The sequence below is a fragment of the Pseudomonas sp. SJZ078 genome, from assembly GCF_007828255.1.
In the GTDB taxonomy this organism is placed as follows: Bacteria; Pseudomonadota; Gammaproteobacteria; order Pseudomonadales; family Pseudomonadaceae; genus Aquipseudomonas.
Map to the genome: position 1 here is coordinate 1 of NZ_VIUG01000009.1, position 57,671 is coordinate 57,671.

Below are 57,671 nucleotides of genomic sequence, written 5' to 3' on the forward strand. Positions count from 1 at the left end.
CCTCTCCAGATATCTGCACTGCCAAGAGCTGTGAGAGCTTTTGCTGCCTTGAAAAAGAATGGCTAAATAAATCATCCAAGACAGTTGCTCCCACAGGTTTGGCGATGGGCATTTAAGTTGCGTCAGGCCTTGCCGCGAATCAATGCCCGCAGCGCAAACCGGTTCGGATGGCAGGCCTCGGCCACGTTGCGTGGCAGGGGCAGGGGTTCATTGTCCAACCAGGCGGCGATCAGTTCGCCGGACAGCGGCGCCGTGATCAGGCCGCGGGAACCATGGCCGCTGTTGACGTACAGGCCATCGAGCCAGGGACAGGGGGTGTCCGGGACCTGGCGGGCATCTTTGCTCAGGGCGTGATACGCCTCGGTAAATGCCCGGTTGTCCGCCAACGGACCGACAATCGGCAAGTAGTCCGGGCTGGTGCAACGGAACGCCGCACGGCCTTCGAGCTGCTCCGGTTCCAGGTTGCCGGCGTCCAGGCGGTCCACCAGGTCGAGAGAGATCTCTTCGAGCATTTGCAGGTTGCCGGCATGTTCGGCGGCGGTGGGTGTCAGGTCAGCGCTCTTGAAGTCGAAACTGGCGCCCAGCGTATGCTCGCCCATTCGCGGCGGGGCCACGTAGCCCTCGGCGCAGACCACCGTGCGCAGGGCCTGGCTGCGGTCGGTCTGGGGCAGTCGGGTGATTTGTCCGCGTATGCGCTTGAGGGGCAGGTCGGCGGCTGCTTCGAAACGTTTGATCTCGGCGGCGCTGGCCAGGATCGCCACCGGTGCACTGGTCAGGTAGCGCTCACCGTCCCAGGCTTGCCACTGGCCATCGACGCGACGCAGATCCAGCACTTCATGATGGGGCAACACCTCGACCAACGGGGCCGAGGCCTGCCAGCGGCACAATGCCGGCGGATGTACCCATCCTCCTTCAGGAAAGAACAGACCACCACAGGCCAGGCCGATGCCGGACAGCGCCTCGGCTTCGCGTTGCTCCATTGTGCGCAGTAGATCGGCCGGGAACGCGGCGGCCAGTTGTGTCTGGCGCTCGGCTTCCTTGTGGTTGAAGGCCAACTGCAAGACACCGCAGCCGTCCCAGTCCATGCCCCGCTGCAGGTGTTCGAGCAAGCGCCGCGTGTAGCCGAAACCGCTGAGGATCATTTGCGACAACGCTGTGCCATGAGCGGACAGCTTGAGGTACAACACCCCCTGGGGGTTGCCGGACGCTTCCTCGGCCAACCCGGCATGTCGCTCCAGCAACGTCACCTGCCAACCACGGGCCGCGAGGCTCGCCGCGCTGGCGCAGCCGGCCAGGCCACCGCCGATCACCAGGGCCCGGCGCTCGCCGCTGAGCGGAGCGGGGCGCGCATACCAGGGTTTTGTCGGGAGGGGGGCGGCCTGCTCCTGGGATTCCGGCCCGCCGAGGAACACGCCCCGCAGGATTTCCCATTTATGCCCGATGCCTGGCGTACGCTTCATTTTGAAGCCCGCTGCGTTCAACAAGCGCCGCACCCAACCGGTGCTGGTGAAGGTGCTCAGGGTGGCCCCGGGCGCCGACAGCCGGGCCAGTTCGGCGAACAGCTCGGCGGTCCACATATCTGGGTTCTTGGCCGGTGCAAAGCCATCCAGGAACCAGGCGTCGATATGTCCGTCCAGTTGCGGTAACTGCTCCAGGGCGTCTCCGATCATCAAGGTCAGCGTCACCCGTCCGCCCACCAGCGTCAGGCGCTGGAAACCTGGATGGATCGCAACGTATGGTCCCAGTAACTGATCGGCCTGAAGTTTGAGTGACGGCCACAGGGCGAGGGCCCGACGCAGGTCTTGAGGGCTCAGGGGGTATTTTTCGACACTGACAAAATGCAGTCGCGCCCCGGCGGGGGCGCATTGCTCGAATAACTGCCAGGCACAGAGGAAATTCAATCCGGTGCCGAATCCGGTCTCACCGATCACCAGCCGCCCATGGTCCGGCAACGCGGCGAAGCGCTCGGCCAGGTTGTTCTGTTCAAGAAACACATAGCGAGTCTCTTCCAGCCCGGACTGGTCGGAGAAATACACATCGTCGAATACCCGTGAACGGGGCAGACCCTGGTCATCCCAATCGAGTTGGGCATGGTGCTGTACGGGGGGCATGGCAGGCTCGGTGAATTCCGGGACGCTATTCTAGCCCGAGGCTGGGTAACTGCGCAGGAGCTCCTGCACATCACGGCATTCAATCCGCTAGTCTTGCCCCAATCCCAGAAGGAGCTGCCTATGTTCGAATCCGCCGAAATCGGTCACGCCATCGATAAAGACACCTTTGAGGCCGAAGTGCCGGCACTGCGTGAAGCGCTGCTCGAAGCCCAGTTCGAGTTGCATCAGCAGAGCCGTTTCCCGGTCATTGTGCTGATCAACGGTATCGAGGGCGCGGGCAAGGGCGAGACGGTGAAGTTGCTCAACGAGTGGATGGACCCGCGGCTGATCGAAGTGCGCACCTTCGACCAGCAGACCGACGAAGAACTGGCGCGGCCGCCGGCCTGGCGTTACTGGCGGATGCTGCCGGCCAAGGGGCGCATGGGAATTTTCTTCGGCAACTGGTACAGCCAGATGCTCCAGGGCCGGGTCCACGGCGAGTTCAAGGACCCCCGGCTCGATCAGGCGATCAATGCCGCCGAGCGCCTGGAGAAAATGCTCTGCGATGAAGGTGCGCTGATCTTCAAGTTCTGGTTTCATCTGTCCAAGAAGCAAATGAAAGCCCGGCTCAAGGGGCTCAAGGATGACCCGTTGCACAGTTGGCGCATCAGCCCGCTGGACTGGCAGCAATCCCAGACCTACGACAAGTTCGTCAAGTACGGTGAGCGGGTGCTGCGCCGGACCAGCCGCGATTACGCGCCGTGGCATGTGATCGAGGGCGTGGACACCTGTTATCGCAGCCTCACGGTCGGCAGGATCCTGCTCGAAGGCATGCGCCAGGCGCTGGATAGACCGAAGATCAAGCCGGAAAAGGTCAGCGTGGCACCGCTGCCGGCATTGGATGACCAGGTGACCCTGATCGACAGCCTGGACATGACCCTGCGGCTGGACAAGGACGACTATGAGGAACAACTGATCACCGAGCAGGCCCGGTTTGCCGGTTTGCTGCGGGACAAACGCATGCGCCGGCACGCCCTGGTGGCCGTGTTCGAAGGCAACGACGCAGCGGGCAAGGGCGGGGCGATCCGGCGGGTCGCGGCAGCGCTCGATCCACGCCAATACAGCATCGTGCCGATTGCCGCGCCCACCGAAGAAGAGCGTGCCCACCCCTACATGTGGCGGTTCTGGCGGCATATTCCGGCACGGGGCAAATTCACCGTTTTCGACCGCTCCTGGTATGGCCGGGTGTTGGTGGAGCGCGTCGAAGGCTTCTGCAGTCGGGCCGACTGGCTGCGGGCCTATGGCGAGATCAATGATTTCGAAGAGCAGATTGCCGACGCTGGCGTGGTGGTGGTCAAGTTCTGGTTGGCCATCGACAAGGAGACTCAGCTCGAACGTTTCCAGGAGCGCGAGGAAATCCCCTTCAAGCGCTTCAAGATCACCGAGGACGACTGGCGCAACCGTGACAAGTGGGACGCCTACCGGGCGGCAGTATGCGACATGGTCGACCGCACCAGTACCGAAATATCGCCCTGGACCCTGGTAGAGGCCAATGACAAGCGCTGGGCCCGGGTCAAGGTGTTGCGTACCCTCAACGAGGCGCTGGAGGCAGCGTTCAAGCGCAGCAGGAAGTAGCGGGCGATAAGGTCGCATATGCGGGATGAATGATTGTCGCGGTCGGTTATGGGGTGGATTTATGCTCGACCCATTCTTGACCGCCTACAACAATGAGGAACCGCCATGCGAGAAGTAGTGATCGTCGACAGCGTTCGGACCGGCCTGGCCAAGTCGTTTCGCGGCAAGTTCAACATGACCCGCCCGGACGACATGGCGGCCCATTGCGTCGATGCGCTGTTGACGCGCAACGACATCGACCCGGCCAGTGTCGAAGATTGCATTGTCGGTGCCGGCTCCAACGAGGGTGCCCAGGGCTACAACATCGGCCGTAACGTGGCGGTGCTCTCCCAACTGGGCATCGGCACCGCCGGCATGACCCTCAACCGCTTCTGTTCCTCGGGCCTGCAAGCCATCGCCATTGCCGCCAACCAGATTGCCTCCGGTTGCAGCGACATCATCGTTGCCGGTGGCGTGGAGTCCATCAGCCTGACGATGAAAAGCGTCAACACCGACAACCTGATCAACCCGCTGCTCAAGGAACAGGTACCGGGAATCTATTTCCCCATGGGCCAGACCGCCGAGATCGTCGCCCGCCGTTACCAGGTCAGCCGCCAAGCACAGGACCGCTATGCCTTGCAGAGCCAGCAACGCACTGCTCGGGCCCAGGCGGCCGGGCTGTTCGATGACGAGATCGTACCGATGGCGGTCAAGTACAGGGTGGAAGATAAAAACACCGGCGCGGTGCAGGTGCTTGACGGCGTGGTCGACCGCGACGATTGCAACCGTCCGGACACAACCTATGAAAGCCTGGCCGGGTTGAAGCCGGTGTTTGCCGAAGACGGTTCGGTGACGGCGGGCAACTCATCGCAACTGTCCGACGGCGCTTCGATGACCCTGGTGATGAGCCTGGAAAAAGCCCTGGCGCTGGGACTCAAGCCCAAGGCGTTTTTCCGCGGCTTCACCGTGGCCGGTTGCGCGCCGGACGAAATGGGTATCGGTCCGGTGTTCTCAGTACCGAAACTGCTCAAGGCCAAGGGCCTGCGGGTCGCCGACATCGATGTGTGGGAGCTTAATGAGGCGTTCGCGTCCCAGTGCCTGTACAGCCGCGATCGTCTGGAAATCGATAATGAGAAATACAACGTCAACGGCGGCTCGATTGCCATCGGTCATCCGTTCGGCATGACCGGTTCGCGCCAGGTTGGCCATCTGGTGCGGGAACTGCAACGGCGCAACCTGCGCTATGGCATCGTGACCATGTGCGTGGGTGGTGGGATGGGGGCGACGGGGTTGTTCGAGGCGGTGCGTTAAACACGAAGCCGAGGAAAGATTCCATTTGTGGCGAGGGGATAAATCCCCTCGCCACAGGTCTGGGTAATCCTTTGTCAGCTAGCGATCTCAAGCGCCTTCTGCATCCGCTCGATATACGCCGCGACCTCTTGCTCCGCGGCTTCACGGCTGGCAAACGGTCCTTCCTGGGTGCCTTCCCGGGTACTGAAATAAAATTCACCGTTTATCCGGCAGATCCGGTCACTGGGAAAGACCATCGCAGGGGTGAGGTCCTGGGCGCGTTTGCCGAGCATGGAGACTCCAAGAAACTTAAAAATCGGTTGAGTGAAGTTTATTCGTTGGTATCAACTGGCGCTTGGCCAGCCGATGGGCGGCAATGTGCCATCTCTCCTTTCCGCGAACGACCTTTGAACTGTTAGTACGTAACTGTCCCTGTGTCGCCAAGCCATCTCCCACTAGAATAGTCGCTCTTTTCTTGAGCCTCGGGGATTGCATGCACATTTCGTCCGGTCGCTGGGTCTACGGCCTGTTCCTCGCCCTGTTGACCGCCCTGTTGTGGGGAATCCTGCCGATCAAGCTCAAGCAGGTGTTGCAGGTGATGGATCCGGTCACCGTGACCTGGTTTCGCTTGCTGGTGTCCGGCGGCTTGCTGTTCATTTATCTGGCGGCCACCCGACGCCTGCCCAGCCGCAAGGTGCTCGGTCCGCGGGGTGGCTGGTTGGTGGCGATGGCGGTGCTGGGGCTGGTGGGCAACTATGTGTTGTACCTGATGGGCCTGAATCGCCTGAGCCCCGGCACTGCGCAATTGGTGGTGCAGATGGGGCCGATCCTGCTGCTGGTCGCCAGCCTTTTTGTATTCAAGGAACGTTTCAGCCTGGGGCAGGGGATTGGCCTGCTGGTACTGCTGATCGGTTTCACGCTGTTTTTCAACCAGCGCCTCGCCGAGTTGCTGACCTCCCTGAGCCAATACACCGCCGGGGTCTTGATGGTGTTGCTGGCGTCGGCGGTCTGGACGTTCTACGCCCTGGGCCAGAAGCAGTTGTTGACGGTGTGGAATTCGTTGCAGGTGATGATGGTGATCTACCTGTTCTGCGCGTTGCTGCTCACACCGTGGGCCCACCCGTTGGAAGCGCTGCAACTGAGCCCTCTGCAAGGCTGGCTGTTGTTTGCCTGTTGCCTCAACACCCTGATTGCCTATGGCGCCTTTGCCGAGGCCCTGGCTCATTGGGAGGCGTCACGAGTCAGCGCGACCCTGGCGATCACGCCGCTGGTGACCTTCGCCGCGGTGGCCGTGGCTGCCTGGTGGTGGCCCGACTATGTGCATGCCGAGCAGATCAATCTGCTGGGGTATGGCGGGGCGGTGCTGGTGGTGGTGGGATCAGCGCTGGTGGCGTTGGGGCCTTCGCTGATTGCCGGGCTCAGGGCCCGGCGTGAGCGGTTGGCTGTGGAGCGGTAGCGGCCTGAAGGTGACAGTGATGTGAGTCGACCGGCCTCATCGCGAGCAGGCTCGCTCCCACATTAGATCTTCAGCGTATGCAAGTCCCGGGTTCGACTGGAATCCCTTGTGGGAGCGAGCCTGCTCGCGAAGGCTAACTCCCTGTCAACCAGGATTCAGCCCTGGCTACCGGCCTCCAGCATGTTTTCCGGCCGCACCCAGGCATCGAACTCCTCGTCGGTCAGATAGCCCAGCTGCAACGCAGCCTCGCGCAGGGTCAGCCCTTCGCTGTAGGCCTTCTTGGCGATCTCGGCGGACTTGTCGTAGCCGATATGCGGGTTCAACGCCGTCACCAGCATCAACCCGCGCTCCAGGTGCGCGGCCATCTGCTCGCCATCGGGCTCGAGCCCGGCGATGCAGTGTTGCTGGAAGTTGCTGCAGCCGTCGGCCAGCAGGCGGATCGATTGCAGCAGGTTGTGGATGATCACCGGCTTGAACACGTTCAGTTGCAAATGGCCCTGGCTGGCGGCAAAGCCGATGGTCACGTCGTTGCCCATGACCTGGCAGGCCAGCATCGACAGGGCTTCGCACTGGGTCGGGTTGACCTTGCCGGGCATGATGGAGCTGCCCGGCTCGTTGGCGGGCAATTTCACTTCGGCGAAGCCGGCCCGAGGGCCGGAGCCCAGCAGACGCAGGTCATTGGCGATTTTCATCAGGGTCACGGCCAGGGTTTTCAGCGCGCCGGACAGCGTGGTCAGGGGCTCGTGCCCCGCCAACGCCGCAAACTTGTTCGGCGCGGTGACGAACGGCAGACCGGACAGCGCCGCCAGTTCCGCGGCAATCGCCTCGCCGAAACCGTGGGGCGAATTGAGCCCGGTGCCGACCGCCGTGCCGCCCTGGGCCAGTTCGCAGACCGCCGGCAGCGCGGCGCGGATTGCCCGTTCGGCGTAGTCGAGCTGGGCAATGAAGGCTGACAGTTCCTGGCCGAAGGTGATCGGCGTGGCATCCATCATGTGGGTACGGCCGGTCTTGACCAGTTTCAGGTGACGCGCCGCCAGCTCCGCCAGCCCGCCGGACAGTTCGCTGATGGCCGGCAACAATTGCTTGTGGACGGCCTGCACGGCGGCGATGTGCATGGCGGTAGGGAAGCAGTCGTTGGAGCTCTGGGAGCGGTTGACGTGATCGTTGGGATGCACAGGGGTCTTGCCGCCGCGGGGGTTGCCCGCCAGTTCGTTGGCGCGCCCGGCGATCACCTCGTTGACGTTCATGTTGCTCTGGGTGCCGCTGCCGGTCTGCCAGACCACCAGCGGGAACTGGTCGTCATGCTGGCCATCCAGTACTTCGTCGGCGGCCTGTTCGATCAGCCGGGCGATGTCGGCGGGCAAGTCGCCGTTGCGGTCGTTGACCCGCGCGGCGGCTTTCTTGATCAGCGCCAGGGCATGCAGCACCGACAGCGGCATGCGTTCGTTACCGATGGCGAAGTTGATCATGGAACGCTGTGTCTGGGCGCCCCAGTAGGCGTCCTCCGAGACTTCAACCTGGCCAAGGCTGTCGGTTTCGATACGGCTCATTGGGTCAAACTCCTGATAGGTCTGAATGCGCAGTTTAGGCCCTGTCGGGCGGTACCGGTTCCGTCAATCTAGGGGTGGTCGGTTCGGTCCGTCAATCGGGACCGGCAAGCACCGGGGTTGAGGCCTGGCGTTTTTTAGGCGCAGAATGGTCGCCCTTGGGGTTTTACCTCGCCAGTTAGATAAGGAAACTCGATGACCCGTCTTCGCGCCATCTGTACCGCAGTTGCTCTGGTGTGTGCCAGCGGCCCTGTTCTCGCCGATACCGCCAGTCACAAAGCCAGCGCCGAAGCATTCCTGACCCTGGCGCACGCTGACAAGCTGGGCACCCCGGTGTACATGCAAGTGCAACAGATGTTTGCCCAGCGCTTCGAACAGACCAAGGCTCCCGAGTCGAAAAAAGCCACCCTGGAAACCTACCAGGCCAAGGCCAACGCCGCGCTTGACCAAGCCATCGGCTGGAACAAGCTCAAGCCGGACATGGTCCAGCTCTACACCACCAACTTCAGCGAGTCGGAGCTCAAGGACCTGGTGGCTTTCTATCAGTCGCCGCTGGGCAAGAAAGTCCTGGAAAAAATGCCGCAACTGACCCAGCAGTCGGCCCAACTGACCCAGGCCAAGCTGGAAAGCGCGGTGCCGGTGGTCAACAAGCTGCTGGCGGATATGACCGCCGAGCTCGAGCCGAAATCCGCTGCGCCTGCCCCAGCCAAGAAAAAGCCGTAAGCGGAGCCTGGAATGAGCATGCAACAACGCATCGAATCGACACTCAGCCTCTTGCAGCCTGAACACCTGCAAGTGCTGGATGAAAGCCACATGCACAGCCGCGGGCTACAGACCCACTTCAAGGCGGTGGTGGTGAGCCGGCAGTTCGAAGGGCTCAATCGGGTCAAGCGCCACCAGAAGGTCTACGGCACGCTGGGTGAGCTGATGGGCGAATTCCATGCGTTGGCGCTGCACACCTACACCCCCGAGGAGTGGGCGCAGATCGACGCCGCCCCGGCTTCGCCGACCTGTGCCGGTGGCAGTAAGCACTGATTGACGGTGAGTTGGGGGCTTTTGTGGCGAGGGGATTTGTATAAAGCCCCGACCTCATAGTCCTGCAACCCACGAGTTTTTGCTAGAATCCGCAACGCGCCGCTGACCCGGCGCGTTTTTTTTGCATCCGGTTCACCCCTTACGAGGGTAGCCACCTGGAGAAATACCCATGACACAACCCATTGTCGTGGCGGCACTGTATAAGTTCGTCACCCTGGAAGATTACGTCGAGCTGCGTGAGCCCTTGCTCAAGGCGATGCTCGATAACGGTATCAAAGGCACCCTGCTGATCGCCGAAGAAGGCATCAACGGCACGGTCTCCGGCACCCGCGAAGGCATCGACGGCTTGCTGACCTGGCTCAAGAACGACCCGCGCATGATCGACATCGATCACAAGGAGTCGTACTGCGACGAACAGCCGTTCTACCGCACCAAGGTCAAGCTCAAGAAGGAAATCGTCACCCTCGGCGTCGAAGGCGTGGATCCGAACAAGCAGGTCGGCACTTATGTCGAACCCCAGGACTGGAACGCGCTGATCAGCGATCCGGAAGTGTTGCTGATCGATACCCGTAACGACTACGAAGTGTCCATCGGGACATTCGAAGGCGCAATCGATCCCAAGACCACCAGCTTTCGCGAATTTCCCGACTACATCAAGGCCAACTTCGATCCGGCCAAGCACAAGAAAGTCGCGATGTTCTGCACCGGCGGCATCCGCTGCGAGAAGGCTTCCAGCTATATGCTCAGCCAGGGGTTCGACGAGGTCTTCCACCTCAAGGGTGGCATCCTGAAATACCTCGAAGAAGTTCCCCAGGAAGAAACCAAATGGCGCGGCGACTGCTTTGTATTCGATAACCGCGTGACCGTTCGCCACGATCTCAGCGAAGGCGACTACGATCAATGTCATGCGTGCCGTACACCGGTGAGCCTGGAAGATCGCGCTTCGGAGCACTACGTGCCTGGCATCAGTTGCCCGCATTGCTGGGACAAGCTGAGCGAGAAGACCCGCCGCAGTGCCATCGACCGGCAAAAGCAGATCGAATTGGCCAAGGCTCGCAACATGCCGCACCCGATCGGCTACAACTACAAGCAATCATCCTCCGAGGCCTGAACCATGCCGCCACGCCTGCTGTATGTCATGGACCCGATGTGTTCCTGGTGCTGGGGCTTTGCGCCGGTGGCCGAAGCATTGGTCGAGCAGGCGCAGGCCCAGAGCGTTGAACTGCATCTGGTGGTGGGCGGGTTGCGTACGGGCAGTGGTTCGGCGCTGGAGCCCACTACCCGGCGTTACATCCTCGAGCACTGGCAGGCTGTCACCCAGGCTACCGGCCAGCTATTCAAGCTGGAGGACGCGTTGCCGGACGGTTTCGTCTATGACACCGAGCCGGCCTGTCGGGCGGTGGTGACGGCCCGAAGCCTGGCGCCCGACCTGGCCTGGAAGCTGGTGAAGCTGATCCAACAGGCTTTTTATGTGCAGGGGCGCGACGTGACCCGTGCCAGCGTCCTGGTGGAACTGGCCGAACAGGCCGGCCTGCCACGCATCGAATTTGCCACAGCGTTCGACAGCGCCGAGCAGCATGCGGCCACAGCCGCGGATTTCACCTGGGTGCAGGATCTCGGCATTGCCGGTTTCCCCACGCTGCTGGCCGAACGCGACGGCCAATTGGCCCTGCTCACCAACGGTTACCAGCCCCTGGGCCAACTGTCTCCATTGCTTGGCCGCTGGCTGGAGCGTGCGGCCTGTGCCTGACCTGCCGGATGGCGCCTCGGAGCCACAGCGCGTCGATCGATTGAGCTGGGCGGAAATCCGTCGCCTGGCCCTCAAACACAAAAAAGCCCTGTGGATAGCCAACGGCGTGGCCGTGCTGGCGACGCTGTGCAGCGTGCCGATCCCCTTGCTGTTGCCATTGTTGGTGGACGAAGTACTGCTGGGGCGGGGCGACGCCGCCTTGAAGGTGATGAACCACGCCTTGCCTACGGCTTGGCAAACGGCTGCCGGCTATATCGGGCTGATGCTGCTGATGACCCTGACCCTTCGATGCGGGGCGCTGCTGTTCAACGTGCTACAGGCGCGTTTGTTCGCCAGGCTCGCCAAAGACATCGTCTATCGCATCCGCATCCGCCTGATCGAGCGCCTCAAGCGGATTTCCCTGGGGGAATACGAAAGCCTGGGCAGCGGTACCGTGGCCGCTCACTTGGTCACCGACCTGGACACCCTCGATAAATTCGTCGGCGAAACCCTTAGCCGTTTTCTGGTAGCAATGCTGACGCTGGTGGGCACCGCCGGCATCCTGATGTGGATGCACTGGAAACTGGCGCTGCTGATCCTGCTGTTCAATCCGCTGGTAATCTACGCCACGGTGCAGTTGGGCAAGCGGGTCAAGCACCTCAAGAAGCTCGAGAACGACAGCACCTCGCGCTTCACCCAGGCATTGACCGAAACCCTGGATGCGATCCAGGAGGTGCGTGCCGGTAACCGCCAGGGATTTTTCCTCGGGCGCCTGGGGCAGCGCGCCCGGGAGGTGCGCGACTATGCGGTCAATTCCCAGTGGAAAAGCGATGCGTCGGGCCGGGCCAGTGGCTTGCTGTTCCAGTTCGGCATTGACATCTTCCGTGCGGCGGCGATGCTCACGGTACTGTTTTCCGACCTGTCCATCGGCCAGATGCTGGCGGTGTTCAGCTACCTCTGGTTCATGATCGGTCCGGTGGAACAGCTGTTGAACCTTCAGTACGCCTATTACGCGGCCGGCGGCGCGTTGAGCCGGATCAACGAACTCCTGGCCCGGGCCGACGAACCGCAGTACAGCGGCGGTGTCGACCCGTTCAAGGGCCGCGATACCGTGGGCATCGACATCCAGGACTTGAGCTTCGGCTATGGCGAGGAACTGGTGCTCGACCAGTTGAACCTGTCTATCTCCCCTGGCGAAAAGGTCGCCATCGTCGGTGCCAGTGGTGGCGGTAAGAGCACCCTGGTGCAGCTATTGCTGGGCTTGTATACGCCGCAGTCGGGCAGCATCCGGTTTGGCGGCGCCACGCAGCAGGAAATCGGCCTGGAAACCATCCGTGAAAATGTCGCGGTGGTGCTGCAGCATCCTGCCTTGTTCAACGACACGGTGCGGGCCAACCTCTCCATGGGCCGCGACTGCAGTGACGAAGCGTGCTGGCGGGCATTGACCATCGCTCAGCTCGATACCACGGTGCGCGCGTTGCCCCTGGGGCTGGAGAGTGTGGTCGGGCGGTCCGGGGTGCGGCTGTCCGGTGGGCAGCGTCAACGCCTGGCCATCGCCCGCATGGTATTGGCCGAGCCGCGGGTGGTGATTCTCGACGAGGCGACCTCCGCACTGGACGCCGCCACCGAGTACAACCTTCATCAGGCCTTGTCGAGATTCCTGAGCGGGCGCACCACGCTGATCATCGCCCACCGGTTGTCAGCCGTGAAACAGGCGGATCGGGTATTGGTGTTCGACGGGGGGCAAATCGCCGAAGACGGCGACCATTTGCAGTTGATTGCCGAGGGCGGCCTGTACGCTCGACTCTACGGTCATTTGCAACAGATACAGCAGCCTTGAGTTTCCTGTGATTTTCTGCGCTTAGTATCCAAAAAAGTCAGCCAAAAGCCCCCGGTTTCTTCGAATTTCCACCCAAAGCCTGTCGATCCCTGGATCCAGCCGTTCCAAGGAGCGAAAACTGGCCTAGGCTCTGGAATCAGAAGCGGATTTCTCCCGGGTGCTCATTGGTAATGCCTGTGCAAGGGACCTCATGAAGCAAAAGCGGACTCTCGGAACGCCTCGGTTGTTGGGCATCGTCTGGCCCTTCATTGCCGTTGTGCTATTTCAGGCATTGCTTGGGGGCGTCAGCCTCTATGTATTGTCGGCCGTTCGCGGCTATGTCGCGGGGGAAAGCCTCTGGTCCAAGGGGCAGAAAGACGCCATTTACTACCTCAACCTCTATGCCGACAGCCGTGATGAGGCGATTTTCCGCAAATACCAGCAAGCCATTGCCGTGCCCGAGGGCGGACATGACCTGCGTGTAGCGCTGGATCGTCAGCCACCGGACCTGGAGGCGGCGCGGGCGGGCATCCTCCAAGGGGGAAACCACCCGGACGACGTGTCCAGCCTGATCTGGCTGTATTTGAATTTCCGTCACTTCAGTTACCTGGAGGAAGCCATCGATCTCTGGACGGTGGGCGACGGCTATCTGATCGAGTTGGATAACGTTGCCCGGCAGATGCATGACAGCATTACCGAAGGGACTGCTTCAGAAAACGATGTGCGCGGCTGGAAGGCGCAGATCTTTGCCATCAACGACTCCGTCACCCCGGCCGCCAAGGCTTTCAGCGACGCGCTGGGGGAGGGATCGCGCTTTATCCTGCGCCTGTTGCTGGTGACCAACTTCGCCACTGCGCTGGGGCTCATCGTCCTGGCTTTGTTGCGTACCCACAAGTTATTGGCTCAACGACAGGTGTTCGCCAACGCTTTGCAACTGGAGAAGGAACGGGCGCAGATCACCTTGCAATCCATCGGCGACGGCGTCATCACCACCGACGTCGAAGGCGCCATTGCCTACATGAATCCCGCTGCCGAGGCGATGACCCACTGGAAGGCCGAGCATGCCACCGGACTGCCCCTGGCCGCGCTGTTCAATTTGCTCGACGACAATGCCCAGACCGAGGGCCTGACGCTGATCGAGCACATCCTCAGCGGCCGGCTCGGTGGTGGCAGCGAACATTCCAAACTGATCCAGCGCCTGGATGGCAGCACCGTGTCGGTGACCCTGGTGGGGGCGCCGATCCGCCATGCGGGCAAGGTCAGCGGCGCCGTACTGGTCCTGCACGACATGACCCAGGAGCGTCAGTACATTGCCAACCTGTCGTGGCAGGCCACCCATGACGCGCTCACCGGCCTGGCGAATCGCCGGGAATTCGAATACCGGCTCGAGCAGGCACTGCATAACCTCACGCGCCAGGCCGGGCGCCATGCCTTGATGTTCCTCGACCTGGACCAATTCAAACTGGTCAACGATACCTGCGGCCACGCGGCGGGTGACGAATTGTTGCGACACATCTGCGCGTTGCTGCAATCGGGCCTGCGGGAAAACGACACCCTGGCCCGGTTGGGCGGGGATGAGTTCGGTATCTTGCTGGAAAATTGTTCACCGGAGGCGGCGGAGAAGATCGCCGAAGGGCTGCGCCAGACCGTGCAGAACCTGCATTTTGTCTGGAAAGGCCGACCGTTTGTGACCACCGTGAGCATCGGCCTGGTGCACATCGCCCAGAACCCGACGACCCTGGAAGCCTCCCTGCGCGCCGCCGACATGGCTTGCTACATGGCCAAGGAAAAGGGGCGCAACCGAGTCCAGGTCTACCATGCCGACGATTCGGAGCTGTCTCTGCGTTTCGGTGAGATGGCCTGGGTCCAGCGCTTGCACATGGCGCTGGAGGAAAACCGTTTCTGCCTGTATGCCCAGGAAATTGCGGCGCTGGGTCCGGGAGAACACGGTGGCGGGCACATTGAGATCCTGTTGCGCCTGCACGATGAGGCCGGGCGGATGATTCTGCCGGACAGCTTCATTCCTGCGGCGGAGCGCTATGGCCTGATGACGTCCCTGGACCGTTGGGTAGTGGAAAATGTCTTCAAGATCATTCGCCAGTGCTTGAACGAGTCGCGGCAGGGGCCCTTGGCCATGTGTGCGATCAATCTGTCAGGCACGACTATCGGAGATCAGGCGTTCCTCGACTTCCTGCGTAAACAGTTCGCAGCCTATTCGATTCCGCCGGAAATGATTTGTTTTGAAATTACAGAGACCAGCGCTATTTCGAATTTGGGCAGTGCCATTCGCTTTATCAATGAACTCAAGAGCTTGGGTTGTTACTTTTCGCTGGATGATTTTTGCGCCGGAATGTCTTCATTCGCTTACCTGAAACATTTACCTGTAGACTTCCTGAAGATCGACGGGAGTTTCGTAAAGGATATGCTGGACGACCCGATTAACCGTGCAATGGTCGAAGTGATCAACCACATCGGCCACGTCATGGGTAAGCGCACCATTGCCGAGTTTGTGGAAACTGCCCAGATCGAGCAGGCATTGCTGGAGATTGGAGTGGATTACGCTCAGGGGTATGTCATCGAGCGCCCGCAGTTGTTTACCTGTGATACGTTGCAGTGCAGGCCGGCCCGGCCCCAGCCGTTGTTATTCAAGGCCCCCGGCACGTTCCGCTGAGCCTCTTGTTGATCCGGAAAAAAATCACAATCAAAAGGAGCCCGACAGTGATCGACACATTCAACCGAACAGGCCCGCTCATGGACGCCAAAAGCTATCCACAATGGGCACAGCAGCTCATTGCCGATTGCGGCGAGAGCAAGCGCCGGGTTGTCGAACACGAGCTGTATCAACGCATGCGCGATAACAAGCTCAGCGCCAGGACCATGCGCCACTACCTTATCGGTGGTTGGCCGGTCGTTGAACAGTTCGCTTTATACATGGCACAGAACCTCACCAAGACTCGCTTTGCCCGCCACCCCGGCGAGGATATGGCCCGGCGTTGGCTGATGCGCAACATTCGTGTCGAACTCAATCACGCCGACTACTGGGTGAACTGGAGCGCCGCCCACGGTGTGACGCTTGAGGACCTGCAGGCACAGCAGGTGCCGCCTGAACTCCACGCATTGAGCCATTGGTGCTGGCACACCAGCTCTTCGGACCCGCTGATCGTGGCAATCGCGGCGACCAACTATGCCATTGAAGGCGCGACCGGTGAGTGGTCGGCGGTGGTGTGTTCCAGCGGCATCTACGCGGCGGCCTTCGCCGATGAAGAGCGCAAGCGCGCCATGAAATGGCTGAAGATGCATGCCCAGTACGACGATGCCCATCCGTGGGAAGCGCTGGAGATCATCTGCACGCTGGCGGGCATGAATCCGAGCAAGGCCCTGCAGGCCGAACTGCGTCAGGCGGTGTGCAAGAGCTACGATTACATGTACCTGTTTCTGGAGCGTTGCATGCAACTGGAACAGTCGGAGTCTGCCGGAAAGTCGGCATCCCCTCGCGAGCGCCTGGCGCTGGCCGGGAGCTGATGTTTAGTTGACCGATGTGGGGGCGAGTTTGCTCCGCGAAGTGCTCGGGCCGCCAACGGGGAGGTTGGCTGTTGGAGCGCTATCGCGAGCAGGCTCGCCCCCACATTTGGTTTGAGTGAGCGTCAGCCCAAACAATAAAGTTGTGTTGGCTTCAGGTTCGGTTTTCTGCCAGGCCTGGCTCGCTCATTCAACCCGCCATTTCCAATCGGTTCCGTCCTTCGCGCTTGGCCACATACAACGCGCTGTCGACCCGGCGCAGCAGGCTTTCTATGGACTCACCCGGCAACAGTGTCGCGCAGCCGAGGCTGACCGTCAGCTCGATCCTGACACCGGCAGCGAAATACTCCTGCAATTGGGCTGCATAGCGCAGTCGCTCGCCAATCGTGGCAGCGGCTTCCCGGCTGGTATTGGAAAGCAGGATCAGGAACTCCTCACCACCGAACCTGAACACCATATCCACGTTGCGCAATTGATCCTTGATCGACTCGGCAACGGCCTTGAGCACCTCATCGCCGGCGCCATGGCCGTAGGTATCGTTGATGCGCTTGAAGTGATCGATGTCGAGCATCAGCAACGACAGTGGTTGCATGTGACGCCTGGCCATGTCGATTTCCCGCTCCATGACCTGGTCCATGGCGATGCGGTTGCCGGTCCCGGTCAACGGATCGCGCAGGGCGCTCTGGGTTGCGGCGCGGTAGAGCAGGGCGTTGCGCAGTGGAAACAACAGGGTGGACATCAGTGACTCGAGATCACTCTGCTCCGCATCGCTGAAGCGCTGATTGCGACGGAACACGAGTTCGCCCAGCTGTTCGTCTTCGTGGCTGAGGTTGTAGCTGAGCAGGTGATGCCCACGCTGACCGAACTCCAGCCGCAGGTCGCTGGGCTTGTGTTGATAGGCCAGCGCATCCAGTGGTACCAGTCGTTGAGCTTCACGGAAAAACAGACCCAGAATCCGCTGTGGTTCCAGGCTGGTCTGCAATTGCTGACTCAATTGCTGACGCAGCTGCGAAAGACTGACGGACCGCGCGACGAGCGGTGACGGTTGACCGAGGCCCAGGCGCTGCAGTTTGGCGCTGTCGAAATCAATCGCGTTGGTCTGGATGGGCGTTTTCATTTGGCGTAAGCCCCTAAGCAAAATCTGTCCTGGCAGGCTGAGTGCGGTGGCTTGGGGCTGCGTGTGGTACAGGCCCGTCAGTCCCGTAGGACGCTGATTTGAGTCTAGTCTGCTTTCCTTGGCTGACGCAGGTCTCGTATCAACCTCCGTTACCCGCCAGACATGGCGTGTTTAGCAGGGTTAGAGCGAAAGTCGTGCCAGTCTGTTCACTTCAGAAAAAAGCATTGCAAATCAATGAAGTGAAAAAATCGCGAATATCACCCCGGGATTTGCGCGACAGGGCTTTGGCGGTTCGTCTGGCTGGCTATCGAAGGATTCGAGCGTCGCGACGGTAAACCGCCGCAACGTGGGGGCGAGCGCTTATTGTGCGTTGAAGGCCTGGCCGTTGACGCCTTTGCTGTCCGGCCCCATCAAATACAGGTAGACCGGCATGATCTCTTCTGGCGTTGGATTATTGAGCGGGTTTTCTCCCGGATAGGCCTGGGCGCGCATGCTGGTGCGGGTGGCGCCGGGGTTGATGCTGTTGGCCCGCATCGGCGCGACGGTATCGACTTCGTCGGCCAGGGTCTGCATCAACCCTTCGGTGGCGAACTTGGACACACCATAGGCACCCCAGTACGCCCGGCCCTTGCGGCCAACGCTGCTTGAGGTGAACACCACGGACGCATCCGTGGACAGCTTGAGCAGCGGCAGCAAGGTGCTGGTGAGCATGAACATGGCGTTGACGTTCACCTGCATCACTCGCATGAAATTCTCGCCGGACAGCTGTTCCAGCGGCGTGCGCGGGCCGATGATCGAGGCGTTGTGCAGCAGGCCGTCCAGATGACCGAATTCGGTTTCGATCATGGCCGCCAGTTCGTCGTATTGATGGGGCAGGGCGGTTTCGAGGTTGAAGGGAATCACTGCCGGCTGTGGATGACCGGCCGCTTCGATTTCATCGTAGACCTGGGTCAGGTTGGCTTCGGTCTTGCCCAGCAGCAGCACGGTAGCGCCGTGGGCGGCATAAGCCTTGGCCGCAGCGGCGCCGATGCCACGACCGGCACCGGTTACCAGGATGACCCGGCCATTGAGCAGATCGGGGCGGGCGGAATAATCAAACATAAGAACCTCACGAAACATAACGATGCGTGGTGATGCACGGTGTGGCGACGGGTTGTATTGTGGCGAGGGGATTCATCCCCGCTGGGTCCGAAGCGACCCCTTACGTATTACTTGATACACCGCAGTGATTGACATCTCTTGGAGGCGCTTCGCACCTCGGCGGGGATAAATCCCCTCGCCACAAAAAATCTACTTAGTGTCTTGCCACACGAAGTAGTCAGCTCAGCAACTGCACAACGCGTTATCCAGCACTTCGCGCAACGCCAGCGGGTGATCGATTACCACGTCCGCGCCCCAGTGCTTGGGGTTGTCGTCTGGATGGATGTAGCCGTAGGTCACCGCGCAGGTCTTGGTGCCGGCGCTGCGCCCGGACTCGATGTCCCGCAGGTCGTCGCCCACGAACAGCACGCTGGCCGGGTCCAGGTCGAGCATCTTGCACGCCAGGATCATCGGCTCCGGATCCGGCTTGCTGTTTTTTACATGATCCGGGCAGATCAGCACTTTGGAGCGCTCGGCCAGGCCCAGTTGCTGCATGATGGGCTCGGCGAAGCGCACCGGTTTGTTGGTGACGACGCCCCAGATCAGGTTGGCGGCTTCGATGTCGGCGAGCACCTCGGCCATGCCGTCGAACAGATGGCTGTGGACGGCGCAGCCCTTGAGATAGCGATCGAGGAATTCCTGGCGCAGGTCCTCGAAGCCCGGTGATTCCGGGTCCATGGAAAAGGTCACCGCGACCATCGCACGGGCGCCCCCGGAAATTTCGTCTCGAATGTGCTGCGTGTTCATCGGTGGCAGGCCGCGGTCGGCGCGCATGGCCTGGCAGATGGCGATGAAGTCCGGCGCGGTATCGAGCAGCGTGCCGTCCATGTCGAAGAGAACCGCTTTGAGACGCATCGACTTATTCCTCGCGCAGGGTCTGGATCATATAGTTCACGTCAACGTCAGTGGCCAGCTTGTAGTGCTTGGTCAGCGGGTTGTAGGTCAGGCCGATGATGTCCTTGACGGTCAGCCCGGCCGCACGGCTCCAGGCGCCCAGCTCGGAAGGACGGATGAACTTCTTGAAGTCGTGGGTGCCGCGAGGCAGCAGCTTCATGATGTATTCCGCGCCGATGATGGCGAGCAGGTACGCCTTCGGGTTGCGGTTGATGGTGGAGAAGAACACCTGGCCGCCGGGCTTGACCATGCGGAAGCAAGCGCGGATGACCGAGGACGGATCCGGCACGTGTTCAAGCATTTCCAGGCAGGTGACCACGTCGAACTGAGCGGGCATTTCCTCGGCCAGGGCTTCGGCGGTGATCTGCCGGTATTCCACGCTGACGCCGGACTCCAGTTGATGCAGCTGCGCTACCGCAAGCGGTGCTTCGCCCATGTCGATGCCCATCACCGTTGCGCCGCGCTGGGCCATGGCTTCGCTGAGAATGCCACCGCCGCAGCCGACGTCGAGCACCTTCTTGCCGGCCAGGTTGACCCGTTCGTCGATCCAGTTGACCCGCAGCGGGTTGATATCGTGCAGCGGCTTGAACTCGCTTTCGCGGTCCCACCAGCGGTGAGCCAGGGCTTCGAATTTGGCGATTTCGGCGTGGTCGACGTTGCTCATGTGCAGATCCTCGAAAAACTTGAAAAAATCAGTGGCCCCGAGCCGTGGCTCAAGAGGCGGGGTTATTCGTCGTGACCGCTGATGCGGCGACCCCAGGCCTGGGCCGTGGCGATCAGTTGCGGTTCCTCCAGGCGGGTCAGCTGGCCGTCTTCAAGCAACGGCTTGCCGGCCACCCACAGGTGTTTCACGCAATCGCGGCCGGTGGCGTAGATCAGCTGCGACACCGGATCGTAAATCGGTTGCTGGGCCAATCCCGACAGGTCGAAGGCCACCAGGTCGGCGGCCTTGCCGACTTCCAGGGAGCCGACGGTGGCCTCGATGCCCAGCGTCCGGGCGCCATTGAGCGTGGCCATGCGCAAAGCCCGATGGGCATCCAGGGCCGTGGCCGAGCCGGCGACGGCCTTGGCCAGCAGGGCTGCGGTGCGAGTCTCCCCCAGCAGGTCCAGGTCATTGTTGCTCGCAGCGCCGTCGGTGCCGACCGCCACATTGACCCCGGCCTGCCATAAGCGCTCCACCGGGCAGAAACCACTGGCCAGCTTCAGGTTCGATTCCGGGCAATGGATCACGCTGCAATTGCTTTCTACCAGCAAGGCCAGGTCTTCATCGCTGATCTGAGTCATGTGCACAGCCTGGAAACGCGGCCCCAGCAGGCCCAGTCGTCCGAGGCGAGCCAACGGCCGCTCGGCGGTGTTATCCACCGCCTGCTGCACTTCGAAGGCGGTTTCGTGAACATGCATATGAATGGCTGCGTCCAGCTCTTCGGCAATCACGCGGATTTTCTCCAGGTTCTCATCGCCCACGGTGTAGGGCGCATGCGGGCCGAATGCGACTTTGATCCGCGGATGGTGCTTGAGGTCGCCGAACAATTCGATGCCCTGACGAATGGCATCGTCGGCACTGGCAGCCCCGGGAATCGGGAAATCGAGGATCGGAATGGCGATTTGTGCACGGATGCCGCTGTTATGGACGCGTTCGCTGGCAACCTTGGGATAGAAATACATGTCAGAGAAACAGGTGATGCCACCCTTGATTTGCTCGGCGATTGCCAGGTCGGTGCCGTCGCGCACAAAGTTTTCATCGACCCATTTGCCCTCGGCCGGCCAGACATGTTGTTCAAGCCAGGTCATCAGGGGCAGATCGTCGGCCAGGCCGCGGAACAATGTCATCGCCGCATGGCCGTGGGCGTTGATCAGGCCCGGGCTGAGCAGCATGCCCGGCAGCTCACGGACTTCGGCAGCCTCGCATTTCAGGGCTTCGGCCCGTGGACCGATGAACACGATGCAGCCGTCGCGGACACCCAGGCCATGATCCTTGAGTACCACGCCAGCGGGTTCGACAGGCACCAACCAGGTCGGCAGCAATAGTAAGTCGAGCGCAATGGCAGGCTTGGGCATTGTGGATCGGTTCCATGGGTTATAAAGGATGGCGAAGTATACCCGAGCGTCATCGCGCTGGGATCGCTATAATCGGCGGCTTTGTTCAAGAGTGCGGAGTGTAGGATGCGCGATCAACTGTTGGCTGCGGAGAAGGTGAAGGCCATCGATTGGCGGGATGGCGCCCTGTACCTGCTGGATCAGCGCGTGTTGCCGTTCGAGGAAAACTGGATCGCCTACACCAGTGCGGCCGGGGTGGCCGAGGCCATACGCACGATGGTGGTGCGCGGCGCGCCGGCCATCGGCATCAGTGCGGCTTACGGCGTGGTGCTGGCCGCCCGCGCGAGAGTGGCCGAGGGCGGGGACTGGGGCGCGGCATTGGAGGCTGACTTCACTTTGCTGGCCGAGTCCCGGCCGACGGCGGTGAATCTGTTCTGGGCCCTGGATCGGATGCGTGACCGGCTGGCGCGCTTGAAAGAGCATGCCGAGCCGCTGGCCGCCCTCGAGGCCGAGGCGATCGCCATTCACGAAAGTGACCGTGAAGCCAACCTGACCATGGCCCAGCTCGGCGTCGACCTGATCCGCAAGCACCAGGGCAATGCCCAGGCCATCCTGACCCATTGCAACACCGGTGCCCTGGCCACCGGCGGCTTCGGCACGGCCCTGGGGGTGATTCGCGGTGCATTCATCGAGGGTATGGTCGAGCGGGTCTATGCCGACGAAACCCGTCCATGGCTGCAGGGTTCGCGCCTCACGGCGTGGGAGCTGGCGAACGAGGGTATCCCGGTGACCCTCAACGCCGATTCCTCTGCCGCCCACATCATGAAAACCAAGGGTGTGACCTGGGTAATCGTCGGCGCCGACCGCATCACTGCCAACGGTGATGTGGCGAACAAGATCGGCACCTATCAACTGGCGGTCTGCGCCATGCATCACGGCGTGCGCTTCATGGTGGTGGCGCCCAGTTCGACCATTGATATGAACCTGGCCAGCGGCGAGGACATCCCGATCGAAGAACGCGACGGGCGCGAACTGCTGGAAGTTGGCGGCAAGCGGGTCGGCGCGGAGGTGGAGGCGTTCAACCCGGTGTTCGACGTCACGCCGGCTGACCTGATCGACGCCATCGTCACGGAGAAGGGGATCGTCGAGCGCCCGGACACCGCGAAGATGGCGCAACTGATGTGCCGCAAGCGGCTGCATTGAGACCATTTTGTCAGGTGCATCGCCATCGCGAGCAGGCTCGCTCCCACATGGAATCGGGTCGTGTCCGGAATCCCGGGCATGTAAAGCCTCCCTGTGGGAGCGAGCCTGCTCGCGATGAGGCCCTTGAAACCTCCAGATCTCCTTGCATTTGAGTGCAATTTCTCCAGTCGCAGCGCTTCTAAGCCCCTCTCGTCCCATTCCAGCCTGTCACCGGTCAACTAACTATGCTCCATGCGCATCTGGGGGATAGGTGCGTGGCGGCTCTTGTGATAACATCCGGCAGTTTCCAGGGCCGCTTCACGAAGCGGTCTTCACTGCGCAGATCCATGGCATAACTCGTTGATTTGTCGTAAGTCGCTGCACGGCACTTGTCCTGTAGCGGCGAGCTTCGTTCGTCCCGTCTGGATGTGACGAGGTTTCACCAGAAAAAGGAATCAGGCTTCTCATGGGCGAACTGGCCAAAGAAATCCTCCCGGTCAATATCGAAGACGAGCTGAAACAGTCCTACCTCGACTACGCTATGAGCGTAATCGTCGGGCGGGCGCTGCCGGATGCGCGCGATGGCTTGAAGCCCGTGCACCGGCGCGTGTTGTTCGCGATGAGCGAGCTGGGCAACGACTTCAACAAGCCGTACAAGAAATCCGCCCGTGTCGTCGGTGACGTGATCGGTAAGTATCACCCTCACGGCGACACTGCCGTGTACGACACCATCGTCCGGATGGCGCAGCCATTTTCCCTGCGCTACCTGCTGGTAGACGGTCAGGGCAACTTCGGCTCCGTGGACGGCGACAATGCCGCGGCCATGCGATACACCGAAGTGCGCATGACCAAGCTCGCCCACGAGCTGCTGGCCGACCTGCACAAGGAAACCGTGGACTGGGTGCCGAACTACGACGGCACCGAAATGATCCCGGCGGTCATGCCGACCCGTATCCCGAATCTGTTGGTCAACGGTTCCAGCGGTATCGCCGTGGGCATGGCAACCAACATCCCGCCGCACAACCTCGGTGAAGTCATCGATGGTTGCCTGGCCCTCATCGACAACCCCGAGCTGAGCGTCGATGAGCTGATGCAGTACATCCCCGGCCCGGACTTCCCGACCGCCGCGATCATCAACGGTCGGGCCGGTATCATCGAGGCCTATCGCACCGGTCGCGGCCGCATCTACATGCGCGCCCGCTCGACGGTCGAAGACATCGACAAGGTCGGTGGCCGCCAGCAGATCGTCATCACCGAGCTCCCATACCAGCTGAACAAGGCCCGTCTGATCGAGAAGATCGCCGAGCTGGTCAAGGAGAAGAAACTCGAAGGCATCACCGAACTGCGGGACGAGTCCGACAAGGACGGCATGCGCGTCGTGATCGAGCTGCGCCGTGGCGAAGTGCCTGAGGTGATCCTCAACAACCTCTACGCCCAGACCCAGCTGCAAAGCGTGTTCGGTATCAACATTGTCGCGTTGATCGATGGCCGTCCGCGGATCCTGAACCTCAAGGACCTGCTGGAAGCCTTCGTGCGTCACCGTCGCGAAGTGGTTACCCGCCGCACCGTGTTCGAACTGCGCAAGGCCCGTGAGCGGGGTCACATCCTGGAAGGCCAGGCCGTTGCCCTGTCGAACATCGACCCGGTCATTGCCCTGATCAAGGCCTCGCCGACGCCGTCGGAAGCCAAGGAAGCGCTGGTCAGTACGCCTTGGGAGTCCAGTGCGGTGATGACCATGGTCGAGCGTGCCGGCGCCGATTCCTGCCGTCCGGAGAATCTCGACCCGCAATACGGTCTGCGCGACGGCAAGTACTTCCTGTCCCCGGAACAGGCACAAGCCATTCTGGAACTGCGCCTGCACCGCCTGACCGGCCTGGAGCACGAGAAGCTGCTGGCCGAGTACCAGGAAATCCTCAACCAGATCGGCGAGCTGATCCGCATCCTCAACAGCGCCACGCGCCTGATGGAAGTGATCCGCGAAGAACTGGAAGTGATCCGCGCCGAATACGGCGACGTGCGCCGCACCGAGATCCTCGATGCGCGCCTGGACCTGACTCTGGGTGACATGATCCCGGAAGAAGACCGCGTGGTGACCATTTCCCACGGTGGCTACGCCAAGACCCAGCCGCTGGCCGCCTACCAGGCTCAGCGTCGCGGTGGCAAAGGTAAATCGGCTACCGGCGTCAAGGACGAGGACTACATCGCCCACCTGCTGGTTGCCAACAGCCACACGACGCTGCTGCTGTTCTCCAGCAAGGGCAAGGTCTACTGGCTCAAGACCTACGAGATTCCCGAAGCGTCCCGCGCTGCCCGTGGTCGTCCGCTGGTCAACCTGCTGCCGCTGGACGATGGTGAGTACATCACCACGATGTTGCCGGTCGAGGAATACACCGAAGGCCACTACATCTTCATGGCGACCGCCAACGGCACTGTCAAGAAAACCCCGCTGGAATCCTTCAGTCGCCAGCGCAGCGTTGGGCTGATCGCCCTGGAACTGGACGAGGGCGACGTGTTGATTTCCGCCGCCATTACCGATGGCGAGCGTGAGGTCATGCTGTTCTCCGACGGTGGCAAGGTGACTCGCTTCAAGGAGTCCGATGTTCGTGCCATGGGCCGTACTGCCCGCGGTGTGCGCGGCATGCGCCTGCCGGAAGGCCAGAAGCTGATTTCCATGCTGATCCCTGAAGAAGGCAGCCAGATCCTGACCGCTTCCGAGCGCGGTTACGGCAAACGTACCGCCATCAGCGAGTTCCCGGAGTACAAGCGTGGCGGCCAGGGCGTGATCGCCATGGTCAGCAACGAGCGTAACGGCCGTCTGGTTGGTGCGGTCCAGGTGCTCGATGGCGAAGAAATCATGCTGATCTCCGATCAGGGTACCCTGGTGCGTACGCGGGTCGACGAGGTGTCGAGCCTGGGCCGTAATACTCAGGGCGTAACGCTGATCAAGCTGGCCAGCGATGAAACGCTGGTGGGCCTTGAGCGGGTGCAGGAACCATCGGAAGTCGAAGGCGAGGAGCTGGAAGGCGAGGACGACGTGGCGTTCGACGGTACCCTGGGTGCCGATGTCGGCGACATGACCGGCGACGATCAATCGCTCGATGCTGCCGCAGACGAAGAAGAACCGCAGGAGTAAGCGGACACGTAGGGGGCGGATGAAGATTCGCCCCCTTGTTGTTTGTCCCTTTTGAAAATTTGCGACACTGCGCATTCCTCTTGTAGGAGCGGGCTTGCTCGCGAATGCGGTGTATCAGCCATTCAGATGTCGACTGACACACCGCATTCGCGAGCAAGCCCGCTCCCACAGGGATTGTGTGCAGAACACAAGATTTATGTGACCACCAGATCAGAGCGAGATTGGATGTGAGCAAGAGAGCCTATAACTTCTGTGCCGGCCCGGCGGCGCTTCCTGAAGCGGTCCTGAAGCGTGCCCAGGGTGAACTTCTCAACTGGCATGGCAAGGGCCTGTCCGTCATGGAAATGAGCCATCGCAGCGATGAGTTCGTGTCCATTGCCACCAAGGCCGAGCAGGACCTGCGTGATCTGCTGAACATCCCGTCCAACTACAAAGTGTTGTTCTTGCAGGGTGGCGCCAGCCAGCAATTTGCCCAGATCCCGTTGAACCTGCTGCCCGAAAACGGCCAGGCCGACTACATCGACACCGGGATCTGGTCGCAGAAAGCCATTGAAGAAGCCTCGCGTTACGGCCATGTCAACGTTGCCGCCACCGCCAAGCCCTACGACTATTTCGCCATTCCCGGTCAGAACGAGTGGAACCTGTCCAAGGACGCGGCCTACGTTCATTACGCGCCGAACGAAACCATCGGCGGCCTGGAATTCAACTGGATACCGGAAACCGGTGATGTGCCATTGGTGGCCGACATGTCTTCGGACATCCTTTCGCGCCCTGTGGATGTCTCCCGTTTTGGCATGATCTACGCCGGCGCCCAGAAGAATATCGGCCCGAGCGGCATTCTGGTCAGCATCATTCGCGAGGACCTGTTGGGTCGTGCCCGTTCCCTGTGCCCGACCATGCTCAACTACAAGGTCGCGGCCGACAACGGCTCGATGTACAACACGCCGCCGACCCTGGCCTGGTACTTGTCGGGCCTGGTGTTCGAGTGGTTGAAAGAGCAGGGCGGTGTCGAAGCCATCGGCAAACTCAATGAAGTGAAGCAGCGCACACTCTACGACTTCATCGATGCCAGCGACCTCTACAGCAACCCTATCAACAAGACCGACCGCTCCTGGATGAACGTACCGTTCCGCCTGGCCGACGACCGTCTCGACAAACCGTTCCTGGCGGGTGCCGACGAGCGCGGGTTGCTGAACCTCAAGGGCCATCGCTCTGTCGGTGGCATGCGCGCTTCCATCTACAACGCCGTGGACATCAATGCGGTCAACGCATTGGTTGCCTACATGGCAGAGTTCGAGAAGGAACACGGCTGATGTCAGAGCAAGAACTCAAGGCGCTGCGCCTGCGCATCGATGCCCTGGACGAAAAAGTCCTGGAGCTGATCAGCGAGCGCGCACGCTGCGCCCAGGAAGTCGCCCGGGTGAAAATGGCCTCCCTGGCCGAGGGTGAAGTGCCGGTGTTCTATCGTCCCGAACGTGAGGCCCAGGTGCTCAAGCGGGTCATGGAACGCAACAAGGGCCCGCTGAGCAACGAAGAAATGGCGCGGCTGTTCCGCGAAGTCATGTCGTCGTGCCTGGCGCTGGAGCAACCGCTGAAAGTCGCCTACCTGGGGCCTGAAGGTACCTTCACCCAGGCCGCGGCCATGAAGCACTTCGGGCACGCTGTGATCAGCAAGCCGATGGCCGCCATTGACGAAGTCTTCCGCGAAGTCGCGGCCGGCGCGGTGAATTTTGGCGTGGTGCCGGTGGAGAACTCTACCGAAGGTGCGGTCAACCACACGCTGGACAGCTTCCTCGAGCATGACATGGTGATCTGCGGCGAAGTCGAGCTGCGCATCCACCATCACCTGCTGGTGGGCGAGAACACCAAGACCGACAGCATCAGCCGGATCTATTCCCACGCCCAGTCCCTGGCCCAGTGCCGCAAGTGGCTGGACGCCCATTACCCGAACGTCGAGCGCGTGGCGGTATCGAGCAACGCCGAGGCGGCCAAGCGGGTCAAGGGCGAGTGGAACTCGGCGGCAATTGCAGGGGACATGGCGGCCGGTCTCTATGGATTGACCCGCCTGGCTGAGAAAATCGAGGACCGTCCGGACAACTCCACGCGATTCCTGATGATCGGCAACCAGGAAGTGCCACCGACCGGCGACGACAAGACTTCGATCATCGTTTCCATGAGCAATAAGCCCGGCGCGCTCCATGAACTGTTGGTGCCGTTCCACGACAACGGTATCGACCTGACCCGGATCGAGACGCGTCCGTCGCGCAGCGGTAAATGGACCTACGTGTTCTTCATCGACTTCGTCGGCCACCACCGCGACCCGCTGGTAAAAGGTGTGCTGGAGAAAATCAGTCAGGAAGCAGTGGCACTCAAGGTGCTGGGTTCCTACCCCAAGGCAGTTCTATAAGGGCGGATAGCAAATGAGTGGCAACTTCCTCGCCCTGGCACAGCCAGGCGTGCAACAACTTTCGCCTTACGTTCCGGGCAAGCCCGTGGACGAACTGGCTCGCGAGCTGGACCTGGATCCGGCCAGCATCGTCAAGCTGGCGAGCAACGAGAACCCGCTGGGTGCCGGGCCCAAGGCGCTGGCGGCGATCCGTGACGAGCTGGCCGAGCTGACCCGCTACCCCGATGGCAATGGGTTTGCCTTGAAAAGCCTGCTGGCCGAGCGTTGTGGTGTCGAGCTGAACCAGGTGACGCTGGGCAACGGTTCCAATGACATCCTTGAGCTGGTGGCGCGTGCCTACCTGGCGCCGGGCCTCAACGCGGTATTCAGTGAGCATGCGTTCGCGGTCTACCCGATCGCTACCCAGGCGGTCGGTGCCGACGCCCATGTTGTTCCGGCCAAGGAGTGGGGACACGATCTGCCGGCCATGCTGGCGGCCATCGACGCCAATACCCGGGTGGTATTCATCGCCAACCCGAACAACCCGACGGGCACCTGGTTCGACGCCCAGGCCCTGGACGACTTCCTGCAGGACGTCCCTGGGCACGTGCTGGTGGTGCTGGACGAGGCCTACATCGAATACGCCGAAGGCAGCGACCTGCCCGATGGCCTGGACTTCCTCGCGGCGTACCCGAACCTGCTGGTTTCGCGCACCTTCTCCAAGGCCTACGGCCTGGCATCGCTGCGGGTCGGCTACGGCCTGTCCACTGCCGTGGTGGCCGATGTGCTGAACCGTGTACGCCAGCCGTTCAACGTCAACAGCTTTGCTCTGGCCGCCGCCTGCGCTGCACTCCAGGATGAGGAGTACCTGGCGCAGAGCCGTCGCCTGAACGAGGCCGGCATGCTGCAACTGGAGGCTGGCTTCCGTGAGCTGGGCCTGGGCTGGATTCCGTCGAAAGGCAACTTCATCTGCGTCGACCTGGGTCGTGTCGCGGCACCGGTGTTCCAGGGCCTGTTGCGTGAAGGCGTGATCGTGCGTCCGGTGGCCAATTACGGCATGCCGAACCACCTGCGCGTCACCGTTGGCCTGCAAGCGGAAAACAGCCGGTTCCTCGAGGCATTGAGCAAGGTTCTGGCTCGTGGTTGATGTCACTTCGCTGCAACCTGCTGCACCTATGATCGGTCGCCTGGTGGTGGTCGGTCTGGGACTGATCGGTGGTTCGTTCGCCAAGGGCTTGCGAGAAGGAGGTCTGTGCCGCGAGGTGGTTGGCGTCGACCTGGATCCGCAGTCGCGCAAGCTGGCGGTGGAGCTGGGCGTGGTGGACCGCTGCGAAGACGACCTGGCGGCTGCGTGCCAGGGGGCTGACGTGATTCAGCTGGCGGTGCCGATTCTGGCCATGGAAAAACTCCTGGCACGCTTGGCGACCATGGACCTGGGCCGGGCGATCCTGACCGATGTCGGCAGTGCCAAGGGTAACGTCGTGCGTGCGGCTACCGAAGCCTTTGGCGGGATGCCGGTGCGCTTCGTGCCGGGGCATCCGATCGCTGGTTCCGAGCAGAGCGGCGTGGAAGCTTCCAATGCCGAGCTGTTTCGCCGCCACAAGGTCATCTTGACGCCGCTGGACCAGACCGATCCGGCTGCGCTGGCTGTGGTGGACCGTTTGTGGCGCGAGTTGGGCGCCGATGTGGAGCACATGCAGGTCGGGCGCCACGACGAGGTCCTGGCCGCCACCAGTCATTTGCCGCACCTGTTGGCGTTCGGTCTGGTGGATTCATTGGCCAAACGCAATGAAAATCTTGAGATCTTCCGTTACGCTGCCGGCGGTTTCCGCGATTTCACGAGAATCGCCGGTAGCGACCCGGTCATGTGGCACGACATCTTCCTCGCCAATCGCGAAGCTGTCCTGCGCACACTCGATACATTTCGCAGCGACCTCGACGCCTTGCGCGACGCGGTCGATGCAGGGGACGGGCACCAGTTGCTGGGCGTTTTCACACGTGCCAGGGTGGCCCGCGAGCATTTCAGTAAAATCCTGGCCCGTCGGGCCTATGTGGACGCTATGAATTCCAACGATCTGATTTTCCTGGCACAACCTGGTGGCTCCCTGAGCGGGCGTATTCGTGTACCGGGCGATAAATCGATTTCCCACCGCTCGATCATGCTCGGTTCCCTGGCCGAAGGCGTGACCGAGGTGGAAGGCTTCCTCGAGGGCGAAGATGCCCTGGCGACGCTGCAAGCGTTTCGCGACATGGGGGTGGTCATCGAAGGGCCGCACCATGGTCGCGTGACGATCCATGGTGTCGGCCTGCATGGCCTCAAGCCTGCGCCAGGTCCGATCTACCTGGGTAACTCCGGTACTTCGATGCGCCTGTTGTCCGGCCTGCTGGCCGCGCAGGACTTCGATAGCACCCTGACCGGCGACGCGTCGCTGTCCAAGCGGCCGATGAACCGCGTGGCCAACCCGCTGCGGGAAATGGGCGCGGTCATCGAGACGGCTGCCGAAGGTCGTCCGCCGATGGTCATCCGTGGCGGCAACAAGCTCAAGGGCCTGACCTACACCATGCCGATGGCCAGCGCCCAGGTGAAATCCTGCCTGCTGCTGGCTGGTCTCTATGCCGAAGGCAAGACCACCGTCACCGAGCCGGCGCCGACCCGTGACCACACCGAGCGCATGCTCCGTGGCTTCGGTTATCCGGTTACGGTCAACGGGGCTACGGCTTCCGTTGAGTCGGGTAGCAAGTTGACCGCGACCCACATCGAAGTGCCGGGCGATATTTCGTCGTCGGCGTTCTTCCTGGTGGCCGCGTCCATTGCCGAAGGCTCTGAGTTGGTGCTCGAGCACGTCGGCATCAATCCGACCCGCACGGGCGTGATCGATATCCTGCGCCTGATGGGCGCCGACATCACCCTGGAGAACCCGCGTGAAGTCGGCGGCGAGCCGGTGGCGGACCTTCGCGTCAGAGCGGCTAAACTCAAGGGTATCGAGATTCCCGAGGCGCTGGTTCCGCTGGCGATCGATGAGTTTCCGGTACTGTTCGTGGCTGCCGCCTGTGCGGAAGGACGGACGGTACTGACCGGCGCCGAAGAGCTGCGGGTCAAGGAGTCGGACCGTATCCAGGTGATGGCGGATGGCTTGCTGGCGCTGGGCGTAAAATGCGAGCCGACGCCGGACGGTATCATCATCGACGGCGGCCAGATCGGCGGCGGCGAAGTCCATGGTCACGGTGACCATCGCATCGCCATGGCCTTCAGTGTTGCGTCCCTGCGGGCAAGCGCCCCGATTCGCATCCATGACTGCGCCAACGTTGCGACATCGTTCCCGAACTTCCTGGCACTGTGCGAGCAGGTCGGCATTCGGGTGGCAAAAGAGGCACAGTCGTGAACATCAAGACACCGGTCATCACCATCGATGGCCCGAGCGGCTCGGGCAAGGGCACCGTCGCCGGGATCCTCGCCAGGCAACTGGGCTGGAACCTGCTCGATTCGGGGGCCCTGTATCGCTTGCTCGCATTCGCGGCCAGCAACCATGGCGTCGACCTGACCAACGAGGAGTTGCTCAAGGCCCTGGCGGCGCACCTGGATGTGCAATTCATTGCAGCGACCGATGGTCAACTGCAGCGCATCATCCTGGAAGGCGATGAGGTCAGTGATGTCATTCGCACTGAAACCGTTGGCGCCGGGGCCTCCCAGGTCGCCGCGCTGCCGGCGGTGCGCGAAGCGTTGCTGCAGCGTCAGCGCGCATTCCTGGAGCAGCCGGGGCTGGTGGCCGACGGTCGCGACATGGGGACGGTGGTCTTTCCGGACGCACCGTTGAAGATTTTCCTGACCGCCAGCGCGGAGGAGCGGGCTCGTCGCCGATATTTGCAGTTGAAGGGCAAAGGCGAGGATGTTAGTCTGTCGAGTCTGCTAGATGAGATCCGTGCACGTGACGAACGTGACACCCAGCGTGCAGTTGCCCCGCTCAAGCCGGCGGCTGATGCAATACAGCTGGACTCCACGGAGTTGTCCATCGATCAGGTGTTGCAACGCATCATGAGCGAGATCGCCATTCGCGATATCGCCGGGTGACCAGGAAGCTCCGCAGGGGACCAGTCATAGTCCTGCGGTGCTTCTTCTATATGAAACTAACCCACACCGTCTGGGGTGTGGAGCCGGGCGTATTCTTCGCCCTAATCAACAGGAATTAAAATGAGCGAAAGCTTTGCGGAACTCTTTGAAGAAAGCCTGAAAACCCTGAACCTTCAGGCAGGCTCCATCATCACCGGTGTTATCGTTGATATCGATTACCAAGCTCGCTGGGTAACCGTTCACGCTGGTCTGAAGTCTGAAGCACTCATCCCGCTTGAGCAGTTCTACAACGATGCTGGCGAGCTGAACATCAACGTCGGTGACGAAGTTCACGTTGCTCTGGACTCGGTTGAAGATGGCTTTGGTGAAACCAAGCTGTCCCGTGAAAAAGCCAAGCGCGCTGAATGCTGGATCGTTCTGGAAGCGGCTTTCGCAGCTGAGGAAGTGGTCAAGGGCGTTATCAACGGTAAGGTTAAAGGCGGCTTCACTGTCGACGTTAACGGCATCCGTGCGTTCCTGCCAGGTTCCCTGGTTGACGTCCGTCCAGTGCGCGACACCACGCACCTGGAAGGCAAAGAGCTGGAATTCAAGGTCATCAAGCTGGACCAGAAGCGCAACAACGTTGTCGTTTCCCGTCGCAGTGTCCTGGAAGCCGAAAACTCCGCCGAGCGCGAAGCTCTGCTGGAATCGCTGCAGGAAGGCCAACAGGTCAAGGGTATCGTCAAGAACCTCACCGATTACGGCGCATTCGTCGATCTGGGTGGCGTCGATGGCCTGCTGCACATCACCGACATGGCCTGGAAGCGTATCAAGCATCCTTCGGAAATCGTCAACGTTGGCGACGAGATCGATGTCAAGGTTCTGAAGTACGATCGCGAGCGCAATCGTGTTTCCCTGGGCCTCAAGCAACTGGGTGAAGATCCATGGGTCGCTATCAAAGCCCGTTACCCAGAAGGCACCCGCGTCACTGCCCGTGTTACCAACCTCACTGACTACGGCTGCTTCGCTGAGCTGGAAGAAGGCGTTGAAGGTCTGGTGCACGTTTCCGAAATGGACTGGACCAACAAGAACATCCATCCTTCGAAAGTCGTACAAGTCGGCGACGAAGTGGAGGTCATGGTTCTGGACATCGACGAAGAGCGTCGTCGCATCTCCCTGGGCATCAAGCAGTGCAAGTCCAACCCATGGGAAGACTTCTCTGGCCAGTTCAACAAGGGCGACAAGATCTCCGGCACCATCAAGTCGATCACCGATTTCGGTATCTTCATTGGTCTGGACGGCGGCATCGACGGTCTGGTTCACCTGTCCGACATCTCCTGGAACGAAGTGGGCGAAGAAGCCGTTCGCCGCTTCAAGAAGGGCGACGAACTGGACACCGTTATCCTGTCGGTTGACCCAGAGCGCGAGCGCATCTCCCTGGGTATCAAGCAACTGGAAAGCGATCCGTTCTCCGAGTACGTTCAAGAGAACGACAAAGGCGCAATCGTTAAGGGTATCGTGAAAGAAGTTGACGCCAAAGGCGCCATCATCACCCTGGCCGACGATATCGAAGCGACTCTGAAAGCCTCCGAAATCAGCCGTGACCGCGTTGAAGACGCACGTAACGTTCTGAAAGAAGGCGAAGAAGTAGAAGCCAAGATCATCAGCGTTGATCGCAAGAGCCGCGTAATCCAGCTCTCGATCAAGTCGAAAGACGTTGAAGACGAGAAAGAAGCTATCCAGAGCCTGCGCGACAAGCCAGTTGCTTCGGATGCTCCAGTAGCCACCACTCTGGGTGACCTGCTGCGTGCTGCACAAGCGGAAAAGCAGAACTGAGTTCTGACTTTCTGTAAAAAAGGGCGACTTCGGTCGCCCTTTTTTGTGCCCGCGATTCCGTTCATTTCCACGTTCCGCCTGGGCATGCATCGTCAGGGGGGGAAACCAATTCTTTGATAGAGTGGTCTGTTTTGTTAAGCGGATCAATTATCTATATAGCGACCAAGGGTTGCTTTGAATGGATGGCCTCCTGCCGATAGGTCTTGAATGAACAGACTCTTTCTTGTGTTGTTGGTAGTCATGCTGGCTGGGTGCTCCACAAGCGCGAAAACCCACGCAGTGCGCGGTGTCAGCGGAATCGAGATCGATTGCTCGGGGTTGGGGTCCAGCTGGGAGAAGTGCCATAAGCGGGCTGCCAGGGAGTGCAAGGGGGCGGGTTATAAAGTGATTACCCGATCCGACGATGCGAAGGATGAAGATTCGTATCCCTTCGGTTTCAATCCGGCGGGTTATCTGACGCGGACAATGTTGGTCATGTGTCGATAACCCGAGTAAGGTCCCGCCATCTGTGCGGAAGACCAACAGGGGAATGAGGAAGAATGTCAATACTTGGGCTGTTCAAATCCCTTCGACCATGCTAAAACCTTTTTAAGCGATTTTCCTAGCTGCTTGAAAAAGAAGGGAAAAATATGACGAAGTCGGAGTTGATCGAACGTATTGTCACCCATCAAGGGCTACTCTCATCCAAGGATGTGGAACTGGCTATCAAGACCATGCTTGAGCAAATGTCCCAATGCCTGGCTACGGGAGATCGTATCGAGATCCGTGGCTTCGGCAGCTTCTCCCTGCATTACCGCGCTCCGCGGGTAGGGCGTAACCCTAAAACCGGGCAATCCGTGAGTCTTGATGGCAAATTCGTGCCTCATTTCAAGCCGGGCAAAGAACTCAGGGATCGGGTGAATGAGGAGGAGGGGGACGAGTTTTAACAGCGCATCAAAAATAAAGAGGTGTTCATGGGGAACTTTAAGCGTCTGGCGGTTGTCGTATTAGCGCTGCTCGTGGCTGTAGCCATCGTCCTGTTCGTGCTCGAAAACAATCAGCCTGTTGCCCTGCTGTTCCTCGGCTGGTCGGCTCCGCAGCTTCCGGTTTCGGTTTTCGTGCTGTTGGCGCTACTGCTGGGTATGGTATTCGGTCCCTTGCTGACGTGGTTCGTTGGGGGGCGGCGACGGCTGAAATGATGGAGTGTGGGAGCCTGGTAGTCTTGGAGTAGGGATCGCTGCCAATAATTTTTATGACTACGGGTTTTTTTATTTGTGCTTAACTTAATCCAGTTTGTTTCGGTTTTTATCGGGGCTTTGCCTGTTGTCCTGCCTCTTCATGCGTTGAGTTTTGCAAGCGTGATTTCAGACAATGAAGGCGAGGTCCTACATGCAAAATGACCGTGTTGAAGTGCGTGGCTCTGATGAGATTGATCTGATAGAGCTCGTGCGTGGGCTTTGGGCTCAGAAGTGGTTGATCATAGGTGTGACGCTGTTGGTCACTATTGGTGCGGCCGCCTACGCATTTCTTAGTAAGCCAGTTTACGAAGCCAAGCTTTTCATCATGCCGCCTACTCAGAATGGGATTGCTGAGTTGAATTATGGGCGGGGGAAGAGTACTGAGCTGGACACTTATTCCATCAATCATGTCTATGATGTGTTTGCCCGGAATCTTCAGGCGGAGTCTACTCGCCAAAAATTCTTCAATGAAATCTATCTTCCTTCGCTTGATGAATCCCAGCGAAAAGGAGCGCTTGATCGTGTATATGAGCGTTTCTCTCGAGAACTGGTCGTCAAGGGGCCAGGTAAGGACACTCCTGATCGATTCTCGGTAACTGTTCAAGGTGGCAACCCTGTCCGGGCGACCGAGTGGGCCAAGGCCTATGTGGAACGTGCCAGCGAGGCCGCCGAGTCGGAGCTTATCAAGAACGTTACGACCGAGGCTTCGGTAAGGGCGCGCAATATCGAGCAGCGGATCGTTAGCTTGCGTGAAACCGCGCAGCGGCTACGCGAGGATCGAATTCAGCAACTGCGTGAGGCACTGAAGATTGCCGAAGCTATTGGTTTGACAACTCCGACCATAAACTCCTCTGCTGCAGTTGATATCACCGTAGATACAGGTAGCAAGATGGATTATCAGCGAGGCAGCAAGGCACTGGCGGCGGAAGTCAATGCGCTTGAGTCGAGGACTTCTGATGATGCATTTATATCGGACCTTCGAATGTTGCAGATGCGCTACAATTTTTATCGAAAGTTGAATATTGATCCTGAGCGTATTTCGGTTTATCGGCAGGATGGTGTTGTTGAGGTGCCGGAGAGTCCGATTAAGCCAAGAAAAAGCTTGATTTTGTTGCTGGGTATCATTGTGGGTGGCCTGTTGGGCGGTTTCGTAGCCTTGATCCGAATTGTTGTTATTCGAAATGAGCAGCAACAGCAAACCGTTAGGCCGGGATGATGAGTAGCGATTAGGTATATCCTTAACGACAGTTCATCGTTGAATATAAGTTCTTGAGCCCGTCTTTATAAAGGTGTCTTTGTAAGGGTGGGCTTTTTGTTGATAGGAAAATAAACCTATCGATAAAGGATGGTTGGTATTCCAAGTAGATTTCTGGGCTGTCAGTAAGATTGGTGGAGATATTTATTTAAGTATCAAGGCTGGAGCTAAGAAAGGAATTGAGGTGCAGCGGTCTAGCGGTGATATCATAATGGTGGCAAAAAAGCCCGGTTGACCTATTGAAAAATCCAGGGAAAGAGGTTAGGCGCTCGCAAATGTGCAATCCGGAAAGCCATTTTATTACGTAAAGGGCATAATGGCGGTCTGTGATGGCTAGTGCTGATCATGCTAGTGGTGTGGGTGACAGACCGTTGCTGCGTTGGGATGAGCGTTGAGCCCAAGTAACTGTAGCTGCTGGGCGCGGCTTACCATTTGCGAGATCTGGTAGCAACAGGAAGGAATGAGGTGACAGCGTTCAGCGCCAGTTCCATGGGTTGGGATAGGCTTTGAAGTCGTTACGGTAACGGCTAGCCTGGGTCAGGCCTTTGACAATTAGTGATTTTGACAAGTTAAATGGAGAGTTGGATGTCGAGCATAAAGCAGGCGAGCGTCGCCAAATTCAAAGAAAAAAAGGCCGTTATCGGTATCGTCGGTCTTGGATACGTCGGCCTGCCTTTGATGCTACGTTACAATGCTATTGGGTTTAAAGTGATTGGGCTCGATATCGACAGTTCAAAAGTTGATCTATTGAACTCAGGTAAGAGCTACATTGAGCACATTCCAAGCGAAAAAATTGAGATCGCTCGCCAAAATGGGTTTGAGGCGACGACTGATTTCACTCATGTGTCTGAGTGTGATGCTCTGATTCTCTGTGTACCTACACCGTTAAACAAGTATCGCGAACCGGACATGAGTTTCGTGATAAATACCACTGATGCAATCAAGCCATACCTAAGGGCGGGGCAGGTCGTCTCTCTTGAAAGCACTACTTATCCAGGCACAACAGAAGAAGAGCTGTTGCCGCGTGTACAGGAGAAAGGTTTGCGTGTAGGAGAGGAGATTTTTCTGGTTTACTCCCCGGAGCGCGAAGATCCGGGCAATCCAAACTTTGAGACCCGTACAATCCCGAAGGTCATTGGTGGCCATACGCCCCAATGTCTTGAAGTGGGTGTTGCTCTTTATGAACATGCAATCGACCAAGTCGTGCAGGTAAGTTCGACCAAAGCCGCCGAGATGACCAAGCTTCTGGAAAATATACACCGTGCAGTCAATATTGGCCTGGTGAATGAGATGAAGGTGGTCGCGGACCGCATGGGTATCGATATTTTCGAAGTGGTCGATGCTGCCGCAACCAAGCCGTTTGGCTTTACAGCCTATTATCCAGGCCCAGGTCTCGGCGGCCATTGCATCCCAATTGATCCGTTTTACCTGACTTGGAAGGCTCGTGAGTATGGTTTGCACACCCGTTTTATCGAGCTTTCGGGTGAGGTTAATCAGGCGATGCCGGAATACGTTCTAAGCAAATTGATGGATGGTTTGAATGAGCGTGCCAAACCTCTAAAAGGCAGTAAAATTTTAGTGCTTGGTATCGCTTATAAGAAGAATGTGGATGATATGCGTGAATCCCCATCCGTTGAAATTATGGAACTGATCGAGGCCAAGGGAGGTATTGTCGGCTATAGTGATCCGCATGTCTTAAAATTTCCGAAAATGCGCGAGCACCATTTTGATCTTTCCAGTGAGCCCCTGACCGTTGAAGTTCTAAGAGCTTATGATGCTGTTATCTTGGCTACAGATCACGATAAATTCGATTACGAACTTATTAGTCAGCACGCTCAGTTAATAATTGATAGTCGTGGTAAATACCGCGCCCCTCAATCGAATATTATCAAAGCCTGATGACAGGAGAGTTTTAGATGAAGCGTTTTGCTCTGATCGGCGCTGCTGGTTATATTGCGCCACGTCATATGCGTGCTATCAAGGATACTGGTAATGCCTTGGTTTCAGCCTATGATATCAATGACTCGGTAGGCATCATCGACAGTATTTCGCCGCAAAGCGAATTCTTCACCGAGTTCGAGTTCTTTCTTGATCACGCCCACTGCCTCAAGCGCGATCCTGCGACCGCCTTGGACTATGTTTCGATCTGCTCGCCCAACTACCTGCATCACCCGCACATTGCCGCAGGCCTGCGCTTGGGCTGTGATGTGATCTGTGAAAAGCCTCTGGTACCGACCCCGCAGCAACTGGACCAGTTGCTCCTGATCGAGCAGGAAACCGGCAAGCGCCTGTTCAACATCCTGCAGCTGCGCCATCACCAGGCAATCATTGCCTTGAAGGACAAGGTTGCCCGCGAGAACAACCCGCACAAGTACGAAGTCGACCTGACCTACATTACCTCTCGCGGCAAGTGGTACCTGCAAAGTTGGAAAGGGGACCCACGCAAGTCGTTCGGCGTAGCCACCAACATCGGGGTGCACTTCTACGACATGCTGCATTTCATCTTCGGCAAGCTGCAGCGTAACGTTGTGCACTTCACTTCTGAACACAAGGCGGCTGGCTACCTGGAGTACGAGAAAGCACGCGTACGTTGGTTCCTGTCGGTCGACGCCAATGACCTGCCGGAGTCGGTGAAAGGCAAGAAGCCGACTTACCGTTCGATTACCGTCAACGGCGAGGAAATGGAGTTCTCCGAAGGCTTCACAGACCTGCACACCACCAGCTACGAGGAAATCCTGGCTGGTCGTGGCTATGGCATTGAGGATGCTCGTCATTGCGTGGAGACGGTCGATACTATTCGCAGTGCGGCCGTCGTCGTGGCAGCGGACAACGAAGCGCATCCGTTCGTTCAAGCCCTTTCTCGCTGACAGAGCGAGGTAGCACGGGTGGCCTTGCGCCACCCGTTTTCATATTCCCAAGCAGGATCTTGAGCCAGCGTGTCGAACGATAACTTCAACAAGCCAAACGAAGCGGGTGCGATACGCCACGCGCGCAGCATTCGTTTCGATATTCAGGGCTTGCGTGCAATCGCAGTTCTGGCGGTCATGCTTTATCACGCCAATAGTGGCTGGCTGAAAGCCGGCTATGTTGGCGTCGACATTTTTTTTGTCATCTCTGGTTTCATCATAACGGTATTGTTGACCGAGCGAAGCGATAAGATCGATCTCGTTTCATTCTATGTCAGCCGTATCAAACGCATTCTGCCAGCGTATTTCGTCATGTTGGTGGTGGTGTGCGCAGTATCCGCGATTTTGTTTCTGCCTAATGACTTCGCATTCTTTCTCGCCAGCCTGAAGTCCTCGGCGCGGTTTACCAGTAACCAGTATTTCGCTGACTTCGGTAGTTATTTCGCGCCGCGGGCCGATGAGTTGCCGCTTCTGCATACCTGGTCCTTGGCCATCGAGATGCAGTTTTACCTGTTCTTCCCTGTGATGGTCATTTGCTTGCCAAGGCAATGGCGTCTCATGGCATTTGCTTTGCTAGCCGCCATCCTGTTTGCCTGGAGCGGCTACCGTGTGCTGGGTGAATCGCAAGATGGGTTGTACTTTGCCCTGTCGGCACGGACTCCCGAGTTCATGGTCGGTGCTATCGTTGCCTTGCTGATGCGCCAGCGCGAGCTATCCATATTCCTTGCAAGCGTATTTGGTGGGCTGGGGGCAACCCTGCTGGCTTGGGCGGTGTTGACTATCGATAAGCAACACTTCCCAGGCTTCTGGTCTATCTTGCCTTGCGTCGGGGCAGGGCTACTCATCGCCGCTCGGCGTGGTCCGGTCAGCGCGTTGCTGGCCACTCGGCCGATGGTCTGGCTCGGCGGCATTTCCTATTCGTTATATCTGTGGCACTGGCCGGTGCTGGCATTCATTCGCTATTACACAGGGCAGTACGAGCTGACGGTCGCTTGGGTGCCGGTTTTCGTGGTCAGCTCTGTACTGTTGGCATGGCTTTCCTATCGCTTGGTCGAAACACCCGCCAGAAATGCTTCCGGTATGATGCGCCAGGTGCCAAAGTGGGCCGTAGGCGGTGCTGTGGTCGTGTTGGTGGTGTGGGGAGGACAGCGTGTGAACGCCTCGCTAGTCGCTCCGCTGCCTGTGGAGCTCACCCGTTATGCTGCTCCAGAACTGATTTGCCATGGCACCCAGGTGGGCGCGTGCAAGCGAGGCAAGGCAGATGCCGAAGTGTCCGTCCTGGTAATTGGCGATAGTCATGCTGCTCAGTTGAACTATTTCTTCGACCGGGTGGGGGAAGAGCAGGGTGTTGCTTACCGCGTGATCACTGCCAGCAGTTGCGTGCCTATCCCCGGCTTCGACTTTGAACGCCTGCCAGCCTGGGCGCAAAAACCTTGTCGCGCGCAGATCGAGGCCGTCGCCCGTGAGTTGCCGAAGGTGGAACGGGTAATCGTCGCAGGCATGTGGCAGTACCAGATGCAGAGCCAAACATTCGCCAAGGCGTTTGCTGAGTTTCTCGTCAATACTGCGGGAGCCCATAAACGCATAGTGGTGCTTGCCCAGGTGCCAATGTTTGAAACAGACGTACAGCGGGTAAGGCGCTTTACCGAGATTGGCCTGCCGGCGCCATTGACATTCAATCGCGAGTGGCAAGTTGCCAACCAGCAAGTTCAAGCCATTGTCGACCGCACGCCTGGCGTGCGTTTCCTGGACTTTTCCAACAGCAGCTTCTTTGCCGCTGCGCCTTATCAACAAGGCCTGCTCATCTACCGTGACAGCCACCACCTCAACGAGGTAGGTGCAAGTCGTTATGGGCACTATGCTGCCGAGCAATTGCAGCGTGCTTTCGATCAACCTCAGTCCAACGTGAGTCTGAAGCAATGAACTACTATCAGCACCCAAGCGCGATTGTCGATGAGGGCGCACAGATCGGTGAAAATTCCCGTGTCTGGCACTTTGTCCATGTTTGCGGGGGGGCTCGGATCGGTGCCGGCGTTTCGCTCGGCCAGAATGTGTTTGTGGGCAACAAGGTTGTGATCGGCGACCGCTGCAAGGTCCAGAACAATGTATCAGTCTACGATAATGTCACGCTGGAAGAGGGCGTGTTCTGTGGCCCCAGCATGGTCTTCACCAATGTCTATAACCCTCGTTCGCTGATCGAGCGCAAGGACCAGTACCTCGATACGCTGGTAAAGAAGGGCGCGACGCTTGGCGCCAATTGCACCATCGTTTGCGGCGTTACCATTGGTGAATATGCCTTCGTCGGTGCTGGCGCGGTCATCAACAAGGATGTACCGGCCTATGCATTGATGGTGGGCGTACCCGCACGGCAGATTGGCTGGATGAGCGAATTTGGCGAGCAACTGCAGTTGAACGAGCAGGGCGAGGCCTTCTGCTCGCATACGGGGGCGCGTTATGTGCTGAACGGAAAATTTTTGAACAAGATGGATGCCTGAGCATGATTGAATTCATTGACCTGAAGAGCCAGCAAGCACGTATCAAGGACAAGATAGATGCCGGCATCCAGCGTGTCTTGAGCCACGGCCAGTACATTCTTGGCCCGGAAGTACAGGAACTGGAGGAGCGCCTCGCCGCCTTCGCCGGCACCAAGTTCTGCATCAGTTGCGCCAACGGCACCGACGCTCTGCAGATCGTACAGATGGCCCTGGGCATTGGCCCAGGCGACGAGGTGATCACTCCGGGCTTCACCTACATTGCTACTGCCGAAACAGTCGCTCTGCTGGGGGCCAAGCCTGTATATGTGGACATCGACCCACGTACCTACAACCTTGATCCGCAGTTGCTCGAAGCGGCGATTACGCCGCGTACGAAGGCGATTATTCCAGTATCGCTATACGGGCAATGCGCTGACTTTGATGCGATCAACGCTATTGCTGCCAAATACGACATTCCAGTGATCGAGGACGCGGCGCAGAGCTTTGGCGCTTCGTACAAAGGCAAGCGCTCGTGCAACCTTACAACAGTTTCCTGCACCAGCTTCTTTCCTAGCAAACCATTGGGTTGCTATGGCGATGGTGGCGCGATCTTTACCAATGATGAAGCGTTGGCCACCGTTATTCGCCAGATTGCCCGGCATGGCCAGGATCGCCGTTATCACCACATCCGGGTTGGGGTGAATAGCCGGCTGGATACCCTGCAAGCAGCTATTCTACTGCCCAAGCTTGAAATCTTCGAAGAGGAGATTGCGCTGCGTCAGCAAGTGGCTAAATGGTATGACGTTGCGTTGAGTACGGCAGGATTAAACAGCATTCCATACATCGCTGAGCAGAATGTGAGTGCTTACGCTCAATACACGGTTCGCGTGCAAGATCGCGACATTGTTCAGGAAAAATTGAAAGCATCAGGTATTCCAAGTGTTGTTCACTATCCAATCCCGCTCAACAAACAACCCGCAGTAGCTGATTCTTCGGTATCCCTGCCGGTTGGTGATGAAATCGCAACGCAAGTGATGAGCCTGCCGATGCATCCTTACTTGGATGAGACGTCTGTAATGAAAATTGCCGCGGCTATCGCGGGATAATATTATGTATTTATCAGCTCGTCTCGATAGGTCGGTATTGTTGAATGCTTTGCTGTTTTTCGCCTATTTCCTGACTTTGGTATGGGTGAACAATAGCTATGTTTATATACTTCATGAGTACATGGGGGCGGCAGCAAAGCATATCGATTTCGGGCTGATAGTTTACCTGGCAGTTCTGGCTTCGATATGTGCGTTGCTGTGTGGAGGGCGCGTGGAAAGGCCTGGAGATCTTATTGTCTGTCTACTTTTTCTCGTGGTAGTACCCCATGCTCTTGTTCTAAATGCCGCAAACAACTTTTCACCCGATACGAAGCCATGGGAAGGGGTGTCACTGGGTGTAATGTTTGGGGTGGTGATAATCGCTTTAGCGAATAAAATTAGATTTTACGAAAGTCAAAGTAGGCAAAGTGATGCACTAAGTCGAAAATGTTTGGCGATTCTAGCGTTTGCCAATATTCTGGTCCTTTTTTTTATTTTTTTTAAAAGTGCAAGTTATTTTTCTTTTAGTTTTCCTGATCAGTACGTACGAAGAGCCCTGGCGCGCGATGTATTCCAAGCTGGCTCGGGGGGGGGGTATCTCGCATCCATAGGCACGCAGGCATTTTTCCCTGTGCTTTTTGCTTGGGGTGTCTACCGGAAATCGCATATATACATACTACTAGGTTTGGCAAATGCCTTTGTATTGTGGGGGGCGTTTGGCCAGAAATATCCTTTTATGGTACTACTGCTTATCTATTTTCTCATGCAGTACTTTAGGCGCTACGGCAATGTAAAGATTTCTTGGCTATTGTCCGGTGCAGTTATATTTTTGATGGCGGGGGCGCTGGAGTTTGAGGTGTTTGGTTATTCGTATCTAAACGACTATTTCGTGCGTCGTGCTTTCATCGTCCCCTCAACGTTGTTAGGGGCTGTGGATAATTTTGTTTTATTGTTTGGTTATAATTTCTATAGTGATACCCTGCTTAGTTCTATAATGGGCGTGGCGAAGTCGGAACCATTGACTTTTCGAATTGGGCAAGAAGTTTTCGATAATCCGAACTTGAATGCCAACGTAAATTTTTTCGCTATCGCTTATTTGCAGGCTAAGTATGTCGGGGTCGCCGTTGAGTCCCTGTTTGTGGGTGGGGTTGTGCTATTGTTGAATTTGTTGTACATGCGCTATGTCGCCTTCCTCACTATCCCTGTTGCGCTTCTCTTTGCGACAAAGATCCTAGAGCAGTCACTTTTGACTGTGTTGATGGGGTCCGGTGTTTTCTTGATGCTAGGGTTCATTGTACTTGTCTCCGTGCCTTTTACCTTCGGGGGAAGCAAATTCAATGAGCGCTAGTTTCTTGGGGCGTATAGCTCGTGTCTTAATGGGCACTATCGGAGCTCAGCTCATCACAATGGGAGTCATGCTCCTTCTTGTTCGCCTGTACACCCCTGCCGATCTCGGTGAATTTAGTGTCTGGCTATCATTTGCTACAATAGCCGCAGTTGCTATTACAGGTCGTTATGAAATGGCGATTTTTAATTGCAATGGAGCGCCTGATATTCAGGCTATACTTAAACTTATCTTCATTATTGCAGTATTGAGCTCGTTGGGGATCGTTGGTACTGCGATGTTGTGGGATGGCGTTTTCTATAACTTGCCACCTGTGATTTCTATATTCTGGGTGTCGCTTGTTGCTGTGATTTTTGGCATAGGGATGAATAAGGTCGTATTGTCGTTGCTGACCTATCAGCAAGCATTCAATAAGCTTGGCATCTCTCGAATCAGTCTTGCGGCGTGTATTGCGGTTGCGCAAGTTATTGCTGCCTACTTTTCTCAGGGCGTTTCGGGTCTAATTCACGGCCAAGTAATCGGAGTTATTACAGCGACGGGCCTTTCGTTGCTCTGGATTAACATTACTTGGCTAAGGGGGAGTATTAGCTCGAGTTGGCTGTCTGTGAAGGAGATGGCATGTCGGCATAAGAACTTTCCAAAATTCTCGCTTACTGCTGATCTTTTGAACACAGCAGCGAGTCAGCTTCCGGTTATATTTATTGCTGCTCGGTTTGGAAGCGAGGCAGCGGGTTGGTTTGCGTTGACTTTAAAAATGATGGGCGCGCCTATTTCTCTATTGGCAGCTTCGGTGCTTGATGTTTTCAAAGAGCAGGCAGCACGTGATTTTAGAGTGCAAGGGAATTGTTATCGAATATTCTTGAAGACGTTCTTCGTGTTAGCATCACTCGCTATAGTTCCGTTTGGAATTTTTGCACTAGTGGGCGAGTGGATTTTTGGTTTGCTCTTTGGTCAGGAGTGGGTAGAGTCAGGGCGTTACGCGGTACTACTGATTCCTCTATTTTTCATGAGGTTTGTCGTAAGTCCGCTAAGTTATACAATTTATATTGCGCAAAAGCAGAAGCTGGACTTGTTATGGCAGATAGGTCTGCTTTTGTTTACTTGGCTATGCTTCACGTTCTCCCAGGAAATTGATTCGGCTCTGTGGTCCTATTCAATCGGATATGCGGTGATGTATATGATATATTTTTGGATATCCTATCGTGCGGCGAAAGGAGAATCGCAATGATCGTCGTTGTTGATTACGGTGTAGGTAACATTGCTTCTGTACTCAATATGCTCAAAAAAGTTGGCGCCAAAGCCAAAGCATCAAATTTGCCGAGTGATTTGGAAAAAGCGGATAAACTAATCCTTCCTGGTGTGGGAGCGTTCGATGCCGGAATGCGCTGTCTACGTGAAAGTGGTTTGATCGATGTACTGAATGAACAAGCGTTAACCGTTCGAAAGCCTGTCATGGGCATCTGCTTGGGCTCGCAAATGCTGGGATGCGGTTCCGAGGAAGGTCAGGAGAAAGGTTTGGGTTGGATTGATATGGATATCGTGCGCTTCGAAAAGCGAAAAGGGCGCAAGGTTCCACACATGGGTTGGAATGAGGTTCAGCCCAGAGCCGATCATCCCATTTTGAATGGGCTGAACGAGCAGAGTCGATTCTATTTTGTTCATAGCTATTACATGCAGCCCAAGGTCGAAAGCGATACTTTATTGATTGCTAACTATGACCAGGAGTTTACTGCTGGAGTAATGAGGGAAAATATATTCGGGTTTCAATTTCATCCCGAAAAGAGCCACAAGTTTGGTATGCAGCTATTCAAAAATTTTGTAGGTCTCGAGCAATGATTAGGAAACGTGTTATTCCTTGTTTGCTTTTGCAGGATCGTGGGTTGGTTAAGACGGTAAAGTTCAAGGATCCGAAATATGTTGGAGATCCTATTAATGCAATTAGGATCTTCAACGAAAAAGAGGTTGATGAATTAGTTCTTCTGGATATAAGCGCTACGAAGGCGAAGCGTGATCCGGACTTTGAGCTTGTGGCGGAGATCGCGAGTGAATGCTTTATGCCAATTTGTTATGGTGGAGGTATCACCAAGCTAGAGCACGCACAAAAGCTTTTTGCCTTGGGTGTTGAAAAAGTTGCTATAAATTCGGCTTCAGCAGATGGCCTGTCTCTGATCAGCAGCATTGCAGCGCAATATGGTTCGCAAAGCGTAGTAGGTTCAATCGACTGCAAAAAGGGACTTTTGGGTGGGTATTCAGTGTGCACTCACAACGGATCTCGGGATATCAAGAAGTCTCCCGTGGAGTGGGCGAAAGCTTTAGAGCAGGCTGGGGTAGGAGAGATATTCCTGAATTCTATTGACCGCGACGGAACACAAAAGGGTTACGATCTCTCGCTGATTTCAAATGTGGTTAATAGTGTACATGTACCTGTCGTGGCCTGCGGTGGTGCCGGGTCTACAGATGATTTGCTTGCTGTATTCAACAACTGCGAAGTTTCTGCTGTATCGGCAGGTAGTCTTTTTGTATTTCACGGAAAACACAGGGCAGTCTTGATTAGCTATCCAGATATTAACAAGGACAGTAAGTGAAATATATTTTGTTGTTGTTGTTGTTTTTCTTTAGCAGCGCTTTTGGAAAAGACATCGGTGTTCATGCATTCACCGCTTTCGATACATCCGAAAATTTTTCAAGCGCGAACGGCTACGGTGTCGGCAAGGATGGGGTACTGTATTTCTCATATGGCCACCGTTACAATAACTTAGGGGACTACCGAAATCCGACTTTTGTGGCGAATTTTGCTAATATTCTTTATCGGGAAATTTTAAATGGTGATTCATCGAAGAGGGCACTATTCTTTAAACAGGTGAATTATCTACTAGAAAGTGCCGTAGAGGATAAGGCCGGCTATTATTGGGCATTTCCATTTGAAAATACCTATTATGATGCGCCTTTGGGGTGGTGGTCGGCCATGACCAGCGATCGAGTACTTGGCGTATTGGCAAGAGCTCACAAGCTGAGTGGTGAAAAAAAGTACCTAGAGTTTGCGAATAAAGTACTTGATAAACTTGCGCTATCGGTCGACAAAGGCGGTATGTCTACACATCTCGAGAATGGTGGTATTTGGCTGGAGGAGGTTGCTTACCATAGTAGCCCCTCTTACAAAGTCTTGAATGGTCATATTTTTGCGTTAGCGGGTGTTTATGATTTCGCTCATTATACTAACAGCGGCGAAGCAAAAAAGCTGCTTGAAGGTGGTGTGAAGGCTGTTAGAGATGCACTTCAAGACTATGACGCCGGTTTCATATCATATTACAGCTCGGCTAACCATAATGGGCACCGCAGCTATGCTGGTCGAGGTGACTACAATGGCATTCATGTCATGCAGATGCTTTGGCTTTATGAAATTTCGAATGACAGTTCGTTCTTGAAAGAGGCTCTTAGGTTTCAATCCTATGAACTCAATTATGGGGTTGTCACTGCGAGCGCCTCTACCAATGTAGCCACCCACGGACCAGATAAGATGGATCTTAGGTTTGGCAATAACTACTGGTCGTCTTCGATATTCCCGGTTTCAGTAATAATTGATTTACAAGCCTTAGAGGCTATTAAGAGTGTCGGCTTATTGGGGCATTCGGTCAAGGGTTCTCCCAGAGACTATACTGTTTCTATCTCCAAGGATAATGAAAATTGGCAAAAAGTTGCGAAGGTCGTTGGGAATGCCGATGATCGGTTTGTTGTGCCTTTTACTTATCTTGTGACCGCTCGCTATATTAAATTTGACATACTTTCTGATAACGGTAATCGGAATGTGGCTTTGGATGGAGTGGCCGTGTTTAAGGCGAATCCGGAGAAATATATAGTTGATAGGTGTAATTACTCTGTTTCACTAAAAAAACTTTCTGATGGTGATCACTCTACCGGAATTCCGGTACGTTGCGCAGGCTGGCTCCTGATCCCGAAAAGTGAGGTGAAAAAAGAAGTTCTGCATATTGACGTTAAGAGAGCCGATGTTTCAGGTGTTGCCAGTTTGGAGCTTGAGTATTCGAATGATCTGATATCCTGGAAGCAGCTTTCACGCCTGCCTGTCAACGACCGAAGCGTAACGTTTGAGAAAATTCCCGAAGCATCATATTACAGGGTGAAATTCGATCAAGCGATCTCCGTGATTAATGAATTCTATTGAGGTGTGTAATGACTCAAGTATGCTCCCGGTGTGTAATGGATACGTCAGACTCCCAGATCGTTTTTGATGATCATGGCGTTTGCAATCACTGTCGTAAGTTTGATGAGGTTCAGAGTCAGCAGCTATTTTCCGATGGTTCGGGCGCTCAACGGCTTGAGAATATCGTTGCGCAGATAAAAAAAGACGGTGCCGGTAAAGAGTATGATTGTATTATTGGCTTGAGTGGTGGTGTTGATAGCTCCTATTTGGCTCTTAAAGTCAAAGACTATGGCTTGCGTCCGCTTGTAGTACATGTCGATGCTGGATGGAATAGCGAGCTCGCGGTTAGTAATATCGAAAAGATAATAAAATATTGCGGTTATGATTTGCATACCCATGTTATGAACTGGGAAGAGGTTCGGGATCTGCAGTTAGCGTACATGCGTGCAGCTGTCGCGAATCAGGATGTACCTCAAGATCATGCCTTTTTTTCAAGTATGTATCATTTTGCAGTTAAGAATAATATTAAATATATTCTTAGCGGCGGAAATCTGGCGACCGAGGCGGTTTTCCCAGAAACATGGCACGGTAGCGCTATGGATGCGATTAATTTGCGCGCAATACATAAAATTTATGGAGAGCGCGCGTTGAATGATTACAAGACCATTAGCTTTTTTGAATATTATTTTTGGTACCCCTTCGTTAAGGGAATGCGGACTGTTCGTCCGTTGAATTATATGAATTATAATAAGGCCGAGGCGGAAGTTTATTTGCGAGATACAATAGGATATCGCTCCTACGCTCGTAAACATGGCGAATCTATTTTTACTAAGCTCTTCCAGAATTATTATCTACCAACCAGGTTTGGCTATGATAAACGAAAAATTCATTACTCCAGTATGATTTTATCAGGTCAATTGACTCGTGAAACTGCTCTGATAAAGCTTGCTGAGCCACTCTACGACCCTGAGGAGTTAGAAGCTGATATCGAATACTTCTGCAAGAAGATCAGGATCTCGCGGTCTCAATTCGACGAGCTGATGAATGTGCCAATACACGACTACTCCGACTTCAAAAACTGGGATGGTTTGCAGCGTTTTGCCAAACGTGCGCAAGGATTGCTCCAGAAGCTGATGGGTAGAAAGCTTCGAATCTATTCCTGAGAGCCATTTGCATAGGTTTATATGATGAAAGTAGTTCACTTGACGTCGGTGCATTCTCGATACGATATTCGAATTTTTCAAAAAGAATGTCGTACGCTTGCAAGTGCTGGTTATGATGTCACGTTGATCGTTGCAGATGGTAAAGGTGATGAGCAGGTAAACGGGATCCAGATATTGGATGTCGGTAAGCCTAGAGGCAGGTTGCAACGGATATTCAAAATTACGGGTGATGTTTTTACTAAAGCACTGTCGCTTGATGCGGATATATATCAGTTTCATGACCCAGAGTTGCTCCCGGTGGGTGTGAAATTAAAAAAGGCAGGGAAGGTTGTCGTTTTTGATTCTCATGAGGATGTTCCTAAGCAACTTTTAAGTAAGCCTTATTTGCACCCGTTTCTTATGAGGTGCATATCTGTTGCTTTTTTTGTGTATGAGCGCTTTGCGTGTCGTAATTTGGATTTTATCTTTGCGGCGACACCTTTTATTCGCGATAAATTTTTACGTATCAATTCGGCTAGTATCGATATAAATAACTTCCCAATGATTGGCGAGTTGGACGCAGCTGTTTCTTGGGAAGAGAAAAAAAAAGAAGTATGTTATGTGGGTGGTATCGCAAATATTCGTGGTATCTCACAAGTCGTTGATGCCTTCAGCCACGTTTCAGAGGGCGTGCGTCTCAATCTGGTTGGGCGCTTCAGCGAGGCTCATGTCGAACAACGGGTGCAGGAACTCGAAGGTTGGGCTTCCGTTAATCAGCTAGGCCAACTCGAGCGATCGCATGTAAGAGATGTTCTGTCTCGATCTTTGGCTGGTCTGGTAACCTTTCACCCGTTACCCAATCACATTGATGCCCAGCCTAATAAAATGTTCGAGTATATGTCTGCGGGGATACCTGTAATTGCGTCGGACTTTCCTCTATGGCGTCAGATAATAGATGGCAGTAATTGCGGTATATTGGTTGATCCAATGGATCCGCGCTCAATTGCGCATGCCATTGATGCTTTGGCCAAAGACCCAGAGCGCGCACGTCTTCTTGGTGAGAATGGTCGGAAAGCAGTAAGCGTACAGTACAATTGGGATATCGAGTCAAAAAAACTTTTGGCTTGTTATGAACAACTTTCGAAAAAGGTAAAAAAATGAAGATCTTAACAGTTTTGGGTGCTCGTCCTCAGTTTATTAAGGCGAGTGTTGTGTCCCACTTCATTTCCACTTTGCCAGCGGTCCAGGAGGTCGTTGTTCATACAGGACAGCATTTCGATTCGAATATGTCCGATGTTTTCTTCGATGAGTTAGGCATGAAAACGCCAGCTTATCAGTTGGATATCCACGGTGGCGGCCATGGCGACATGACCGGCAGGATGTTGATTGAAGTAGAGAAGGTTCTACTGCAAGAGCGCCCTGATGTAGTATTGGTATATGGCGATACTAATTCCACATTGGCTGGTGCATTAGCTGCGGTCAAATTGCATATACCGGTTGCCCATGTTGAAGCAGGACTGCGCTCTTTTAACATGGCGATGCCTGAGGAAGTGAATCGGATTCTGACCGACAGGGTTTCACGTTGGATGTTTACTCCTACTGCAACCGCTGCGAAGCATCTGAAAGAAGAGGGCGTGGGGGCCGCCAGTATCATTCCCGTCGGAGACGTCATGTACGACGTCGCAAAGTTCCATGGCGAGCGTGTTGACTCCAGCGGGCGCGTAATGGCCAAGCTTGGCCTCAAGGAAGCCGACTTTGTACTTGCAACAGTTCATCGCGCTGAGAACACCGATGATCCTTCACGACTTACCGCGATTGTCGAGGCCTTCCGCGACCTGTCTGCCGATTTGCCGATCGTGTGGCCAATGCATCCGCGGACGAGAGCGGTTCTGCAGAAGCGCGGGCAGTTGGAGGGTATGCCTGAGAATCTGCACCTTATTGATCCAGTCGGTTATCTGGATATGGTGCAGCTTGAGAAGCATGCAGCACTCATCGCCACCGATTCAGGGGGTGTTCAAAAAGAGGCATTCTTTTACGGAGTTCCATGTGTCACGCTACGAGATGAAACCGAGTGGGTCGAATTGGTCGAAGCCGGATGGAATCGATTGGTTTCGCCGAGGTCTTCGCAAGAGGTGGCAGCTGCCGTTCGTCAAGCCTTGGGCAGCAAAGGCCAGACAGTCCAGCCATATGGTCAAGGCAACGCAGCCGAGCTGATCGTACGCCGCCTTGTTGAGGACCTCGCTGAATGAAGAATGTCTGGATCCTCAACCACTACGCGCAGGAGCCAGGAGGGGCTGGCGGTACTCGTCATTACCAGTTGGCGAAAAATTTGCCTGCGCATGGTTGGAAGGCTTCGATTGTCGCGGCCAGTGTAGAGCACCAGTCTGGTCGGCAACGTCTTGCGGTTTCGGAGTCCGCCAGGCTTGATCAGTATGGCGGCGTTCCCTTCCTGTGGTTGAAAACATCGGAATATGAGGGCAATGGTACTGCGCGTATGCGTAATATGCTGGAGTACACCTGGCAGGTTGTTAAGCCCGGTAAGCTTACTGCATTGAAGACGCCCGACGTCATCATTGGCTCGAGTGTTCATCCATTTGCGGCAGCCGCTGGGGCAGTGCTTGCGTGGCGATATAGAGTACCTTTCGTTTTCGAAGTGCGGGATCTGTGGCCGGAAACGCTGATCGATATGGGGCGGTTAGAGCGCAACAGCATGATCGCTCGGACGCTTCGTGTATTGGAGAAGTGGCTTTATAAGCGCGCGAAGCGGATTGTAGTACTGCTGCCAAAGGCGCATGAATACATAGTGCCTATGGGCATTGATGCGCAGAAGATCGCCTGGATTCCCAACGGCGTCGATCTCCAGGATTTTCCTCGCCCGGAGGATAAGGTGGCCGGAGATGAGTTCACGCTTATGTATTTCGGGGCTCATGGTCCGGCCAATGGATTGGATAATGTTCTACGTGCGCAACATATCATCGAAGAAAATCCCGAAATGTCGCATGTTCAGCTACGGATTATTGGCAATGGCCCGTGCAAGGCCGAATTGATTGCCTTGGCTGGAGAGCTGGGCCTCAAACGCGTCAGTTTTGAAGACCCTGTTCCCAAGTGCGAGATACCGGCGTTGGCCGCGCAGGCGGACGCGTTTGTTTTCAACCTGATTAATGCTCCAGTGTTCAAATACGGAATCAGTTCAAACAAATTGTTTGATTTCATGGCTGGCCAGCGTCCGGTTCTGTTCTGCTGTGATGCGGGCAACAACCCCATCGAAGATTCTGGTTCTGGATTTACGGTTGAGCCAGGCAACCCCAAGGCGCTAGCCGACGCGGTCGCCAGGTTGTCGAGCCTGACGAGCGCCGAGCGAGCGGCCCTGGGGAATGCGGGAAGGCACTACGTAGAAGTCGAGCATGGTTTCGACAAGCTTGCAGGAAGTTTGGCGCGTTGTTTGAATGAAGCTTGTGAGACCAGCAGATGAAGAGAGTCGTTGATTTTGCCGGAGCCCTTATGGGCTTGATCATTTTGTCACCGGTTATAGTAGTCGTGGCAATATTGATAAAGCACAAGCTGGGAGGGCCCGTGTTATTCCGGCAGGTTCGCCCCGGACGTGAGGGTAAGCCTTTTGAGATGATTAAATTCCGCACCATGCGTGATGCTTACGACCACAATAATGTTCCGCTGCCCGATGCACAGCGTATGACCCCGTTCGGTAGTTTCCTACGTTCCAGCAGTCTGGACGAATTGCCGGAGCTGTGGAACGTACTTAAAGGCGACATGAGCCTCGTAGGACCTAGACCGCTGTTGATGGAGTATCTTCCGCTCTATAACGAGCGACAATACCTTCGGCATAGGGTAAGGCCAGGCGTTACCGGTTGGGCACAGATCAATGGGCGAAACGCTTTAAGCTGGCCGGAGAAGTTCGAACTGGATGTCTGGTATGTGGAAAATCGTTCTTTTTGGCTAGATCTGCAAATCATCGCGTTGACGGTTAAGAAAGTTATGAAGAAGGATGGTATTAGCGCTAGTGGAGAGGCCACTATGTCAAAGTTCACGGGCAATAAGTAATGAAAAAACTTGCAATCCTTGGTGCAAGTGGGCATGGGAAAGTGGTCGCCGATACCGCTGAATATTGCGGGTGGGAGGATATTACTTTCTTCGATGATGCATGGCCTTCCGTCACTAGTATTGGCGTTTGGGCTGTGATTGGTACTTGCAACCAGTTGCTTGAGCGAGTTCGTGAGTTTGACGGGATAATTGTAGCTATTGGTAATAATGCTGTTCGCCAGACCAAGCAGGCTGCACTCACTCAGCGTGGCGCTATTTTACTGACGCTGATCCATCCTTCCGCTTATGTCAGCTGCTACGCGACGGTAGGGGCGGGTACCGTGATATTTGCTGGAGCTGTTCTCAATGCCGGTGCCAGAGTGGGGCTGGGTGGGATTCTGAATACAGGGTGTAGTGTCGATCACGACTGCGTTCTAGGTGATTTCGTTCATATCAGCCCTGGTGCCAGGCTCGCCGGTGGGGTCGTGGCAGGAGATCGCAGCTGGGTAGGTATAGGCGCGTGCGTAAAGCAAATGCTGACCATCGGTGCCGCCGGGGTAGTGGGGGCCGGGGCTGCTGTCGTGGCAGATGTGGCAGAAGGTATGACAGTGGTTGGCGTTCCGGCGCGGGTTCTAAAATAATTCCACCAATTTTGGCCATGCGACGGTAGACTTTGTAGCCATATGCATTCTCGCCAGTTTGATGAATCAGGATTAGTTCAATGTTGAATACCCCCTTTTCTCCATGGCCATCTTTCTCTGAAGAAGAGGCAAACTGTGCTCGCGATATCATTCTGTCCAACAAGGTAAATTATTGGACCGGGGAGGAGTGCCGCCAATTTGAGCGAGAGTTTGCCGATTGGGCCGAGACTGATTATGCGGTCGCAGTGGCCAATGGTACGGTAGCGCTCGACTTGGCCCTACAGGCGCTGGGTATTGGCGCTGGTGATGAAGTAATTGTGACTTCCCGAACCTTTTTGGCCTCTGTTTCAAGCATCGTTAATGCCGGTGCCATCCCTGTGTTCGCGGATGTAAATGCGGATTCGCAGAATATTGATGCGTCAACCATCAAGGCAGTCCTGTCTCCTCGTACCAAAGCCATCATCTGCGTTCACCTTGCCGGATGGCCTTGTGATATGGACCCCATCATGGCCTTGGCGACTGAGCACGGGATCCGAGTAATTGAGGACTGTGCACAGGCGCATGGTGCCCGATACAAAGGCAGGGCGATCGGGTCGATAGGCCATATTGGTGCCTGGTCGTTCTGTCAGGACAAGATCATGACTACTGCCGGTGAAGGTGGCATGGTTACGACGAATGATCGTGAACTTTGGGCCATGATGTGGTCGTTCAAGGATCATGGAAAGAGCTGGGAAGCCGTGTACGAGCGACAGCATGCCCCAGGATTCCGTTGGCTGCACGAGAGCTTTGGCACCAACTGGAGAATGCTGGAGGTACAAGGCGGAATTGGCAGGATTCAGCTGAAACGGATGCCTCAATGGCACCAGTCGCGGGTGGCTAACGCTCGCCGTATCTGGGATTGCGCCAAGGCTTTGCATGGCTTGCGTGTTCCCGAGACTCCCAGTGACAGCGTGCATGCGGCGTATAAGTGTTATGTCTTCGTAGAGCCGGATCAACTCGCAGAAGGTTGGGATCGGGACCGGATTCTTAACGAGATCAGCGCTCGCGGCGTCCCTTGCTTTTCGGGCTCATGTTCAGAGGTCTATCTGGAGAAGGCTTTCGACAATACGCCCTGGCGACCCGAAGAGAGCTTGCCAGTGGCAGCGCGACTTGGAGAAACAAGCCTGATGTTCCTGGTTCATCCTACGCTGACGGACGCCGAAATAGCCAAGACTTGCGAAGTCTTGACAATGGTCATGCGCGACGCCGCTGGAAAATGAAATCCTGGGTGGTATCTAGCGCATGGAAACATTTGATACCGCCCAAGTTCAATTTGTCTGTCTTTTGTCAGGAGGGACGAATACATAGAGTGGGAAGGGGCCGGTCTGATCCTACGCGAGGTGAGTTTGGCAGCCGCTTACATTTCGGTGGCAATATAAGCCCGGAGCGGCTGTTGATGAGGTGCGAGACATACGCTGGATGACCGGGGGAACTATCCGCAGCAAAGGCGCGACGCTGATCGTCAGACAACGGAGGTAGCCTCTAAAAAACGAAAAAGTGGCTTATGTATGTTTCGCCGGGCATCTAATCAAGCTGTTTCACCTAACCGCCTAATCCATTCTTTAATTGCGCCAATGACCAACGCTACGAAAAGAGCGGTGAGCGTGGTGCCAAGCAATATTTTATACATGTTACCGCTGTAAGGAAGCTCAGTGGTTGTAATCTCTGACGAATAGGTCATTGACGAGCGGGATGCATTTTGCAACATGCTTAGGATTTTTATTTCTTTCGTATCTGCCATTTCTAACAAATCTAAGTATTTAATAAATTTTATTTCTTGCTGTTGATAGAGATGGTTCTGCGTCGAGGTTATCTCATTGATAGCGAGCTTAAGTTTTTTAATTGACTCTTCGCGATTCGCTGCAACAGTCGAGACCTCAACGATATTGGTTTTCTTTATAGGGTCTATTGTGGCGAGTTGAGCGTATTTATACATCATCGTTTCTGGACTTTCTAGTAGGTTGGAAGCGCTAGAATCCACGTTTAAGCTATCGCCTATCGCTACGTTCGCAATGCTCATGTGCAACGTCGGTCTGGTAATCGCATAGCCAAGGCCTATGGCAAATATCACAACGAAAATCAATATAATGGTTCGTATCTGCGGAGCCAGAAAACAAAAAAAATCACGCAATGAAATTTCGTCTTTAGAAAAACTTGCCGCCGTCATTCTTCAACTTTCTCCGCAGTATGGAAAAGCAATAACTATTAAATAAATTTTAAAGTTTCCGTCCAGTGTAAGCTTGATTTTATAAGTCTGGTGTTTGAAGTGTTTGGATCCTTATGTATAATGCATATGGTGGTTGATATTGTTTTGACATTATACGCGTTGCGGCTCGCCAGCACAATGCTTGGTCATTTTATGCTTGAGGGTATTAATTGTTGTCATGGAAAATCATTGGCACTGTTCATCGGGTATTTAGAACAACGACAAATAGAAGTGGAGAACTTACGAGTCGTTACTGCCGTGGAACTGCATATCAGAGATCCTACGGTAAACCGAAGTCTTACGCTGGGAAAGGTGGGGTTATTGATCCCGTTCGTCGGCATTCTCCTGAGCCTGCTGTCGCTACAGACGGCTCGGGAGTCATCGAGGCTGCTTTGGGTCTGGTTGATTCTGCTAGGTGTCCTTATTGTCGATGCAACCGTTACCTTATTACGACTGCTGCTGCGAAAAGAAATCTACGAGCCTCATCGAACCCTATGCTTATCAGTCTGCCTCCCACCAATATGGTCGGCATCTGCCGGTGACGCTGGCGGTGGTGTCGATTAATATGTTCTGGTTGTTGCCGTTGGCGGCATGTGTCGTATTGTGGAATGTGGATAGAATGTTGGCTTTAATCATTGCCTACGTGCCTTAGGTACTGCTGGCCGTCGGCATCTCGTGCTGGCGCGCTTGAGAAGGCTTGATTTAAAGGTAAAAATTCGCGTTTTCTGTTTATAGGTTGTCCAACGGTCGATGACAGTGCCGCGTCTATCGGGATCGATTGGGTTTAGGAGCTGGCCGAGGTGCATGAAGGATTTATGGGTAAATTAAGAACAGCGTTGCTGGGATTGCCAAGACGCCATAAACGGGCGATTCAGGTGGCTACAGACGTAATTCTGGTCTGGGTTGCGCTATGGCTCGCGTTTGTCGTTCGTCTCGGAGTCGAGGCATTGGCCACTCCGGTCGAAACGCACCTTTGGCTTTTTGCATCTGCCCCGCTGATCGCCATTCCAATTTTCATCCGCTTCGGCATGTACCGCGCCGTCATGCGTTACTTCGGCAACGACGCATTGATCACCATCTGTAAAGCGGTCAGCCTTTCTGCCTTGCTGCTGGCCCTGGTGGTGTATTGGTACAGCAACCATAAGACGGTCGTACCTCGCTCGATCATCTTCAATTACTGGTGGTTGAGCCTGATCATGATTGGCGGTCTGCGGCTGATGATGCGGCAGTATTTCCTGGGAGACTGGTTCACTGCAGCCCAACATGTCCCGTTTGCCAACCGTGACGACGGC

General features: G+C 56.3%; 49 protein-coding genes and 1 pseudogene (1 of these 50 running past the window's edge). 41 read left to right on the top strand and 9 right to left on the bottom strand.

Going from position 1 to position 57,671, the window contains the following annotated elements; translation table 11 throughout:
• Positions 1-122: 122 nt before the first annotated feature.
• Positions 123-2,111: a bifunctional tRNA (5-methylaminomethyl-2-thiouridine)(34)-methyltransferase MnmD/FAD-dependent 5-carboxymethylaminomethyl-2-thiouridine(34) oxidoreductase MnmC gene (gene mnmC, locus FBY02_RS10605; RefSeq protein WP_144927037.1), complete on the bottom strand. Its 1,989-nt coding sequence runs from the start codon at positions 2,109-2,111 to the stop codon at positions 123-125.
• Between the two features lie 120 nt (positions 2,112-2,231).
• On the opposite strand from mnmC, the gene pap reads away from it, so the two are divergent.
• Together pap and FBY02_RS10615 are read left to right on the top strand one after the other, a co-directional pair.
• On the top strand, positions 2,232-3,725 hold the full coding sequence (gene pap, locus FBY02_RS10610) for a polyphosphate:AMP phosphotransferase (RefSeq protein WP_047701607.1): 1,494 nt from the start codon (positions 2,232-2,234) through the stop codon (positions 3,723-3,725).
• 105 nt (positions 3,726-3,830) lie between these two features.
• Positions 3,831-5,015 (top strand): thiolase family protein, encoded by a 1,185-nt coding sequence (locus FBY02_RS10615; protein WP_144927040.1) that lies wholly within the window; start codon positions 3,831-3,833, stop codon positions 5,013-5,015.
• Positions 5,016-5,089: 74 nt separating this feature from the next.
• On the opposite strand, the gene FBY02_RS10620 is transcribed toward FBY02_RS10615, so the two are convergent.
• On the bottom strand, positions 5,090-5,287 hold the full coding sequence (locus FBY02_RS10620; protein ID WP_047701605.1) for a DUF6316 family protein: 198 nt from the start codon (positions 5,285-5,287) through the stop codon (positions 5,090-5,092).
• 200 nt (positions 5,288-5,487) lie between these two features.
• Between FBY02_RS10620 and FBY02_RS10625 the strand changes: the two genes are divergently transcribed.
• Positions 5,488-6,450 carry a DMT family transporter gene (locus FBY02_RS10625; RefSeq protein WP_144927043.1) on the top strand — a complete coding sequence of 321 codons (963 nt, stop codon included), beginning with the start codon at positions 5,488-5,490 and terminating at the stop codon, positions 6,448-6,450.
• A 155-nt stretch (positions 6,451-6,605) separates the two neighbouring features.
• On the opposite strand, the gene FBY02_RS10630 is transcribed toward FBY02_RS10625, so the two are convergent.
• Positions 6,606-8,000: a class II fumarate hydratase gene (locus tag FBY02_RS10630; RefSeq protein ID WP_144927046.1), complete on the bottom strand. Its 1,395-nt coding sequence runs from the start codon at positions 7,998-8,000 to the stop codon at positions 6,606-6,608.
• A gap of 192 nt (positions 8,001-8,192) precedes the next feature.
• Between FBY02_RS10630 and FBY02_RS10635 the strand changes: the two genes are divergently transcribed.
• The 7 genes from FBY02_RS10635 (at position 8,193) to FBY02_RS10665 (ending at position 16,102) form a co-directional block, all read left to right on the top strand.
• Positions 8,193-8,720 (top strand): DUF2059 domain-containing protein, encoded by a 528-nt coding sequence (locus tag FBY02_RS10635; RefSeq protein WP_047701603.1) that lies wholly within the window; start codon positions 8,193-8,195, stop codon positions 8,718-8,720.
• Positions 8,721-8,732: 12 nt separating this feature from the next.
• A complete protein-coding gene (locus FBY02_RS10640; RefSeq protein ID WP_144927049.1) occupies positions 8,733-9,032 on the top strand; it encodes a BolA family transcriptional regulator in 300 nt (99 codons plus the stop codon).
• A 169-nt stretch (positions 9,033-9,201) separates the two neighbouring features.
• A complete protein-coding gene (locus FBY02_RS10645; RefSeq protein ID WP_144927052.1) occupies positions 9,202-10,143 on the top strand; it encodes a rhodanese-related sulfurtransferase in 942 nt (313 codons plus the stop codon).
• A gap of 36 nt (positions 10,144-10,179) precedes the next feature.
• Positions 10,180-10,782, top strand: a complete 603-nt coding sequence (locus FBY02_RS10650) for a DsbA family protein (protein WP_178111890.1) — start codon at positions 10,180-10,182, stop codon at positions 10,780-10,782.
• Positions 10,775-12,601 carry an ABC transporter ATP-binding protein gene (locus FBY02_RS10655; protein WP_144927058.1) on the top strand — a complete coding sequence of 609 codons (1,827 nt, stop codon included), beginning with the start codon at positions 10,775-10,777 and terminating at the stop codon, positions 12,599-12,601. Before FBY02_RS10650 ends, FBY02_RS10655 begins: the two co-directional genes overlap by 8 nt.
• Positions 12,602-12,791: 190 nt before the next feature.
• Positions 12,792-15,251, top strand: coding sequence for an EAL domain-containing protein (locus FBY02_RS10660; RefSeq protein WP_144927062.1), 2,460 nt, complete (start codon positions 12,792-12,794; stop codon positions 15,249-15,251).
• A gap of 80 nt (positions 15,252-15,331) precedes the next feature.
• On the top strand, positions 15,332-16,102 hold the full coding sequence (locus FBY02_RS10665) for a TenA family transcriptional regulator (RefSeq protein ID WP_371921412.1): 771 nt from the start codon (positions 15,332-15,334) through the stop codon (positions 16,100-16,102).
• Positions 16,103-16,289: 187 nt separating this feature from the next.
• On the opposite strand, the gene FBY02_RS10670 is transcribed toward FBY02_RS10665, so the two are convergent.
• The 5 genes from FBY02_RS10670 to FBY02_RS10690 form a co-directional block, all read right to left on the bottom strand.
• The gene (locus FBY02_RS10670; RefSeq protein WP_144927068.1) at positions 16,290-17,216 is read right to left on the bottom strand and encodes a GGDEF domain-containing protein; all 927 of its coding nucleotides are present in this window, start codon (positions 17,214-17,216) and stop codon (positions 16,290-16,292) included.
• 360 nt (positions 17,217-17,576) lie between these two features.
• Positions 17,577-18,317 (bottom strand): YciK family oxidoreductase, encoded by a 741-nt coding sequence (locus tag FBY02_RS10675; protein WP_055127310.1) that lies wholly within the window; start codon positions 18,315-18,317, stop codon positions 17,577-17,579.
• A gap of 222 nt (positions 18,318-18,539) precedes the next feature.
• Positions 18,540-19,211: an N-acetylmuramic acid 6-phosphate phosphatase MupP gene (gene mupP / locus FBY02_RS10680; protein WP_144927071.1), complete on the bottom strand. Its 672-nt coding sequence runs from the start codon at positions 19,209-19,211 to the stop codon at positions 18,540-18,542.
• Between the two features lie 4 nt (positions 19,212-19,215).
• Positions 19,216-19,914, bottom strand: a complete 699-nt coding sequence (ubiG, locus tag FBY02_RS10685) for a bifunctional 2-polyprenyl-6-hydroxyphenol methylase/3-demethylubiquinol 3-O-methyltransferase UbiG (RefSeq protein ID WP_144927073.1) — start codon at positions 19,912-19,914, stop codon at positions 19,216-19,218.
• A 62-nt stretch (positions 19,915-19,976) separates the two neighbouring features.
• The gene (locus FBY02_RS10690) at positions 19,977-21,308 is read right to left on the bottom strand and encodes a TRZ/ATZ family hydrolase (protein ID WP_144927076.1); all 1,332 of its coding nucleotides are present in this window, start codon (positions 21,306-21,308) and stop codon (positions 19,977-19,979) included.
• A 105-nt stretch (positions 21,309-21,413) separates the two neighbouring features.
• Between FBY02_RS10690 and mtnA the strand changes: the two genes are divergently transcribed.
• The 29 genes from mtnA (at position 21,414) to FBY02_RS10840 (ending at position 55,393) form a co-directional block, all read left to right on the top strand.
• The gene (mtnA, locus tag FBY02_RS10695; RefSeq protein ID WP_144927079.1) at positions 21,414-22,490 is read left to right on the top strand and encodes an S-methyl-5-thioribose-1-phosphate isomerase; all 1,077 of its coding nucleotides are present in this window, start codon (positions 21,414-21,416) and stop codon (positions 22,488-22,490) included.
• Between the two features lie 445 nt (positions 22,491-22,935).
• Positions 22,936-25,602 (top strand): DNA gyrase subunit A, encoded by a 2,667-nt coding sequence (gene gyrA, locus FBY02_RS10700; RefSeq protein WP_144927082.1) that lies wholly within the window; start codon positions 22,936-22,938, stop codon positions 25,600-25,602.
• Between the two features lie 227 nt (positions 25,603-25,829).
• Positions 25,830-26,915 carry a 3-phosphoserine/phosphohydroxythreonine transaminase gene (serC, locus tag FBY02_RS10710; RefSeq protein WP_144927085.1) on the top strand — a complete coding sequence of 362 codons (1,086 nt, stop codon included), beginning with the start codon at positions 25,830-25,832 and terminating at the stop codon, positions 26,913-26,915.
• On the top strand, positions 26,915-28,009 hold the full coding sequence (gene pheA, locus FBY02_RS10715) for a prephenate dehydratase (protein WP_024778725.1): 1,095 nt from the start codon (positions 26,915-26,917) through the stop codon (positions 28,007-28,009). The genes serC and pheA overlap by 1 nt, the downstream gene beginning before the upstream one ends.
• A gap of 13 nt (positions 28,010-28,022) precedes the next feature.
• On the top strand, positions 28,023-29,135 hold the full coding sequence (gene hisC, locus FBY02_RS10720) for a histidinol-phosphate transaminase (protein ID WP_144927088.1): 1,113 nt from the start codon (positions 28,023-28,025) through the stop codon (positions 29,133-29,135).
• A gap of 28 nt (positions 29,136-29,163) precedes the next feature.
• Positions 29,164-31,371 carry a bifunctional prephenate dehydrogenase/3-phosphoshikimate 1-carboxyvinyltransferase gene (locus FBY02_RS10725; RefSeq protein WP_256662487.1) on the top strand — a complete coding sequence of 736 codons (2,208 nt, stop codon included), beginning with the start codon at positions 29,164-29,166 and terminating at the stop codon, positions 31,369-31,371.
• Positions 31,368-32,057 (top strand): (d)CMP kinase, encoded by a 690-nt coding sequence (gene cmk / locus FBY02_RS10730; RefSeq protein ID WP_144927093.1) that lies wholly within the window; start codon positions 31,368-31,370, stop codon positions 32,055-32,057. Before FBY02_RS10725 ends, cmk begins: the two co-directional genes overlap by 4 nt.
• Before the next feature lie 120 nt (positions 32,058-32,177).
• Positions 32,178-33,872: a 30S ribosomal protein S1 gene (gene rpsA, locus FBY02_RS10735; protein WP_041024567.1), complete on the top strand. Its 1,695-nt coding sequence runs from the start codon at positions 32,178-32,180 to the stop codon at positions 33,870-33,872.
• Between the two features lie 207 nt (positions 33,873-34,079).
• Entirely contained in the window at positions 34,080-34,358 is a 279-nt protein-coding gene (locus FBY02_RS10740; protein ID WP_144927096.1) for a hypothetical protein, read from the top strand.
• A gap of 143 nt (positions 34,359-34,501) precedes the next feature.
• On the top strand, positions 34,502-34,798 hold the full coding sequence (gene ihfB, locus FBY02_RS10745) for an integration host factor subunit beta (RefSeq protein WP_003183877.1): 297 nt from the start codon (positions 34,502-34,504) through the stop codon (positions 34,796-34,798).
• Positions 34,799-34,825: 27 nt separating this feature from the next.
• The gene (locus FBY02_RS10750; protein ID WP_144927099.1) at positions 34,826-35,050 is read left to right on the top strand and encodes a LapA family protein; all 225 of its coding nucleotides are present in this window, start codon (positions 34,826-34,828) and stop codon (positions 35,048-35,050) included.
• Between the two features lie 190 nt (positions 35,051-35,240).
• Positions 35,241-36,305, top strand: coding sequence for an LPS O-antigen chain length determinant protein WzzB (locus FBY02_RS10755; protein ID WP_144927102.1), 1,065 nt, complete (start codon positions 35,241-35,243; stop codon positions 36,303-36,305).
• Positions 36,306-36,929: 624 nt separating this feature from the next.
• Entirely contained in the window at positions 36,930-38,243 is a 1,314-nt protein-coding gene (gene wbpA / locus FBY02_RS10760) for a UDP-N-acetyl-D-glucosamine 6-dehydrogenase (RefSeq protein ID WP_144927105.1), read from the top strand.
• Positions 38,244-38,260: 17 nt separating this feature from the next.
• Positions 38,261-39,211, top strand: a complete 951-nt coding sequence (gene wbpB / locus FBY02_RS10765) for a UDP-N-acetyl-2-amino-2-deoxy-D-glucuronate oxidase (RefSeq protein WP_144927108.1) — start codon at positions 38,261-38,263, stop codon at positions 39,209-39,211.
• 69 nt (positions 39,212-39,280) lie between these two features.
• Positions 39,281-41,173, top strand: a complete 1,893-nt coding sequence (locus FBY02_RS10770) for an acyltransferase family protein (protein ID WP_256662486.1) — start codon at positions 39,281-39,283, stop codon at positions 41,171-41,173.
• Positions 41,170-41,745: a UDP-2-acetamido-3-amino-2,3-dideoxy-D-glucuronate N-acetyltransferase gene (wbpD, locus tag FBY02_RS10775; protein WP_047701581.1), complete on the top strand. Its 576-nt coding sequence runs from the start codon at positions 41,170-41,172 to the stop codon at positions 41,743-41,745. The genes FBY02_RS10770 and wbpD overlap by 4 nt, the downstream gene beginning before the upstream one ends.
• A gap of 2 nt (positions 41,746-41,747) precedes the next feature.
• Positions 41,748-42,830: a DegT/DnrJ/EryC1/StrS aminotransferase family protein gene (locus FBY02_RS10780; RefSeq protein WP_144927111.1), complete on the top strand. Its 1,083-nt coding sequence runs from the start codon at positions 41,748-41,750 to the stop codon at positions 42,828-42,830.
• Positions 42,831-42,834: 4 nt separating this feature from the next.
• Complete coding sequence (locus FBY02_RS10785) at positions 42,835-44,157, top strand: polymerase (protein ID WP_144927114.1); 1,323 nt, start codon at positions 42,835-42,837, stop codon at positions 44,155-44,157.
• Positions 44,147-45,382, top strand: coding sequence for an oligosaccharide flippase family protein (locus FBY02_RS10790; RefSeq protein ID WP_144927117.1), 1,236 nt, complete (start codon positions 44,147-44,149; stop codon positions 45,380-45,382). The genes FBY02_RS10785 and FBY02_RS10790 overlap by 11 nt, the downstream gene beginning before the upstream one ends.
• Positions 45,379-45,990 (top strand): imidazole glycerol phosphate synthase subunit HisH, encoded by a 612-nt coding sequence (gene hisH, locus FBY02_RS10795; protein WP_144927120.1) that lies wholly within the window; start codon positions 45,379-45,381, stop codon positions 45,988-45,990. Before FBY02_RS10790 ends, hisH begins: the two co-directional genes overlap by 4 nt.
• A complete protein-coding gene (locus FBY02_RS10800) occupies positions 45,987-46,739 on the top strand; it encodes an AglZ/HisF2 family acetamidino modification protein (protein WP_047701577.1) in 753 nt (250 codons plus the stop codon). Before hisH ends, FBY02_RS10800 begins: the two co-directional genes overlap by 4 nt.
• The gene (locus tag FBY02_RS10805) at positions 46,736-48,334 is read left to right on the top strand and encodes a D-glucuronyl C5-epimerase family protein (RefSeq protein ID WP_144927123.1); all 1,599 of its coding nucleotides are present in this window, start codon (positions 46,736-46,738) and stop codon (positions 48,332-48,334) included. Before FBY02_RS10800 ends, FBY02_RS10805 begins: the two co-directional genes overlap by 4 nt.
• 8 nt (positions 48,335-48,342) lie before the next feature.
• Positions 48,343-49,476, top strand: coding sequence for an N-acetyl sugar amidotransferase (locus FBY02_RS10810; protein WP_144927126.1), 1,134 nt, complete (start codon positions 48,343-48,345; stop codon positions 49,474-49,476).
• Between the two features lie 24 nt (positions 49,477-49,500).
• Positions 49,501-50,616, top strand: a complete 1,116-nt coding sequence (locus tag FBY02_RS10815) for a glycosyltransferase family 4 protein (RefSeq protein ID WP_306085248.1) — start codon at positions 49,501-49,503, stop codon at positions 50,614-50,616.
• Positions 50,613-51,704 carry a non-hydrolyzing UDP-N-acetylglucosamine 2-epimerase gene (wecB, locus tag FBY02_RS10820; RefSeq protein WP_144927132.1) on the top strand — a complete coding sequence of 364 codons (1,092 nt, stop codon included), beginning with the start codon at positions 50,613-50,615 and terminating at the stop codon, positions 51,702-51,704. The genes FBY02_RS10815 and wecB overlap by 4 nt, the downstream gene beginning before the upstream one ends.
• Positions 51,701-52,927 carry a glycosyltransferase family 4 protein gene (locus FBY02_RS10825; protein WP_144927135.1) on the top strand — a complete coding sequence of 409 codons (1,227 nt, stop codon included), beginning with the start codon at positions 51,701-51,703 and terminating at the stop codon, positions 52,925-52,927. Before wecB ends, FBY02_RS10825 begins: the two co-directional genes overlap by 4 nt.
• Complete coding sequence (locus tag FBY02_RS10830) at positions 52,924-53,514, top strand: sugar transferase (RefSeq protein WP_144927138.1); 591 nt, start codon at positions 52,924-52,926, stop codon at positions 53,512-53,514. Before FBY02_RS10825 ends, FBY02_RS10830 begins: the two co-directional genes overlap by 4 nt.
• Complete coding sequence (locus FBY02_RS10835; protein ID WP_144927141.1) at positions 53,514-54,134, top strand: acetyltransferase; 621 nt, start codon at positions 53,514-53,516, stop codon at positions 54,132-54,134. Before FBY02_RS10830 ends, FBY02_RS10835 begins: the two co-directional genes overlap by 1 nt.
• 80 nt (positions 54,135-54,214) lie before the next feature.
• Positions 54,215-55,393, top strand: coding sequence for a DegT/DnrJ/EryC1/StrS aminotransferase family protein (locus FBY02_RS10840; RefSeq protein ID WP_144927143.1), 1,179 nt, complete (start codon positions 54,215-54,217; stop codon positions 55,391-55,393).
• A 308-nt stretch (positions 55,394-55,701) separates the two neighbouring features.
• Here FBY02_RS10840 and FBY02_RS10845 read toward each other — a convergent pair whose 3' ends face one another.
• A complete protein-coding gene (locus FBY02_RS10845) occupies positions 55,702-56,340 on the bottom strand; it encodes a hypothetical protein (protein ID WP_144927146.1) in 639 nt (212 codons plus the stop codon).
• A 369-nt stretch (positions 56,341-56,709) separates the two neighbouring features.
• Between FBY02_RS10845 and FBY02_RS10850 the strand changes: the two are divergent.
• Positions 56,710-57,031, top strand: a pseudogene (locus FBY02_RS10850) (glycosyl transferase); the annotation flags it as partial.
• Positions 57,032-57,194: 163 nt separating this feature from the next.
• Positions 57,195-57,671: the 5' portion of a nucleoside-diphosphate sugar epimerase/dehydratase gene (locus FBY02_RS10855; RefSeq protein WP_144927149.1), read on the top strand. 1,518 nt of this gene lie beyond the right edge of the window; only the first 477 of its 1,995 coding nucleotides appear in the window; its start codon is at positions 57,195-57,197; its stop codon lies beyond the right edge, outside the window.

Coding starts and splice junctions, on each gene's coding strand:
- FBY02_RS10750 (WP_144927099.1), top strand. CDS start 34,826: ATGGGGAACTTTAAGCGTCTGGCGGTTGTCGTATTAGCGCTGCTCGTG.
- mtnA (WP_144927079.1), top strand. CDS start 21,414: ATGCGCGATCAACTGTTGGCTGCGGAGAAGGTGAAGGCCATCGATTGG.
- FBY02_RS10625 (WP_144927043.1), top strand. CDS start 5,488: ATGCACATTTCGTCCGGTCGCTGGGTCTACGGCCTGTTCCTCGCCCTG.
- hisH (WP_144927120.1), top strand. CDS start 45,379: ATGATCGTCGTTGTTGATTACGGTGTAGGTAACATTGCTTCTGTACTC.
- wbpB (WP_144927108.1), top strand. CDS start 38,261: ATGAAGCGTTTTGCTCTGATCGGCGCTGCTGGTTATATTGCGCCACGT.
- FBY02_RS10640 (WP_144927049.1), top strand. CDS start 8,733: ATGAGCATGCAACAACGCATCGAATCGACACTCAGCCTCTTGCAGCCT.
- FBY02_RS10790 (WP_144927117.1), top strand. CDS start 44,147: ATGAGCGCTAGTTTCTTGGGGCGTATAGCTCGTGTCTTAATGGGCACT.
- hisC (WP_144927088.1), top strand. CDS start 28,023: ATGAGTGGCAACTTCCTCGCCCTGGCACAGCCAGGCGTGCAACAACTT.
- pap (WP_047701607.1), top strand. CDS start 2,232: ATGTTCGAATCCGCCGAAATCGGTCACGCCATCGATAAAGACACCTTT.
- FBY02_RS10650 (WP_178111890.1), top strand. CDS start 10,180: ATGTGTTCCTGGTGCTGGGGCTTTGCGCCGGTGGCCGAAGCATTGGTC.
- FBY02_RS10645 (WP_144927052.1), top strand. CDS start 9,202: ATGACACAACCCATTGTCGTGGCGGCACTGTATAAGTTCGTCACCCTG.
- FBY02_RS10675 (WP_055127310.1), bottom strand. CDS start 18,317: ATGTTTGATTATTCCGCCCGCCCCGATCTGCTCAATGGCCGGGTCATC.
- pheA (WP_024778725.1), top strand. CDS start 26,915: ATGTCAGAGCAAGAACTCAAGGCGCTGCGCCTGCGCATCGATGCCCTG.
- FBY02_RS10800 (WP_047701577.1), top strand. CDS start 45,987: ATGATTAGGAAACGTGTTATTCCTTGTTTGCTTTTGCAGGATCGTGGG.
- FBY02_RS10615 (WP_144927040.1), top strand. CDS start 3,831: ATGCGAGAAGTAGTGATCGTCGACAGCGTTCGGACCGGCCTGGCCAAG.
- ubiG (WP_144927073.1), bottom strand. CDS start 19,914: ATGAGCAACGTCGACCACGCCGAAATCGCCAAATTCGAAGCCCTGGCT.
- FBY02_RS10810 (WP_144927126.1), top strand. CDS start 48,343: ATGACTCAAGTATGCTCCCGGTGTGTAATGGATACGTCAGACTCCCAG.
- FBY02_RS10630 (WP_144927046.1), bottom strand. CDS start 8,000: ATGAGCCGTATCGAAACCGACAGCCTTGGCCAGGTTGAAGTCTCGGAG.
- FBY02_RS10740 (WP_144927096.1), top strand. CDS start 34,080: ATGAACAGACTCTTTCTTGTGTTGTTGGTAGTCATGCTGGCTGGGTGC.
- wecB (WP_144927132.1), top strand. CDS start 50,613: ATGAAGATCTTAACAGTTTTGGGTGCTCGTCCTCAGTTTATTAAGGCG.
- FBY02_RS10780 (WP_144927111.1), top strand. CDS start 41,748: ATGATTGAATTCATTGACCTGAAGAGCCAGCAAGCACGTATCAAGGAC.
- FBY02_RS10665 (WP_371921412.1), top strand. CDS start 15,332: ATGGACGCCAAAAGCTATCCACAATGGGCACAGCAGCTCATTGCCGAT.
- FBY02_RS10785 (WP_144927114.1), top strand. CDS start 42,835: ATGTATTTATCAGCTCGTCTCGATAGGTCGGTATTGTTGAATGCTTTG.
- mupP (WP_144927071.1), bottom strand. CDS start 19,211: ATGCGTCTCAAAGCGGTTCTCTTCGACATGGACGGCACGCTGCTCGAT.
- FBY02_RS10840 (WP_144927143.1), top strand. CDS start 54,215: ATGTTGAATACCCCCTTTTCTCCATGGCCATCTTTCTCTGAAGAAGAG.
- FBY02_RS10670 (WP_144927068.1), bottom strand. CDS start 17,216: ATGAAAACGCCCATCCAGACCAACGCGATTGATTTCGACAGCGCCAAA.
- FBY02_RS10660 (WP_144927062.1), top strand. CDS start 12,792: ATGAAGCAAAAGCGGACTCTCGGAACGCCTCGGTTGTTGGGCATCGTC.
- gyrA (WP_144927082.1), top strand. CDS start 22,936: ATGGGCGAACTGGCCAAAGAAATCCTCCCGGTCAATATCGAAGACGAG.
- FBY02_RS10755 (WP_144927102.1), top strand. CDS start 35,241: ATGCAAAATGACCGTGTTGAAGTGCGTGGCTCTGATGAGATTGATCTG.
- FBY02_RS10815 (WP_306085248.1), top strand. CDS start 49,501: ATGAAAGTAGTTCACTTGACGTCGGTGCATTCTCGATACGATATTCGA.
- FBY02_RS10825 (WP_144927135.1), top strand. CDS start 51,701: ATGAAGAATGTCTGGATCCTCAACCACTACGCGCAGGAGCCAGGAGGG.
- ihfB (WP_003183877.1), top strand. CDS start 34,502: ATGACGAAGTCGGAGTTGATCGAACGTATTGTCACCCATCAAGGGCTA.
- mnmC (WP_144927037.1), bottom strand. CDS start 2,111: ATGCCCCCCGTACAGCACCATGCCCAACTCGATTGGGATGACCAGGGT.
- FBY02_RS10635 (WP_047701603.1), top strand. CDS start 8,193: ATGACCCGTCTTCGCGCCATCTGTACCGCAGTTGCTCTGGTGTGTGCC.
- FBY02_RS10725 (WP_256662487.1), top strand. CDS start 29,164: ATGATCGGTCGCCTGGTGGTGGTCGGTCTGGGACTGATCGGTGGTTCG.
- FBY02_RS10835 (WP_144927141.1), top strand. CDS start 53,514: ATGAAAAAACTTGCAATCCTTGGTGCAAGTGGGCATGGGAAAGTGGTC.
- FBY02_RS10845 (WP_144927146.1), bottom strand. CDS start 56,340: ATGACGGCGGCAAGTTTTTCTAAAGACGAAATTTCATTGCGTGATTTT.
- wbpD (WP_047701581.1), top strand. CDS start 41,170: ATGAACTACTATCAGCACCCAAGCGCGATTGTCGATGAGGGCGCACAG.
- FBY02_RS10690 (WP_144927076.1), bottom strand. CDS start 21,308: ATGCCCAAGCCTGCCATTGCGCTCGACTTACTATTGCTGCCGACCTGG.
- FBY02_RS10620 (WP_047701605.1), bottom strand. CDS start 5,287: ATGCTCGGCAAACGCGCCCAGGACCTCACCCCTGCGATGGTCTTTCCC.
- FBY02_RS10830 (WP_144927138.1), top strand. CDS start 52,924: ATGAAGAGAGTCGTTGATTTTGCCGGAGCCCTTATGGGCTTGATCATT.
- wbpA (WP_144927105.1), top strand. CDS start 36,930: ATGTCGAGCATAAAGCAGGCGAGCGTCGCCAAATTCAAAGAAAAAAAG.
- rpsA (WP_041024567.1), top strand. CDS start 32,178: ATGAGCGAAAGCTTTGCGGAACTCTTTGAAGAAAGCCTGAAAACCCTG.